The sequence below is a fragment of the Caldisericum sp. genome (assembly GCA_022759145.1).
GTDB lineage: Bacteria > Caldisericota > Caldisericia > Caldisericales > Caldisericaceae > Caldisericum.
In genome coordinates this window covers 1-52763 of record JAEMPV010000069.1, presented here as the reverse complement: position 1 = coordinate 52763, position 52763 = coordinate 1, and the positions used below count along the sequence as shown (strand labels likewise).

General features: G+C 36.0%; 59 protein-coding genes, 2 tRNA genes and 1 other annotated feature. Of the genes, 30 read left to right on the top strand and 31 right to left on the bottom strand.

The window, feature by feature from the left end; translation table 11 throughout:
- Together JHC30_05060 and JHC30_05055 are read right to left on the bottom strand one after the other, a co-directional pair.
- A partial coding sequence (locus tag JHC30_05060) for a methylmalonyl-CoA carboxyltransferase (GenBank protein ID MCI4463523.1) occupies window positions 1-567 on the bottom strand: 567 nt, incomplete at its 3' end.
- 89 nt (window positions 568-656) lie between these two features.
- Window positions 657-1310: a biotin--[acetyl-CoA-carboxylase] ligase gene (locus tag JHC30_05055; GenBank protein ID MCI4463522.1), complete on the bottom strand. Its 654-nt coding sequence runs from the start codon at window positions 1308-1310 to the stop codon at window positions 657-659.
- Between the two features lie 93 nt (window positions 1311-1403).
- Between JHC30_05055 and JHC30_05050 the strand changes: the two genes are divergently transcribed.
- The 3 genes from JHC30_05050 (at window position 1404) to JHC30_05040 (ending at window position 3447) form a co-directional block, all read left to right on the top strand.
- Window positions 1404-1913, top strand: coding sequence for a MogA/MoaB family molybdenum cofactor biosynthesis protein (locus JHC30_05050; protein ID MCI4463521.1), 510 nt, complete (start codon window positions 1404-1406; stop codon window positions 1911-1913).
- Window positions 1894-2244, top strand: coding sequence for a roadblock/LC7 domain-containing protein (locus JHC30_05045; protein MCI4463520.1), 351 nt, complete (start codon window positions 1894-1896; stop codon window positions 2242-2244). Before JHC30_05050 ends, JHC30_05045 begins: the two co-directional genes overlap by 20 nt.
- A gap of 78 nt (window positions 2245-2322) precedes the next feature.
- Complete coding sequence (locus JHC30_05040; GenBank protein MCI4463519.1) at window positions 2323-3447, top strand: trypsin-like peptidase domain-containing protein; 1125 nt, start codon at window positions 2323-2325, stop codon at window positions 3445-3447.
- Window positions 3448-3495: 48 nt separating this feature from the next.
- Here JHC30_05040 and JHC30_05035 read toward each other — a convergent pair whose 3' ends face one another.
- From JHC30_05035 to JHC30_05020, 4 genes are read right to left on the bottom strand one after another with little or no spacing between them, the layout of a single operon-like run.
- Window positions 3496-5742, bottom strand: a complete 2247-nt coding sequence (locus JHC30_05035; protein MCI4463518.1) for a hypothetical protein — start codon at window positions 5740-5742, stop codon at window positions 3496-3498.
- Complete coding sequence (locus JHC30_05030) at window positions 5743-6930, bottom strand: methionine adenosyltransferase (protein ID MCI4463517.1); 1188 nt, start codon at window positions 6928-6930, stop codon at window positions 5743-5745.
- 16 nt (window positions 6931-6946) lie between these two features.
- The gene (gene coaBC, locus JHC30_05025) at window positions 6947-8125 is read right to left on the bottom strand and encodes a bifunctional phosphopantothenoylcysteine decarboxylase/phosphopantothenate--cysteine ligase CoaBC (GenBank protein ID MCI4463516.1); all 1179 of its coding nucleotides are present in this window, start codon (window positions 8123-8125) and stop codon (window positions 6947-6949) included.
- Entirely contained in the window at window positions 8100-8297 is a 198-nt protein-coding gene (locus tag JHC30_05020; GenBank protein ID MCI4463515.1) for a hypothetical protein, read from the bottom strand. Before JHC30_05020 ends, coaBC begins: the two co-directional genes overlap by 26 nt.
- 130 nt (window positions 8298-8427) lie before the next feature.
- Between JHC30_05020 and JHC30_05015 the strand changes: the two genes are divergently transcribed.
- Window positions 8428-9144 carry a glycosyltransferase gene (locus tag JHC30_05015; GenBank protein ID MCI4463514.1) on the top strand — a complete coding sequence of 239 codons (717 nt, stop codon included), beginning with the start codon at window positions 8428-8430 and terminating at the stop codon, window positions 9142-9144.
- Here JHC30_05015 and JHC30_05010 read toward each other — a convergent pair whose 3' ends face one another.
- Genes JHC30_05010 through alr form a run of 8 tightly spaced genes read right to left on the bottom strand, consistent with a single transcriptional unit; the run spans window position 9145 to window position 17906 of the window.
- Window positions 9145-10320, bottom strand: coding sequence for a peptidoglycan DD-metalloendopeptidase family protein (locus JHC30_05010; protein ID MCI4463513.1), 1176 nt, complete (start codon window positions 10318-10320; stop codon window positions 9145-9147).
- Entirely contained in the window at window positions 10310-11188 is an 879-nt protein-coding gene (locus JHC30_05005) for a hypothetical protein (GenBank protein MCI4463512.1), read from the bottom strand. The genes JHC30_05010 and JHC30_05005 overlap by 11 nt, the downstream gene beginning before the upstream one ends.
- On the bottom strand, window positions 11181-11837 hold the full coding sequence (locus tag JHC30_05000) for an ABC transporter ATP-binding protein (GenBank protein MCI4463511.1): 657 nt from the start codon (window positions 11835-11837) through the stop codon (window positions 11181-11183). Before JHC30_05000 ends, JHC30_05005 begins: the two co-directional genes overlap by 8 nt.
- Window positions 11834-12724: a YitT family protein gene (locus JHC30_04995; GenBank protein MCI4463510.1), complete on the bottom strand. Its 891-nt coding sequence runs from the start codon at window positions 12722-12724 to the stop codon at window positions 11834-11836. The genes JHC30_05000 and JHC30_04995 overlap by 4 nt, the downstream gene beginning before the upstream one ends.
- The gene (prfB, locus tag JHC30_04990; protein MCI4463509.1) at window positions 12687-13778 is read right to left on the bottom strand and encodes a peptide chain release factor 2; all 1092 of its coding nucleotides are present in this window, start codon (window positions 13776-13778) and stop codon (window positions 12687-12689) included. The genes JHC30_04995 and prfB overlap by 38 nt, the downstream gene beginning before the upstream one ends.
- Window positions 13775-16201, bottom strand: a complete 2427-nt coding sequence (secA, locus tag JHC30_04985) for a preprotein translocase subunit SecA (GenBank protein ID MCI4463508.1) — start codon at window positions 16199-16201, stop codon at window positions 13775-13777. Before secA ends, prfB begins: the two co-directional genes overlap by 4 nt.
- A gap of 10 nt (window positions 16202-16211) precedes the next feature.
- Window positions 16212-16733 (bottom strand): ribosome-associated translation inhibitor RaiA, encoded by a 522-nt coding sequence (gene raiA / locus JHC30_04980; protein MCI4463507.1) that lies wholly within the window; start codon window positions 16731-16733, stop codon window positions 16212-16214.
- A gap of 54 nt (window positions 16734-16787) precedes the next feature.
- Window positions 16788-17906, bottom strand: a complete 1119-nt coding sequence (alr, locus tag JHC30_04975) for an alanine racemase (GenBank protein ID MCI4463506.1) — start codon at window positions 17904-17906, stop codon at window positions 16788-16790.
- A gap of 55 nt (window positions 17907-17961) precedes the next feature.
- On the opposite strand from alr, the gene surE reads away from it, so the two are divergent.
- Window positions 17962-18711, top strand: coding sequence for a 5'/3'-nucleotidase SurE (gene surE / locus JHC30_04970; protein MCI4463505.1), 750 nt, complete (start codon window positions 17962-17964; stop codon window positions 18709-18711).
- Here surE and JHC30_04965 read toward each other — a convergent pair.
- From JHC30_04965 to JHC30_04940, 6 genes are read right to left on the bottom strand one after another with little or no spacing between them, the layout of a single operon-like run.
- Entirely contained in the window at window positions 18708-19757 is a 1050-nt protein-coding gene (locus JHC30_04965) for an aminopeptidase P family protein (GenBank protein ID MCI4463504.1), read from the bottom strand. The two genes, surE and JHC30_04965, sit on opposite strands and share 4 nt — an antisense overlap.
- Before the next feature lie 10 nt (window positions 19758-19767).
- Window positions 19768-20046 carry a hypothetical protein gene (locus JHC30_04960; protein MCI4463503.1) on the bottom strand — a complete coding sequence of 93 codons (279 nt, stop codon included), beginning with the start codon at window positions 20044-20046 and terminating at the stop codon, window positions 19768-19770.
- A 5-nt stretch (window positions 20047-20051) separates the two neighbouring features.
- Window positions 20052-20627, bottom strand: coding sequence for a hypothetical protein (locus JHC30_04955; GenBank protein ID MCI4463502.1), 576 nt, complete (start codon window positions 20625-20627; stop codon window positions 20052-20054).
- Window positions 20624-21208, bottom strand: coding sequence for a hypothetical protein (locus tag JHC30_04950; protein ID MCI4463501.1), 585 nt, complete (start codon window positions 21206-21208; stop codon window positions 20624-20626). Before JHC30_04950 ends, JHC30_04955 begins: the two co-directional genes overlap by 4 nt.
- Window positions 21209-21217: 9 nt before the next feature.
- The gene (gene pilM, locus JHC30_04945) at window positions 21218-22330 is read right to left on the bottom strand and encodes a type IV pilus assembly protein PilM (GenBank protein MCI4463500.1); all 1113 of its coding nucleotides are present in this window, start codon (window positions 22328-22330) and stop codon (window positions 21218-21220) included.
- A gap of 21 nt (window positions 22331-22351) precedes the next feature.
- Entirely contained in the window at window positions 22352-23140 is a 789-nt protein-coding gene (locus JHC30_04940; protein MCI4463499.1) for a prepilin peptidase, read from the bottom strand.
- Between the two features lie 57 nt (window positions 23141-23197).
- Between JHC30_04940 and JHC30_04935 the strand changes: the two genes are divergently transcribed.
- The 13 genes from JHC30_04935 to JHC30_04875 all read left to right on the top strand — a co-directional run bounded on the left by JHC30_04935 (window position 23198) and on the right by JHC30_04875 (window position 35244).
- A complete protein-coding gene (locus JHC30_04935; GenBank protein MCI4463498.1) occupies window positions 23198-23908 on the top strand; it encodes a DUF1614 domain-containing protein in 711 nt (236 codons plus the stop codon).
- Between the two features lie 9 nt (window positions 23909-23917).
- Entirely contained in the window at window positions 23918-24832 is a 915-nt protein-coding gene (locus JHC30_04930; GenBank protein ID MCI4463497.1) for a hypothetical protein, read from the top strand.
- Entirely contained in the window at window positions 24825-25202 is a 378-nt protein-coding gene (gene rbfA, locus JHC30_04925; protein MCI4463496.1) for a 30S ribosome-binding factor RbfA, read from the top strand. The genes JHC30_04930 and rbfA overlap by 8 nt, the downstream gene beginning before the upstream one ends.
- Window positions 25189-26154: a bifunctional oligoribonuclease/PAP phosphatase NrnA gene (locus JHC30_04920; GenBank protein MCI4463495.1), complete on the top strand. Its 966-nt coding sequence runs from the start codon at window positions 25189-25191 to the stop codon at window positions 26152-26154. Before rbfA ends, JHC30_04920 begins: the two co-directional genes overlap by 14 nt.
- The gene (gene sppA / locus JHC30_04915) at window positions 26132-27016 is read left to right on the top strand and encodes a signal peptide peptidase SppA (GenBank protein MCI4463494.1); all 885 of its coding nucleotides are present in this window, start codon (window positions 26132-26134) and stop codon (window positions 27014-27016) included. Before JHC30_04920 ends, sppA begins: the two co-directional genes overlap by 23 nt.
- Window positions 27017-27026: 10 nt before the next feature.
- Window positions 27027-27599, top strand: a complete 573-nt coding sequence (locus tag JHC30_04910) for a YIP1 family protein (GenBank protein MCI4463493.1) — start codon at window positions 27027-27029, stop codon at window positions 27597-27599.
- Between the two features lie 3 nt (window positions 27600-27602).
- Entirely contained in the window at window positions 27603-29687 is a 2085-nt protein-coding gene (locus JHC30_04905) for a UvrD-helicase domain-containing protein (GenBank protein MCI4463492.1), read from the top strand.
- Complete coding sequence (locus JHC30_04900; protein MCI4463491.1) at window positions 29684-30073, top strand: hotdog fold thioesterase; 390 nt, start codon at window positions 29684-29686, stop codon at window positions 30071-30073. The genes JHC30_04905 and JHC30_04900 overlap by 4 nt, the downstream gene beginning before the upstream one ends.
- Window positions 30073-30240, top strand: coding sequence for a hypothetical protein (locus JHC30_04895; protein ID MCI4463490.1), 168 nt, complete (start codon window positions 30073-30075; stop codon window positions 30238-30240). Before JHC30_04900 ends, JHC30_04895 begins: the two co-directional genes overlap by 1 nt.
- Window positions 30241-30243: 3 nt before the next feature.
- Window positions 30244-32670, top strand: coding sequence for a penicillin-binding protein (locus tag JHC30_04890; GenBank protein ID MCI4463489.1), 2427 nt, complete (start codon window positions 30244-30246; stop codon window positions 32668-32670).
- 10 nt (window positions 32671-32680) lie between these two features.
- Window positions 32681-33952 (top strand): serine--tRNA ligase, encoded by a 1272-nt coding sequence (gene serS, locus JHC30_04885; protein MCI4463488.1) that lies wholly within the window; start codon window positions 32681-32683, stop codon window positions 33950-33952.
- A gap of 4 nt (window positions 33953-33956) precedes the next feature.
- Window positions 33957-34043 (top strand) — tRNA-Ser (locus tag JHC30_04880).
- 10 nt (window positions 34044-34053) lie between these two features.
- Complete coding sequence (locus JHC30_04875) at window positions 34054-35244, top strand: alkaline phosphatase family protein (protein ID MCI4463487.1); 1191 nt, start codon at window positions 34054-34056, stop codon at window positions 35242-35244.
- On the opposite strand, the gene JHC30_04870 is transcribed toward JHC30_04875, so the two are convergent.
- Window positions 35225-36088 (bottom strand): DMT family transporter, encoded by an 864-nt coding sequence (locus tag JHC30_04870; GenBank protein MCI4463486.1) that lies wholly within the window; start codon window positions 36086-36088, stop codon window positions 35225-35227. The two genes, JHC30_04875 and JHC30_04870, sit on opposite strands and share 20 nt — an antisense overlap.
- A 9-nt stretch (window positions 36089-36097) precedes the next feature.
- Window positions 36098-36823: a DUF72 domain-containing protein gene (locus JHC30_04865; protein ID MCI4463485.1), complete on the bottom strand. Its 726-nt coding sequence runs from the start codon at window positions 36821-36823 to the stop codon at window positions 36098-36100.
- A 229-nt stretch (window positions 36824-37052) separates the two neighbouring features.
- Here JHC30_04865 and JHC30_04860 point away from each other — a divergent pair, with 229 nt between their 5' ends.
- The gene (locus JHC30_04860; protein ID MCI4463484.1) at window positions 37053-38438 is read left to right on the top strand and encodes a GntP family permease; all 1386 of its coding nucleotides are present in this window, start codon (window positions 37053-37055) and stop codon (window positions 38436-38438) included.
- Window positions 38439-38480: 42 nt separating this feature from the next.
- Here JHC30_04860 and JHC30_04855 read toward each other — a convergent pair whose 3' ends face one another.
- On the bottom strand, window positions 38481-39827 hold the full coding sequence (locus JHC30_04855; protein MCI4463483.1) for a glycerate kinase: 1347 nt from the start codon (window positions 39825-39827) through the stop codon (window positions 38481-38483).
- 101 nt (window positions 39828-39928) lie between these two features.
- On the opposite strand from JHC30_04855, the gene pdxS reads away from it, so the two are divergent.
- From pdxS to JHC30_04800, 11 genes are read left to right on the top strand one after another with little or no spacing between them, the layout of a single operon-like run.
- Window positions 39929-40816, top strand: a complete 888-nt coding sequence (gene pdxS / locus JHC30_04850) for a pyridoxal 5'-phosphate synthase lyase subunit PdxS (GenBank protein MCI4463482.1) — start codon at window positions 39929-39931, stop codon at window positions 40814-40816.
- A 1-nt stretch (window position 40817) separates the two neighbouring features.
- Entirely contained in the window at window positions 40818-41396 is a 579-nt protein-coding gene (gene pdxT, locus JHC30_04845; GenBank protein ID MCI4463481.1) for a pyridoxal 5'-phosphate synthase glutaminase subunit PdxT, read from the top strand.
- Window positions 41397-41408: 12 nt separating this feature from the next.
- Window positions 41409-42173: a YebC/PmpR family DNA-binding transcriptional regulator gene (locus JHC30_04840; GenBank protein MCI4463480.1), complete on the top strand. Its 765-nt coding sequence runs from the start codon at window positions 41409-41411 to the stop codon at window positions 42171-42173.
- Window positions 42163-42678, top strand: a complete 516-nt coding sequence (gene ruvC, locus JHC30_04835) for a crossover junction endodeoxyribonuclease RuvC (protein ID MCI4463479.1) — start codon at window positions 42163-42165, stop codon at window positions 42676-42678. The genes JHC30_04840 and ruvC overlap by 11 nt, the downstream gene beginning before the upstream one ends.
- On the top strand, window positions 42671-43234 hold the full coding sequence (ruvA, locus tag JHC30_04830; GenBank protein ID MCI4463478.1) for a Holliday junction branch migration protein RuvA: 564 nt from the start codon (window positions 42671-42673) through the stop codon (window positions 43232-43234). Before ruvC ends, ruvA begins: the two co-directional genes overlap by 8 nt.
- On the top strand, window positions 43221-44186 hold the full coding sequence (gene ruvB / locus JHC30_04825) for a Holliday junction branch migration DNA helicase RuvB (GenBank protein ID MCI4463477.1): 966 nt from the start codon (window positions 43221-43223) through the stop codon (window positions 44184-44186). The genes ruvA and ruvB overlap by 14 nt, the downstream gene beginning before the upstream one ends.
- A 40-nt stretch (window positions 44187-44226) precedes the next feature.
- Window positions 44227-45504, top strand: a complete 1278-nt coding sequence (gene glgC / locus JHC30_04820) for a glucose-1-phosphate adenylyltransferase (GenBank protein ID MCI4463476.1) — start codon at window positions 44227-44229, stop codon at window positions 45502-45504.
- Window positions 45482-46081 carry a Rho termination factor N-terminal domain-containing protein gene (locus tag JHC30_04815; protein MCI4463475.1) on the top strand — a complete coding sequence of 200 codons (600 nt, stop codon included), beginning with the start codon at window positions 45482-45484 and terminating at the stop codon, window positions 46079-46081. Before glgC ends, JHC30_04815 begins: the two co-directional genes overlap by 23 nt.
- Window positions 46078-47664, top strand: coding sequence for a DUF1957 domain-containing protein (locus tag JHC30_04810; GenBank protein ID MCI4463474.1), 1587 nt, complete (start codon window positions 46078-46080; stop codon window positions 47662-47664). Before JHC30_04815 ends, JHC30_04810 begins: the two co-directional genes overlap by 4 nt.
- 9 nt (window positions 47665-47673) lie before the next feature.
- Window positions 47674-48231, top strand: coding sequence for an HDIG domain-containing protein (locus JHC30_04805; GenBank protein MCI4463473.1), 558 nt, complete (start codon window positions 47674-47676; stop codon window positions 48229-48231).
- Window positions 48232-48239: 8 nt separating this feature from the next.
- Window positions 48240-49322 (top strand): Nif3-like dinuclear metal center hexameric protein, encoded by a 1083-nt coding sequence (locus JHC30_04800; GenBank protein ID MCI4463472.1) that lies wholly within the window; start codon window positions 48240-48242, stop codon window positions 49320-49322.
- A gap of 49 nt (window positions 49323-49371) precedes the next feature.
- On the opposite strand, the gene rplL is transcribed toward JHC30_04800, so the two are convergent.
- The 8 genes from rplL to rpmG all read right to left on the bottom strand — a co-directional run bounded on the left by rplL (window position 49372) and on the right by rpmG (window position 52696).
- Window positions 49372-49761 (bottom strand): 50S ribosomal protein L7/L12, encoded by a 390-nt coding sequence (gene rplL, locus JHC30_04795; protein ID MCI4463471.1) that lies wholly within the window; start codon window positions 49759-49761, stop codon window positions 49372-49374.
- 23 nt (window positions 49762-49784) lie between these two features.
- On the bottom strand, window positions 49785-50324 hold the full coding sequence (locus JHC30_04790) for a 50S ribosomal protein L10 (protein MCI4463470.1): 540 nt from the start codon (window positions 50322-50324) through the stop codon (window positions 49785-49787).
- Window positions 50325-50330: 6 nt separating this feature from the next.
- Window positions 50331-50468, bottom strand: a sequence feature (ribosomal protein L10 leader region).
- Window position 50469: 1 nt separating this feature from the next.
- Entirely contained in the window at window positions 50470-51168 is a 699-nt protein-coding gene (locus JHC30_04785; protein ID MCI4463469.1) for a 50S ribosomal protein L1, read from the bottom strand.
- Window positions 51169-51214: 46 nt separating this feature from the next.
- Window positions 51215-51649, bottom strand: coding sequence for a 50S ribosomal protein L11 (rplK, locus tag JHC30_04780; protein ID MCI4463468.1), 435 nt, complete (start codon window positions 51647-51649; stop codon window positions 51215-51217).
- An 11-nt stretch (window positions 51650-51660) separates the two neighbouring features.
- Complete coding sequence (nusG, locus tag JHC30_04775; protein ID MCI4463467.1) at window positions 51661-52209, bottom strand: transcription termination/antitermination factor NusG; 549 nt, start codon at window positions 52207-52209, stop codon at window positions 51661-51663.
- Window position 52210: 1 nt separating this feature from the next.
- A complete protein-coding gene (secE, locus tag JHC30_04770; GenBank protein ID MCI4463466.1) occupies window positions 52211-52462 on the bottom strand; it encodes a preprotein translocase subunit SecE in 252 nt (83 codons plus the stop codon).
- A 7-nt stretch (window positions 52463-52469) separates the two neighbouring features.
- Window positions 52470-52545: transfer RNA gene (locus JHC30_04765), tRNA-Trp, on the bottom strand.
- Window positions 52544-52696, bottom strand: a complete 153-nt coding sequence (rpmG, locus tag JHC30_04760; GenBank protein ID MCI4463465.1) for a 50S ribosomal protein L33 — start codon at window positions 52694-52696, stop codon at window positions 52544-52546. The genes JHC30_04765 and rpmG overlap by 2 nt, the downstream gene beginning before the upstream one ends.
- Window positions 52697-52763 lie beyond the last annotated feature (67 nt).

The window sequence follows — 52763 nt, the reverse complement described above, 5'->3', positions numbered from 1 at the left end:
TGTTGCCTTTTCAGTCATAATAATAAAGTCCATAAGAGCAGGAGAGTAAACCGCTCCTCCTGCTGTAGGTCCTAACTGGACTGAAATCTGCGGAATTACGCCCGACGCCTTAACATTTCTGATAAAAATTTCGCCATACCCTCTTAATGAGTCAACTCCTTCCTGGATTCTTGCACCACCAGAGTCGTTCATTGCAACAAACGGAATTCCAAGTTTCATTGCAAGTTCCTGCATTTTCACGATCTTAAGTGCGTGCATCTCTCCAAGCGAACCGCCCTGAGCAGTAAAGTCCTGTGAGTAAACTGCAACTCTTCTCCCGTTAACCTTGCCAATTCCTGTTACAAAACCATCTGCAGGAATAAACTTCTTGTCCAAACCAAAATAAGTAGAACGAGTTTTTACGAATGGGTCAAATTCCTCAAATGTGTGAGGGTCAAGCAGGAGATTAATGCGTTCCCTTGCAGTAAGTTTATCTTTTCGATGCTGCTTTTTGACAATCTGAGGGTCTAAATTTTTAATCTTACTTTTCTTTTCCTCAAGCTCCTTTAGTCTGTCATCAATTGACATAATCTACCTCCCATAGATTTTTTAAAAAATAGATAGGAATCATAACAAATTCATGAACAAAAATCAATAAGTTTTTGTTAAAAATATAACTATATTTTTAAAGTTTCTTCATAAAAGTTTAGAACAGTTCCACTATATATTTCTGCAACTCCGTTATGGGTTTCAAGAAGCAATTCTCCATTTTTTCCTGCGCCTACAACTACCCCCTTATAAATTCGGTCAGATTCTATTTGAATTTCCTCATTGATAAAAACAAGATTTCTGTTGTATTCCTCTACGAAATTCTGGAAACCATTTCTTACAAATTCACCTAAAAGTTGCGTTTCCTCTTCCAGGATTTCATAGAAGAGAGCCGTTTGATCAATATTTGCAAAATCACAAATCCTTACCGCAATATTAGAAACAGAGGATATATCATTACAAACATTTATTCCAACTCCTGCATAAGTTAAATTACTCCTTTCAACAAGTATGCCGCCGAGTTTCTTCCTCCCAACAACAATATCATTAGGCCATTTAACCTTTACATCTTTAACATACTTTTTAATTGCTCTCATAATAGGAATTGAAAGAAATGTCGAAAAGCCAAGAATATTCTCCAATAAGAGTGCCTCTGTAAAAAATAAACCACCAAGCATTGAATCCCAACTTCTACCGTATTGACCTCTTCCCTTTGTCTGGGTATAAGAACGAATAACATAGGGAGGTTTAAAAACATCACTTAAGGATTTCGCAAGGTCCATTGTAGAACCACACTCATAAACCGATATTATCGTTTTAAAGTAATCCATACAAAATTATATTTGAATATTGGAAATTTTTGGTATCATTAATATATGAATGACTATAAACTAAAGGTTGCAGTAATCATTGCAAGCGACACAAGAAGCGCAGGCATAAACAAAGATGAAACAATACCGCTTTTGAAAAAGTTCGTCGAGGATGAAGGATGGATTTTAATCGACGCTTCCATTGTCCCCGATGAAAGAGAGCTTCTAAGAGACAAAATGATTTATTATGCAGATGTTCTGAAAGTAGATTTAATTTTAACAAGCGGAGGGACAGGACCTTCAAAGCGAGATGTGACACCTGAAGCAACAAGAGATGTAATACAAAAAGAAATGCCTGGTTTTTCGGAAGCGATGAGAATGGAAAATTTTAAAAGTGTAAAGACATCAATTCTTTCAAGGGGCATTTCTGGAATAAGGAATGATACCCTGATAATAAATTTACCAGGCAATCCAAAAGGAGCGATCGAATCACTTAATGTAATAAAAGAAGCAATACCGCATTGCATTGAAATAATGCAAGGAAGGGGAGGAACAAATGGACAACATACTAAATGAGCTTGCACAAATTGAAGGAGTTAGAGGTGTTGCAGTTGTAAGTACAGATGGCTTAATAGTTGAAGCAAAACTTCCACAGGACCTTGATCCCGATGCAGTTGCAGGAATGTGTGCAACAAGTTTCAGAAATAGTGTAACAACCGCAAAGGTACTCGGCTCAGGGAAAGTAAAACACGTTCTTATTGAAACAGAAACAGATTTTATAATTTTCTCTTCTATTGGCAACGGTTTCCTTGCAGTAGTTTCCACAAGGAAAGTAAACCTCGGATACCTTCGCATTAAGATTGATAGGGCAGTCAAAGAAATTAAAGAAAAGATGCTCGAAGAGTAGCATATTCATAATTTATTCACAATTTATCTGTAAAATCTTTGCGATTGGGTATATAATTTGATTAGCGGAGGTGAGAATATGGATGAATTTGAACACCAGGAACACAGAAGTTGGATTGTTTACCTTGTTGTAGGTATCATCATTGGAAGCATTATCGGAGGAATTTTTGGAACTTTCATAGTATTTAAGAATCCAACGCTTTTCCCATGGGTTGCAAATCAATCAATTGGTACTCAAACAGGGTCAAATCAAACAACTGTTCAAGTACCTACAAATCTTGTAGATATACAAAGCCAGGTTGAAGAAATTGCAAATAAAATTTCCCCTGCAGTCGTAAAAATTGTTTCTACTACACAGATTATCGATCCATTCTTTTTCCAGATTATTCCTCAGCAAGGTTTAGGTTCGGGTGTCATTATTAGAAGTGATGGGCTTATTCTAACTAATAACCATGTAATAGCAGACGCAACAAAGATTGAGGTAACTCTTTCAAACGGAAAGACATACAAAGGGGAGGTTTTGGGAACAGACCCAACATCAGACCTTGCACTTGTAAAAATTAATGCAACAGATTTACCTACAGCAACACTTGGAGACTCTTCAAAAGCCAAGGTTGGCGAATTCGTAATTGCAATCGGAAACCCATATGGATTAGACCATACTGTTACATTGGGCGTGATCTCTGCAGTCGAAAGGAATATAGATACAGGCGATAGCACAATGTATGGAGTCATTCAAACAGACGCTGCAATAAACCCTGGGAATAGCGGTGGGCCTCTTGTAAACCTTAAAGGCGAAGTAATAGGTATAAACACGATGATATATCAAAATGCACAGGGATTAGGATTCGCTGTTTCTTCAAATACGGCAAAAAGGGTTATAGATAGCATTTTAAAAACTGGAAGCGTTAAGTGGCCCTACTTAGGAGTTAAAGTTACAACAATGACGCAAGAACTTGCAAATGCGTATAACATAAAATATACAGAAGGCGCATTTGTTGCAGATGTAGTTGTAGGAAGTCCAGCATATATCGCTGGCATTAGAAAACACGATATTATAACTGCAGTTAATGATAAGGCAATTAAGACTTCAGATGACCTTATTTCAACAATAAGAAACTATTCGCCAAACGACAAGGTTAATATTACTGTATCAAGAAACGGTAAGATAATGAACTTTGAAGTTGTGCTTGGATCACGATAAAAGTTATTCGAGGGGGTGGATGTGCCCCCTCTTTTAGTAAATCAAATTTCAAAAGTCTTTGTAATCTACAATTGATGGTGCAGGATAGACTCTTAAAGATCTAATTCTCTTTTGATTAACCTCACTTAAACTATTGTAAAATTCTTTTGGCTTTAATTTTGTTCTTATACTAATCTCATAGAACTTTTTGCCATCCTCTATTCTCTCAGCAGGTCCGTAAACTTTTGCATCAGGATCATCAAGTTTTAATAAGCCCCTATCAATCCGCTCACTAAATCTAATTTCATATAAATAGGCAAATGGCGGGTAATATAATTCATATCTAAATGATAATTCGGTTTTGATAAATCCAAGTTCATTATCCTTTTTAAAGTTTTCAAGTATATAATTATCTTTTTCGTAAGTCTGGATAAAAATATCCCTGGGGAATATTTCAAATGCAGATTGCCTTAAATATTTAAAGGCTTCAAATGATGTATTAAATTCATCTCCATTCAAGAAAGTATCTGCGCTAACGAATGCAACAAGTGCAACATCATCGAACTTCAAATGTGAAAAAATCGCCTCTGTGCCTAAGAAAATAGTCTTTTTAAACTTAGTTGAATCATAGATGGTCTCTTCTCCACTTTCTATAATAATGAGATTCGCTTCCTTAAAAGAAGACTTTAAGGAATAAGACAGTTTTTGAATGCCGTATCCAAGATAAAGAAGAGACAGGCTTCCGCAACGCGGACAACTTTCAATAGGCTCTTCCTCATGCCCGCAGGTTGAACAGAATAAGATGTTTTTTTCTTTATCAAAAAATAAAGGACTTTCACAAACTGGACACCTGTGCACATACCCGCACTCTGTGCAAACAATAAGCGTGGAATAAGGCTTTCTATTAAGAATAAGTGCAACATTCTTCTCTTCCAAAAGTGCTTTTCTTATTTTGCTTTCGAGATACGATGTAAGAGGTGATAATGCTTCGGATTTTGCCTCCCTGCGCATATCAATAATCCTTTTATTTTGATTCTTAAGGTCTTTCAGATTCACTAATTCAAAACTCTTTTCTTTATGAAAAAAATACATAGTATCATCGAGAGAATAGGTGGATAGAATAAGAGAAATGTTTTCAAGTTCGCTTTTCTTGTAAGAGACAATTCTTGTGTCAAATGGAAGAAACTCATGAGGAATATGGTATTTTGAAGAAGCATCTTCAACTATCAGGAATTGAAGGTTGGGAATATCCACAAAAAGAGAAAAAGGTGTAGAAATTATTATGCGCTTGCCTAATCGCAACTGCCTTTTGATTTCATTTTTTTCCTTGTTAACACTTCCAAAAACAACCCCTGGGAATTCTTCCTTATACAATTCGCTTAAAATTCTTACAAGAGAATTTTCGTTAACTATAATCAGTGCAACACCATTTTCATTAAGATCATTTTTTAGAATTTTCGAAATGTAAGAAATTCTTTCTTTTAAACTTCCCCCATCAATAATAAGCCTTTTTGCTGAAGTGTTTAATTTAGGTTCGGCATTACTTTCCTCAACCTCTTTTATAACGCCCTCTTTCAAAAGTTCTTCTACTATCGCAAGCCCATCTCTAATCTTATATATTGCGTCATTGTAATGAAGGGCATTGTTCTTTTGAATTCTAAGTAATAAATCCCTCACTGACTTTTTTGTGCCCTTTTTATGAATTATATTCTCAAATAACTCAAAATTGTCAATCGTAAGCAGTTTATTTGAAGAGTATGGAATCTTATACGAAAGTCCAACGAGATTTTTCTTTTCAAGCTCTCTCAAAAAATTCTTTAGATATTCAATTTTTGTTTTTGATTTTTGCTTTAATCTTTCAAGCGTAATGTTGGAATTTTCAATAAGAATATCACAAATCAATTTTCTTTTTTCTGAATGTAACGAATTTTTAAAATTTGATAAAGCATAAGGATCCACAACTTTTATAATAGGGGTTAACTCTCCTTCGGTATATGTCCCGTAAATTTTATTTAAAAGGCTATGTATAGGGATAAGGAATGTTTGCGATACAAATCGAAAAAGTAAGGCAATACTTAAAGAAAAGAGGTTTTTTTCAACAACTTCAATTATACTTTTTATTTCTTCACTTTTTACAGAGTCCGGCAATTCATTAGATATTGTTAAGACATATGCAAGTTTTGGCTTATTATTTTTACCTAAGGGGACTAAGACTCTTGATCCAATATTTACTTCTAAAGAATCGGGGGCCTCATAGAAGAGCAAATCGTAAGGAAGATATGCATCTTCTATTGCGACCCCCAAGAACTTACTCATTTATATTTTTAGTTCGGTTTTAAGCGCATCGACTAAATCTGTTTTCTCCCAGGTAAATTCTGGCTCTTCACGGCCAAAGTGTCCGTAGGAAGCAGTTTTCTGGAAAATGGGACGCCTTAAGTCAAGGTGTTTTATGATGCCAAGTGGAGAAAGGTCAACAAGTTTAATGAGCGCTTTTTCAATTTCTGAATCAGGAACAATGCCTGTACCAAAGGTATCAACCATAAATGAGACAGGCTGGGTTTCCCCAATGACATAAGCAACCTGTATGAGGCACTCTTTTGCAATGCCTGCTTTTACTACATTCTTAGCAAGATAACGCATCATATAAGTTGCAGATCTATCAACTTTTGTCGGGTCTTTACCCGAGAAGGCGCCACCACCATGAGGAGCAAGACCGCCGTATGTGTCAACTTCAAGTTTTCTCCCTGTCATTCCTGTATCGGATTGAGGACCACCAACCACAAATTTACCTGTTGGGTTTATATGATATCGTGTATTTGGTGTAAGAAGATGTGGCGGGATAACCTGTTTTGCAATATGCTCTATAATGATATGTCTTGCCTCATCGCTCATCTCGTCAGTTTTTGGGTCTAATAGTTCTTCTGTGTGTTGTGTTGAGATTACAACATCTGTTACCTCTATTGCTTTACCTTCTTCGTATTTAAGAGTGACCTGTGCTTTACCATCGGGTCCTAAATATGGTGCAAGATTTTTAGGTTCGCCTGATTTTCTAACATTTGCTAGTCTTTGTGTGAGACCGTGCGCTAAAACAATGGGAAGAGGCATAAGTTGAGGTGTTTCATCAATTGCATAGCCATACATAATACCCTGGTCTCCTGCACCGCCTCTATCAACACCACGAGCAATGTCAGGAGATTGCCTTCCAACCGCATTAAGGACTGCGCAAGTCCTATAATCAAAGCCATACCTTGGAGAAGTATAACCCACCTCTTTCACGGTTTCACGCGTAATTTCTGATATATCAACCCATGCGTGAGTTGTGATTTCTCCGCCCACAATAATAAGACCATGGGTAACATAGGTTTCGCAGGCAACACGCCCTTGAGGATCTTGCTTTATTATTTCGTCTAAAATTTTGTCTGAAATTTGGTCTGCAAGTTTGTCTGGATGACCTTCAGCAACTGACTCAGTTGTTACGAATCTCTTTTTTTCATTTCTAACCATCTTTAACCTCCTTAAATTAAAATTTAAATATCTTAGAAAGCACAAATTCTGCTATACTTTCTTTATCTCCTTCAAATTCACCTAAAATACCATTCCTATCGATTAGTACAATTTTACCGTAATAACCCCCAATATTCGAAGTATCATTTGCAACAATATAATCAAGGTTCTTTTCTTCTAACTTCCTTTTTGCATTTTCAATAAGGTTATCAGTTTGAAGTGCAAAACCAACAAAAATCTTACTACCTTTGTATTTTGATGCCTCTTTTAAAACATCAACGGTCGAAACAAGTTCAAGATTAAGAGTATCGAGTTTGGGAAGTTTGTTTTCATTAAATTCTTTTGGTTTATAGTCTGAAGGTGCGGCAGCCATTACAAGCAAGTCAGCATTTTCTAACTCTTCTAAGACCCTATTATATAGATCTTCGGTTGTTACTGCTCTTACAATTTTTACACCACCTGGCAAATTTTCATTAACATTTGCCGCTATAAGAGTAACAGAAGCCCCAAACCTTCTTGCAACCTTAGCAAAAGCAATACCCATTTTGCCCGATGAGCCATTCGTGATAAATCTTACAGGGTCTATAAATTCCCTTGTTGCTCCACAAGTAACAAGAACTCTTAAGCCACTTAATTTTTTAGGAGATAATTCAACAAGTATTTCTTCTAAAATATATTCTGGCTCCTTTAACCTACCTTTACCCTTAGCAAGGTCGGCTAAAAATCCTTCGTCTGGTTCTATAATCCTGTAGCCATAGGACTTCAAGGTCTCGATGTTTTTTTGAGTTACAGGATGCAAAAACATATTCTCATTCATAGAAGGGGCAATAAGAATTGGTTTTTTTGAAGCAAGGAGTATTGTGAGAAGTAAACTGTCGGAAATACCGGAAGTTGCCTTTGCGATAAAATCAGCCGTTGCAGGCACTACCGCAATTACATCAGCCCACCTTGATAGATAAAGATGTATAGAAGAGCCTTCAACAACAGAAAACTGATCATCGTCAGTAAAAACTTCTTCAGCACCTAATGACAAAAAGGAAAAAGGAGCAACAAACTTTTCTCCGCCCCTTGTTATGACTACCTTTACTTTTAATCCTCTCTTTACAAGGAGCCTTAGAAGTTCTAAAGATTTATATGCTGCAACGCCACCTGTTACAGCAAGAAGAACTTTATTCTCTATTTTCGCTCTCCTTATTCAGAAGATATTCTTGTACTTTCCGAATAAAGTCTGCTGCATAAAATGGGTTATACACTGTAGGATTTAACTTGTACAACTTCTGCCCTTCATCAATAAGGACTTGTATTAACCTGTATTTGTTATCAATAACTTCTTTTAAAAGCCTTATGTACATTTCTGAATCTTGCATATCTTTCACCTCTTTTAAATTAAAAATATCTCAAATTATCTACGGCGTAAAAATATTTTATCAAAAATTTCAATATAGTCAATTTAAAAAGTTTTCTGCTTTTATTAAATATTCGTTATAATAGGGAGAAATGGAAAAGCATTTGTTCTTTTCAATAATAATACCTGCTCATAACGAAGAAAATTATATCTTACAAACCCTGAAAACTTTAGAAGGACTTGAATACCCTAAAGATAGATTTGAAGTTATTGTTGTTGAAAACGGTTCAATTGATCAAACATTCGCCTTAGTAAGTGAATTTAAGCAAAATACAACCCTTCCTTTAAAGACGATCAAACTTGATAGAAACGGCGTCTCTTATGCAAAAAATGTTGGGGCAAGCCTTGCTTCAGATGAATCAGAGTGGCTAATTTTCCTTGACGCAGATACACACCTTAAAAAAGATTTCTTGAAAGAATTAGAAGAAATAATTACAAAGAACGACAACCTTGTTATAATCGCAACATCGCTTAGACCTCTCGATAACTCTTTTAAAGCAAAAGCCTGGTTTTCTTTTTATAATTTTGGAAGATGGGTAAGTGAGAGTTCAATGTCTATTCAGATTGTAAGAAAGGATATTTTCGAAAGAATTAAATTCGACGAAACATTAACATTTAACGAAGACCTTACGCTTATAAAACAATCAAAAAAATTTGGAAAATTTTACTATATGTGGACAAACAATGTATTTACTTCAACAAGAAGATTTGACAAAGTTGGATATTTGAAACAGTTTTTAATATGGGTTTGGTGGAATATCATCCCATCAAGCAAGAGAAGGAAGATTAGTTATCCCGTCGTTAGATAGTTATGGTAAATAATCTCTTGGGTTAACAGGTGTCGATTTCCCCGTTTTAGGGTCGATCTTGTAAATAGAAAAGTGTAAGTGCGGACCTGTAGACCAACCTGTATTATCCGAATAAGCAATAATCTGACCTTGCTTCACTTCTTGTCCTTCTTTTACTGCAAAACTCTTAAGATGTGCATAAAGTGTTGAGAAATTTTGACCATGAGAAATAATAACTACATTACCATAACCTTCAAGCCATTTTGTTGCAATGACTTCTCCGGAGGCGGCAGCTTTAACAGGCGTGCCTGTTGGTATTCCAATATCAATCCCGTCATGAAATCTCCAGATATGCAGAATAGGGTGAAATCTCATTCCAAATTCAGATGTAATTGGACCTCTTGCAGGCCATATGAAATTGCCTGCATATATACCTTTCTTTCTCTGTTCCTCAATAAGTTTTTGAATTAATTCTTCTTCCTTTTCAATCTCTTCTTCAAGTTCGCTCTGTTTATACAATAGGTATGTTTTCTTCTCTTTCAAAGTTTCAAGTAACCTATTTTTCATATCGATTTCTTCAAGAAGGATATTTTCTTGTTCCTGTTTCTCTTTAAGAATAGATTCATATTCGCTTTTTGATTTCGACAACTGAGCTTTGTAACTTTCAAGCTGTGCTTTGTCAATCTCCGCCTGTTTCATCAATTTCTCAGTATAATCTGATATGTAACTTACGTAGGTTATCCTCTTGTAAACAGATTCTGGGTCATTGCCCTCGTAGAGAAGTTCAATCGGACTTATCGCAGTGAGCTTATATGAAAGATTAACCGCCTGTTCAAGTTCACTCTGTCTTTTTGCAATTTCCTTTTCTTTTTCTTTTATCTCGTTCTCCTTAAATGAAATCTGGTTGCTCAAGTCATCGATCTTTGCCTGAGTCTTCTTAATTTCTGCTTCAAGATAGTTAACCTCGCTTGTAAGGCTATCAACCAACGCATTAATCTCTTTTGTTGATTTATCAATGCTAACAATGTTTTTCTTTATTTGCTCAAGCTGTGCCTTGTATTGGGCAAGTTTCTTCTGTTCATCTTCAAGACCTGAACGGACATTTCCAGCACCAAAAAGCAATGTAATTAAAACTAAAATCGAGATGAATTTAACTTTATTCACTTTTACAAAATGAAATATACTTCTACTTAACATTTCTAAACCTCGAAATAGAAATAAGGCTTCCTATAAGAGAAGAAAAAACTGAAAAGGCAAGAATGTAGAATAGAGTTAGAGAAAAATTAATATTGTTAGAAACAGTTGCATAAGGGATGATACTTTGAACAATACCACTACTTAAAGCATTAACTTTATCAAGAAGATAATAAGAAATCCACCAGGACAAAAGGTTGAGAACGACTACAATTAAAATAAACGGTAGAAATGTAAATGTTGCGTCAGCGCCGATTAACCTTAAGACCCTTATATCATTTCTTCTGTAGTCAAGCAAAAGCGTCGTCGTGTTTTGAACGGTAAATATAAATTCGGCAAGAACAGCAAGCATAACTGAAACAAAAATAAGATAAACAACTTTTATTAAATCATTTATTTTATTTGCTGTATCTTCTGAAAATACAACAACATCAACCGTTTGTAAGTCCTTTATAATATCAGAAATTCGTCGCCCGAGAGTAATATCGCTTAATTCTACAGTTGCAGAATAAGGAAGGGGATTTTTATTAAGGCTATCAAGGATACCTTTGTACTGAGGGAATATCTTTGTAAATTCCTCTTTTGCTTGATCAGGTGTGGTCACTGTAACATGTTTAACTCCGTCAATTGCACTTATCGTTGAAATTGTCGAGTCCAAATCTGTGCTATTAAGGTTTTGTTTAAAAAATACAACAATTCGAACTTTTTCTTTAAGACTAAGCGAACTCTGAAAAAGTTTTGTGCCGATTATATAGGTTGAGCCAAGAGCAACCATACCAACAAGAAGCGAAAGCACTGTAATAATTGCAATCTTTTTTGTTTCCTTAAGCACAAGAAGAGTATGTCTTAATATATAGAGTATCCTATACATATTCTTTTCCCACTATCCTTCCTTTTTTTATTTTTATAATGCCTTTTGGTTTATTGCCAAATTCGATTAGATGATGAGTTGACATTATAACAGTTGTTCCACGCTCGTTAAGTGCCTCTACAAAATTTAAAACGGCTCTTGCGGTGTCAATATCAAGATTGCCCGTAGGCTCATCAAGAAGAAGTACTTCAGGCTCATAAATCAGGGCTCGTGCAATTGAAACCCTTTGTTTTTCCCCATAAGACAACTCTTTTACGAGTTTATACATTTTGTCTCTTAATCTTACTTCGCTCAGTGCACCTTCAACCTTGTTGTGAATTTCTTTAAATCCAACGCCTTTAAATTGCAAAGGTAAAGAGACATTGTCAAATACAGTTCTATCCTCTATTAAAGTTAAATCCTGAAAGGCAAAACCAATTTTCCTTCTCAAAAGCGTTTTGTTGTATTTGAGAACATTCTCATTCTCGAAAAGCACTTCACCTTCTGTTGGCTCTTCATCTCCTCTTATTATCTTCAAAAGTGTCGTTTTGCCCGCACCTGATTCCCCCATAAGTATAACAAAATCGCCCTTGTTAAATTTTAAGTTTACCTTATCAAGAGCAATAGTTCCATTTGGATAAATTTTTGAAACATTTCTTAACTCAATCATAGCCTCTCCTTCGGCGATTTAAAACCCTGCCCTATTATTTCAGAGGAATCACCAACAATTGTGAAAGACTCGGGATCGGTCTCTACAACAATACGTTTCACCTTCATAACCTCTGTATGTAAAACTGCTACTAAAAGAAGATCTCTTGGTTCATTTGTATAGCCACCTCTTACTTCAAATTCTGTTACTCCTCGTCCAATTTCTTCAAAAATCCTCTTTTTAATTTCCCCACCTTTTTTGGTTATTATAAACAGAACTTTATATGATAAAAATCCTTCCTGCGCAAGGTCAATTGCATAGTTAGAAACAAGTTCTGCAATAATAGAATAGAGAGGAATATTTATGTCTTTGAATACAAAGCCAGAAGCAATAATAATCAAAACATCCACAACCATCAATGCTTGACCAAAAGGGAGACCCGTAAAGTCATAGATTAACTGTGCAAGCAAATCAGTACCACCAGTCGATGCATAAAAACGAAAAACAAGTCCGATACCTGCACCCATAAGGAAGCCACCATAAAGAGCGGCAAGCATTGGGTCAGTGTTAAAGACAGGCAAAAAGGGTGCAAGGATATCAATCAAAATAGAGGAAAGAATTGTTCCAAGGATTGTCCCAAAGAAAAATTTAAGCCCGATCCTTCGCAATCCCAAAATTAAAAGAGGAATATTCATTAAAACAACAGTTGTACCTACCTTCAAGAGTGGGATATAGTGGTTTAAAATAATAGCAATACCTATAAAACCACCTGGTGCTATGTGGTTTGGCTGAATAAAAATATCGATAGCAATCGCATATATTAAAGATCCAATAAAGATACCCAAAACTTCTTTAAAAGTTTCAAAGATTCTATTTCTTTGATTTAAGGTAAGCCCAGATGAACTCATCAAGTTCTCCTTCTAAAACTTCGGTGACATTTCCAATTTCAACGCCAGTCCTGTGGTCTTTAACGAGTTTGTATGGTTGCAGGACATAGGAACGAATTTCATTTCCCCACTCAATAGAGCGAAATTCACCCTTAATACCCTTTAATGTTTCTTCCTGCTTTTTCTTTTCAAGAAGAAGCAATCTTGATTTTAAAATCTTCAAAGCCATTGCCTTGTTCTGCGATTGGGAGCGTTCGTCCTGGCAGGTTGCGGTTATACCTGTCGGAATATGGGTTATTCTTACGGCTGTTTCTACTTTTTGAACATTCTGTCCGCCATGACCGCTTGCTCTAAATATCTCAATCTTAAGGTCTTTTTCATCAATCTCAACATCTTCAACATCCCCTAAATCAGGAACAACCTCAACAAGTGCAAATGAGGTGTGTCTTCTCTTGTTTGCATCAAAGGGAGATATACGGACAAGCCTATGAACTCCTGACTCTCCCTTGAGAAGTCCGTATACGAACTCTCCTTTGACATAGACTGTCGCACTTTTAATACCTGCTTCTTCACCAACTGTTTGGTCGATTATTTTTGCTTCAAACCCTTTTTTCTCAAAAAATCTTAAGTACATTTTAAGAAGCATCTCTGTCCAGTCCTGTGCATCCACACCGCCTGCGCCTGCAGAAAAGGAAACAAAAGCATTAAGATCGTCGTAAGGGTCATTTAAGAACCTCTCTATTTCAAACTCTTTTGCAAGATTATTCGCATTTTTCAAAAACTCTCTAAGTTCATTATCAAGGTGCTCTTCGGACTCTTCATAAAGTTCAAGCATGGTTTCAAGATCGTTTTTCAAGTTTTCGAGTTCTTTGAATTTTGAAACCTCTTTTTTTGTTATTGATAGAAGTTTTAGAATCTCTTTTGACTGTGGATCCTTCCAAAAATCAGGATTAACCGTCCTTGATTCAATATCTTTAATTTTTTGTTCCCGCTCTTTTAGCCATTCGGGGTCAAGGAGAGAATTTATTTTCTCAATTGTTTCTAATGCTTCTCTCTTTGTTTCGTCTGTTATCATCTTTTCTTTTTCTTGTGTTCTTCTTTTTTATTATCCTTCGGCTCTTCTTTCGAAAGTTCCACTCTATAGAGCATAAAAACAGTATCGTATTTAATCCTATCAAGCATAGCATCAAAAAGAGCTCTGCTTTCTATCTGGTATTCAAGAAGTGGATCTTTTTGTCCATAGGCACGCAAACCGATACCCTCTTTTAATTCGTCCATGGCATAAAGGTGGTCTTTCCAATTTGAGTCAATATTCCTTAAAAGAAGGTACTTTTCCACATTTCTCATTATTTCTGGTGTGAAACGCATTTCTTTTTCTTCATATAGTTTTAGGGCAAGATCTTCTACGCTTTCAATCAACGCTTCTCTTTTTATAGTGTTAGCATTTTCAAGTTTGATATTTCTTCCCAAAAGGTTACTTAATGCTTTTTCAAGTTCTGACCGTCTATCATCATCAAGTTCATCCTCAACAAAGTGGGCGGAAATGGTAACACGTATAACTTCTTTTATCATATCTATTATCTCTTCTCTTATGGATGGCTCTTTCAATATTTTTTCTCTTTCCTTATAAATAACTTCCCTCTGTTTTTCAAGAACATTATCATAATCAAGAAGATTTTTTCTGATGCTAAAGTTATATGCTTCAACCTTCTTTTGAGCATTTTCAATTATACGAGATAATAAAGGATGTTCGATAGGCTCATCTTCGTCAACTTTAAGAGTTGTTAAGAGGCTTTTCACCTGGTCTCCGCCAAAAAGCCTCATCAATTCATCCTCAAGAGACAAATAGAACTGAGACTCTCCTGGGTCTCCCTGCCTTCCTGAACGTCCTCTCAATTGATTATCGATTCTTCTTGCCTCATGCCGCTCAGTTCCAAGTATAAAAAGGCCACCTAATTCGGCAACGCCTTCTCCAAGTTTTATATCGACACCACGTCCTGCCATATTTGTTGCAATCGTAACAGCCTTGTATTGCCCTGCGTCCTTAATAATTTCGGCTTCTCTTTCATGGTATTTTGCGTTAAGCACATTATGTGGAATGCCCACTCTCTTTAGCATTTTCGATAATCTTTCGGATTTTTCAATCGAGCGAGTCCCTACAAGGACAGGCTGTCCCTTTTTGTAAAGTTCCTCTATCTTTTTAACAATCGCCCTGAACTTCGCATCTTCTGTTTTAAAAACAACATCTGGATGGTCGATTCTTATAACAGGTTTGTTTGTTGGAATAACATAAACATCAAGGTTATATATTTCCTTGAATTCTCTTGCTTCGGTTAGAGCAGTACCTGTCATACCTGCAAGTTTTTTGTACATCCTGAAATAATTCTGGAAAGTTATTGTTGCAAGTGTCTGGTTTTCACTTTGGACTCTTAAACCTTCTTTTGCCTCAATTGCCTGGTGCAAGCCGTCGCTATAACGTCTCCCAAACATAAGCCTTCCGGTGAACTCGTCAACAATGATAACTTCACCATCTTTTACAATGTAATCAACATCTCTATGGAAAAATTCCTTAGCTTTCAGAGCCTGGTTTATGTGCTTAACTAAATCTACGAATCTTTCATCATAAAGATTATCAATACGAAGCATCTTTTCAATTTTCTTAACACCATCTTGCGTAAGAGATGCTGTTTTTAATTTTTCGTCCGTTTCGTAATCGATATCCTTTATAAGATTATCTGCTACCTTTTTTGCAACATAGTACATTTCGGTTGATTCTTCTGCAGGACCTGAAATTATCAAAGGAGTTCGTGCTTCATCTATAAGGATGCTATCAACTTCGTCTACAATTGCATAGTAGAGTTCGCGTTGCACCATATCGAGAGGAGAAACAACAAGGTGATCTCTTAGATAGTCGAAACCAAACTCGTTGTTTGTGCCGTAAGTTACATCTGCAAGATAAGCTTCTTTTCTTGAACAAGGCACAAGCTTAGTTGTAAATTTTTCTCTATCGTCCCATTCAACAAGAAAGGCTTCTTCATGCTGGATTACTCCAACTTTAAGACCTAAGAACTTGTAAATGGGTCCCATCCACAGAGCATCTCTTTTTGCAAGGTAGTCATTCACGGTAACAAGATGTCCGCCGTGACCAACAAGCGCATTAAGATACAAAGGAAGTGTTGCAACGAGAGTTTTTCCTTCACCTGTCTTCATCTCTGCAATACCACCGTGAAAGAGGACAAGCCCTCCGAGAAGTTGGACATCAAAGTGCCTCATGCCAAGAGTGCGCTTTGCAACCTCCCTAACAACCGCAAATGCCTCTACAAGAATATCAGAGGTCGTCTCTCCTTTTCCAAGCCTTTCCTTAAACTCTTCCGTCTTTTTTGCTAATTCTTCATTAGAAAGAAGAGAAATAGAAGCTTCCGCCTCATTTATCTTTTGAACTGTATCCCAGTATTTTTTGAGGTTCCTTTTAACTGGGTCTAAGAAATCTAAAAGCATATTATCAGTATTATTGCGGCTTAATTAAACCGTAATTACCGTCCTTTCTTCTATACAAAACATTTATTTCGTTTGTCTCTTCGTCTCTAAAGATAAAGAAATCGTGCCCTAAAAGTTCAATCTGAAGTACTGCTTCTTCTATACTCATCGGCTTTACAGGGAATGTTTTAACTTTCGTTATTTTAGGAAACTCACTTTCCTCTTCTTCAATGCTACCAAAGAGTTCCTCCTTGGGTATTCGCTTCTCACCTTTTAACCTGTCTCTTAGTTTCTTTACCTGTGTTTCAAGTTTCTCAACAACATTATCAAGTGCTTCATCAATTAGAGATCCCTTACCAACTCCTCTTATTATCTTTTGAGAAGCAAAAATCGTTACTTCCAATTCAAAAACACCTCTAACCTTATTAATCACTACATTTGCTTGCTGGATGTTGTCGAAGTATTTCTCTAACTTTCCAATTTTCTTCTTGATTTCTTCCTCTGTATACTCTGGTAATTTTTCAATACCCTTTGCTGTAATTGTTATCTCCATTTTATCTTACCTCCTTACTTAAGTATATTATATTATTCGATTTTTTTCAAACCTTCACTTATAGACTCGCCTTATTCGTTTGTTTAGCCTTGTTAGAATTTCGTAAGGGATTGTATTCGATAATGTTGCAAATTCCTCCATAGTGATTTTATTTTCACCCTGGGTGCCGATAATTATAACCTCGTTTCCAGGGTGAATGTATGGGAAACCAGTTACATCAATCATCATCATATCCATTGTCACCGTGCCAACAATTGGAGCCTTCAATCCTTTAACAAGAACATACCCACGGTTAGAAAGATTACGGGGAATACAATCTGCATATCCTATTGGAACAGTTGCTATAAGTGATTTCTTTTCTGTGATATATGTCCCACCATAACTTATTTTTTCACCTTTCTCGTACTCTGTAACTTTAACAATCCTTGTCTTAATAGAGATTGCCTCTTGAAAATCGTTAATGATTGTAATCTTCTGAGGGTTTGGGGAAATGCCGTAAAGCAAAATACCAGATCTTACTGTATTGTAATAAGCACTTCTAAAGTTTAAAATCGCAGCACTATTTGCCGCATGAATAATCGGGGGCAATGCCTGTTTCTGCTTAAGATAATCCAGCACATCGTTAAAACGTTTTATCTGAAGATTGGTAAATTCGATATCAGAGTCTGCTGATGCAAAATGAGTGTATATTCCTTCAACATAAATGTTTTTCATTTTACTTAATTCATCAAAAACATAAGGCGCCTCGCTTACTGAAATTCCAAGCCTATGCATACCCGTGTCAACCTTCACATGTATTCTAAGCGGCAACTCAGACTCGTACTCCTTTAAACGCTTTATAAAATCTTTGTCAAAAAGAGTAATACGAATTTCATTAAGTGAAGCTAAGTGAAGTTTCCTCGTATCAACATACCCGAGTACAAGGATCGGCTTACTGATTTGAACTTCACGCAAGAACAGTGCTTCTTCCATTGAGGCAACCGCAAAGGCGTATGCGCCTGCATCTTCAAGAGCCTTTGCAATTCTTGCTGCACCAAGCCCATATGCATCTGCTTTCACAACGCAAATAACATTAGAAGATGTTTTCTCCTTTATCTTAAGAAAATTGTTCTTAATTTTACCCAAATCGACTTCTACCCAGGTGGGTCTATTCATCTCTATTTCGTTTTCCATAAATAACTCCTTGCAAAATCACAATAAAAGTATATCATTATATTGTGAAAAAACAATGAACATATTAATTACAAATGACGATAGTATTGAATCAGAAGGAATAAAAATACTCGCAAAATATCTTGCAAGTTTGGGGAATATTTTTATTGTTGCCCCTCAAAAACCGCAAAGTGCTGGAAGTCATGCAACTACACTTCATAAACCTCTTCGCATCGAAAAGTACCCCTTGGGCATTGGCGAGGTTTCCTCGTATAGAGTATCAGGAACACCTGCAGATTGTGTCCTTCTTGCAATAGATGTAATTGTTAAGGATAACATTGATATAGTTGTTTCTGGAATTAATAGAGGACCAAACCTTGGAGATGATATTATATACTCTGGAACAGTTGCAGGCGCAAGAGAAGGTGCAATAAACAATAAGCTTTCTTTTGCAATTTCTGTAAACGATTTTGAAAATCCTAATTTTGAATTAGCAGCAAGTAAGTCAGTAGAAATAATCGAAAAACTCTCAAAGATAGTAAAAAATACAAGCACATACTTCAATATAAATTTCCCCAACAAGAACGAGATAAAAGGAATAAAATTCGCAAGGTTATCAAGAAGAAGATATAGAGATAGGGTTCTAATTGGAAAAGATCCTTTTGGTAAAGAATTCTACTGGATTGGTGGAGTGTTAGATGATCCGTATGAAGAAGGAACCGATTCTAAATTCATAAAGGAGGGCTACGCTACAATAACCCCCCTCCTTATAGATCAAACAGATTATAAAACCTTACAAGAACTTTCTAATATATCGCTTTTTTAAACAACGATTATTTCATGAGGCAAATTAATTAGATTCTCTACTGAATCTTCCCTTACTATTACTGTATCTTCGATTCGTAAACCAAATTTCCCTGCAAAATAGACACCCGGTTCAATTGTAATTACCATATTTTTTGAAAGAGTATATTTAGACCTTGCATTCACATAGGGAAGTTCGTGTATTTCAAGACCAACACCATGCCCGAGGCCATGTGTGAAGTAAGTACCATATCCATGGTCATTAAGGAAATCCCTAACCACCTTATCGACATCAGCGGCACGGACACCCTCCTTTGCATACGCTCTTCCTAATTCCTGCGATTCCTTTAAAACATCATAAACTTTTTTTACTTCATCTTCAACTTCTCCAATTGAAACAATTCTTGTTGTGTCTGAAGCAAAACCTTCAAAAAATACACCAAAGTCAAAAACAATTGGCTCATGGGCTTTCACGGTCTTTTTCGAAGCAACACCATGAGGGAGTGAGCCTCTTTCGCCTGATGCAACAATAGTATCAAAAGAAGGCTTTTCGCCGCCAAATTTCTTAAAGCGGTATTCAAGTTCTGATGCAATATCGAGTTCCGAGACTCCTTCTTTTAGAAGTTTAATTGTTTCAAGGAATGCTTTCGTAGAAATATCACATGCGGTCCTAATTTTTTCAAGTTCCCAATCATCTTTAATCATCCTTAATTCCTCAACGAAATCAGTTGTTGGAACGAGAACAAGAAAGCCCAAACCCATAAGCATCCTGTAAAGGTTAAAAGGAATTTTCTCCTCAATTGCAAGAAAGTGGACTCTCTCTCTAACAAGAAGTGGATTTAACGCATCCTTAAGATTAGACCATTCGATTACTTCAACTCCAGCGGATATCTCTTTCTGTGCTTGTTCTGTAAAACGGGAATCAACAAGCAAATAAATTTTGGGTGGAGCAACAACCGCAAAACCTTCTTCCCCTGTAAAGTGGGTAATATATCGCACATTTTGGATTTTACTCACAAAAAGTGCATCAACATTAGCGTTGCCAATTTTTTCGAAAAGTTTTTGCACATTGTCCTCCTTATTCGAATGGGTTACGTTTGCCAAGGGTATTTTCAGGTGGAATTAAAGTAGGGACCTGTAAAGTCCTATTTTGAATTTGCTTATCTACAAATTCAATATTTCCTCTTTTTACCTTCGGCAAGGTTACATTTTTCACTTCTTGTACCTTAAAAATATGCGGCAGTAATAAATTCCACGCTACAAATACTACGACAATAAACAAAATTATTACGATTGTCTCTTTCGAAATTCGAAGAGACTTTTTTGCGGTTTTTTCTTTCTCATCTGTCTTTGCCATGGTTATCACTTCCTTTGTGAAAGGTTTATAGTACCTTTTACATTTGCAATATATTTTTTTGCACCACTTTGATCAGTTACTTTTGAAATTGTTAACTGCGTTATCGTTACAATCTGTGGATAATTATCCTTAAGTAATCTATTAAAAGCAGTAATGTTATCATAATTTGGCGCTTCGTATGAGAGTGAGAAAGAAGGCATTGCATTCTGTGTCTCTGTGTTCTTATCAAAATTGAGGTTTGTTATCTTACCTCCGCTTTTATTGGCAATTGCAACAAACTCCTCGGAAAAAAGAAATTCGTCGCTTTGAGGGGGCAAAATTTGCTTAAGTGTCGCAAGTCTTTCGTTATAAGTGCTTATTTCCCTCTCAATAGAACTAAGCCTTTCCTGTGCAAGTAAAAGAAGGTTTAGATGTTCTTCAGCTTCCGCTATTTGGTCATTTAGAGCCTTAATTTCATCAATCTTTGGCACTACTACATACATGTAAAACAAGACAGCAATTACTACAAATAGAATAACTGCAATTATCATTTTTGTACTGATATTAAAACTCATTGGTTTGTTTAAGGTTCCTTCTTTCATTTCCCCATCCCCTTCCATTGAAATGAAATTGTAAATGTTACATAGTTAGGTGAATTTGGAACTTTTACATACGGGATATTGTACTGATCAACCGTGAGATTCACAATGTTAGGATTTTGAGATAAACCATTCACAGTCCATGCAAGGTGTTGAAGATCAGTAGTATGTCCTACAATTTGCACAATTTTTTTATCCTGATCAACATTCAAGTTCTCTATAACTGTCTCTTTTGGTATCGAACTTGCTATATCAAGTAGCAAATTATTGAAATCAATCTGCGTATTTACAAGTTTCTCTATTGTTGTTTCATAATAGAACACATCATCGTCAAGTTTATTCCTCAAGTTCAATGTGTCCTCAACCTTCTTAAGAGATGCGATACGTGTATTTAGATCATTAAGATATCGGTTTTTATTATAAGCTTCGTAGTAAAGACTTGCATAAATAATTGCAAAGATTAAAAGAAGAACAATACCAATGTTTATTATGGTTCTAGTTTCTCTGTCAATCGATCTTTTTATCCTCTTTTTATGAGGCAAAAGATTTATTTCAATATCATAAAAATCCAATTTTGTTTCCATAAATTCACCTCACTTTTTTCTTGCTAATTCTTTCTTTTTCTTCGCAACCTGATGTTCTTTCAGTGCAAGACCCGTTGCAATTGCAAACATAGGTGCCATCTCATAGAGATACTCCTTTGTAAAGAGATTGGGGTCGTATTTTGCAATATCAGCAAATAATCTGTTTACAACTGATGGGAAACCTGTTGTCTCTTCAATATACTGGTCAATATTCTTGGAGTTGGCAGTTCCTCCTTCAAGGATTATTGTCACTTCAGCCACCTTACCCTCATTATACTTTGCAAAATAGTAACTAATGGATCTTCTAATTTCGAGTGAAAGTTCGTTAAGGTCTTCCTCAACAGCTTTAAATATTTGTGAGTCCTTGTTTGCTAAATCAAGTTCTTCACGTTTCTTATTTTCTGCAAGTTTTGAATCAATCCCAAAGTAATAAGCAATTTTATCGGTTAGCCTCTTTCCACCCCACGGAATAACCCTCGAAAAACGCACAAGCCCTTTATCTACCATATTAATAGAGGTATAATTGTGACCGATATTAATCGCAGCGATAACCCTCTCGGAGTCTTTTGAAAATTCACCAAGATACCTTAAAAGCCTTAACATAGAGAATGCTTCAACTTCAATAGTTACAAGTTCAAGATTGAGACTCTTAAAAAGTTGAGCAGTAGTTTCTATAACTTCGATCGGAGCAGCAGCAAAAAGAATATAAAGTTTTTCTGCATTCCCTTCTTTCACCTTGCTTAATACCTGATAATCAAATGCCATTTTGTCGATTGGAGCAGGAAGAATTTTCTCAACCTCCCATTTGATTGCTTCGTGAAGTTCTTGCGGGGGAAGATCATCCATAATGAGTTCTTTAACGGTCACAAGTTTACCTGAAACATTTGTAGCAACCCTATTCCCAATAAACGAGTATATACTCATAAGTTGCTGCAGAATTTCCCTCATCTCGTCAAATTTTTCAATTTTTCCCTCAACTATAGCACCTTCAGGCGTATCAACCACGCCAAAATTAACAAGTTTGAGATCGTTTCCTTTTCTTTCAAACTGCGCCATCTTTACATAACCCGACCCTAAATCTACTCCAATAATTGGCGTTTTACTTCTTGCAAAAATACCCATAAGAACCTCCTCAAAAACATTCTAAAACAAATTTAAATAAAATGCAATAATATAATTTCCAAAAAATATTGCAAGGATAGAGGCAATAGCCATATAAGGGACAAAAGGAATTTGTGTTTTCCCACCCTTTTTACTTACAAGCATAATTAAAATCCCAACAATTGCACCTATAAAAAAAGAGAGGAGGAAGGCAACAATCCCTAATCTTAAACCGAGAAATGCCCCAATCATAATACCCGCCGTTAAATCACCTTCTCCCATACCACCCTCTTTATAAAAGATTTTAGAAATTATAATTATAAGAAAAAACAGAACAGCATAAAAAATAACACCAAAAATAGTATCCTTTAAATTGTGAAGAGCCCCAAACAAGAAACCAACCAAAGCCCCGGGGATAACAACAGAATCAAAAACCACTCCTTCAAATAGATCTATAAATGCAACAACAATTAGAAAAGAAATAAAGATAATGTATTTAAAGGTAAGAAGCGAAAAGCCAAATTTCAAGTATATTAAAGCAAAAAGGATACCAGTAAGGCCTTCAATAGTAGGATAAATAGGAGAAATTTTTGCCCCACAGTACCTGCATTTACCTTTTAAGAAAATATAACTAACTATCGGAATTAAGTCAGAACTTGATAGTTTATGGCCGCACTTTGGACAATGTGACTGCGGAAAGATAAGAGACTCGTGACGAGGCAATCTATAAATAACCACATTAAGGAAAGAGCCAACAACCGAACCGAGAATAAAAAACAAAATTCCGCCAAGAATTCGATAATAATCTAAAAAAAGTAAAAGCGTATCCATAATCAAATTATACTAAAAAATGAAATTTGTTATAATATACAAGGAGAGAGGTGAAAAATGAATAATAAAAATTATATTTATTTTCCGTTTGAATTTACCATTTTAATTATCTTGTTTGCACTTTTCCTTCTTCTTTATCCACTTTTCTTTCTTATTTTTGCAGGAGGTGTAGTCGATGCCTTTGCAAGACTTGGCTTTAGCCCTGTAACTGGAACCCTTGTATTTCTCATGTCTCTTTTTGGTAGTGCAATAAATATTCCCGTTACAAAAATTACATCGCACAATCCGATTGTTACCGAAAAAGTTATTTACTTTTATGGAATTCCTTATAGAATCCCTTTCGTTTCTGAACAAACGACGGTTGTAGCAGTTAACTTTGGTGGAGCAGTAATCCCGACTATTATTTCTATCTATGAGTTTTTAAGGCTTATTTCTTTCGGTCTTGTTAACATAGCACTTCTTACGATTTTGGGCATCGTAATTGTATCAATTGTTGTACACTCTTTTGCAAAACCAGTTAAAGGGTTGGGAATTGCTGTTCCATTCTTTATTCCACCTATTATAACTGCAATTGTTGCATTAATTCTTTCAAGGCATTATACACCGATTGTCGCATACATAAGTGGAACACTTGGGACTCTAATTGGCGCAGACCTATTGAATCTTGACAAAGTCTCTGAGTTAGGGGCACCAGTTGTAAGTATTGGAGGTGCAGGAACTTTCGATGGTGTATTCCTTACAGGCATATTCTCAACATTGCTTGTATAAGGAGGTTTTGTGGAAATAACAGTTGCAGAAATACTTCAATCTTTAATTGCAGGGTTTGTGTCGTTTGTTTCTCCGTGTGTCCTTCCGCTTATCCCTGCTTACATTTCCTACATTTCAGGCGAAACACTAACAGACCTTAAGGAAGGTAGCGTAAACACAAAAAAACTTTTAGTAAATTCAATTGCGTTTGTATTGGGATTTTCTGTTGTATTTATCTTTTTAGGTGCGACTGCAACATTTATAGGCAAGTTCTTTTCAAGAAATAAAAAAATGTTCGAAGTAATCGCAGGATTTATAATCATTATTTTTGGATTACATACAGCCCAAATAGTAAGATTTAACTTCCTTAGCTATGAGAAAAAGATGAAAGTAAGTACAACTGCTCCAACGCTAATAAAGGCATTCTTAATGGGATTTGCTTTTAGTTTTGGCTGGACACCATGTGTGGGACCCATTCTTGGAACTATTCTTATTATGGCAGGAACACATTCTCAGGTTACTCAGGGAATAATACTTCTTACATTTTACTCTCTGGGCTTAGGGGTTCCTTTTGTTTTAACTGCCCTTGCTATAAACAAGTTTTTCTCAGCCTTTAAATCCATAAAGAAATACTTTGGACAAATAGAAATGTTTGCGGGGTTGCTCATAATAGGAATAGGCTTTGCGCTTATATTTGGACTTGGACTTCACTCTGAATATATCATTGCTTCAATTCTTGTGTCAGTAGGTTTTGCATTTTTATCGGTTAAAAAAGTTAGTATTTCTGATATAATAGGGCTTGTCCTTCTTTTTAGTGCAATATACTTTGCAATTGGAATTAAGTTTATAGAAAACGGGAATATTAATTTAAGTTTAATTCCTTTTATGCTTTTATTAATAGTAGGAATAATTTCAATGTATAAGGTAGGTAAAAATTATGAGTGAGTTAAGAAAGCACAAAATTGAATCGGCTATTTTAAGGGAAGTATCAACATATATGCATTCCCTTGATGACCCATTACTTAAAAGCATTACCATTACACATGTAGAAGTGTCCGATGACCTAAGATATGCAAAAATTTTCTACACAATCATAGGACACGAAAACGAGGAAGAAGAGATTAAAGAGAGGCTCATTAAGGCAACTCGAAGAATTCAGAGGGATGTTGCCCAAAGACTAAAGAATATGAAATTTGTGCCTTTGCTGAATTTTCACTTTGACCTCTCAATTCAAAAGGGAAACAAAGTCCTCGAAATTTTAGAGGAAGTTGAAAAGGAGTTAAAGGAAAAAGGAGAGGACAGTGGAGAGCCTTAAGGAAATAGAAAACATAATAAAAACATTTAACTCTTTTTTGCTAACGACTCATATAAATGCAGACGGAGATGCAATAGGTTCCATTCTTGGACTTGGACAATCATTAGAACATCTTAGGAAGCATGTTTTTTATCTTGTTCCAGGTGAACCTTCCCAAAAATTCTCTTTTCTAAAAGGATTTGAAAATATTAACAAAAACTTAGAAGGTATAAATGAAGTTGAAGTTTTATTGATACTTGATGCACCAAATATTGATAGGGTTGAAGGCTTTAACTTTAGCCTTGGAAACTATAAGAAGATTGTTAGAATCGACCACCATATAAGTGATGAAAATATGTCCCATGTAAAATATGTAAAAGTTGGATACCCATCAACTACCTGTCTCGTTTTTGAAACAATTTCCGAATTGAACCTTCCCATAAACGAAGATATAGCAAATGCACTTTACACAGGGCTTCTTGCCGATACAGGCTCTTTTAGATTCAACAATACAAGCGATGTTGCATTCGAAGTTGCAAAGGAACTTGTTAAATTGGGAGCAAAACCATATTTTATTTCCCATATGGTCTACGAGATGGAAAACCTTGCGCATCTTAAACTTCTTGGTCTTGCGCTTCTGCGCCTTGAAGTCTATGATAAATTGGGTTTTTCATATGTAACTCAGGAGGATTTTAAGAAGTATAACGCTACTGAAGACGATACTGAGGGAATTGTTGACTACCTTAGGAAGGAGAAAGACATAGAAGTTGTACTCTTCCTAAGGGAACTAAAAGAAGGTGGATTCAAGGGAAGTTTAAGAAGTAAAAACCACATAGATGTAAGAAAAATTGCAGAATACTTTGGTGGAGGAGGACATAAAGAGGCTTCTGGATTCAAGTCTAACCTATCTATGGAAGAAATTCTAAGGATTATTCACGACAAAATAACAAATGAAGAAAAAAGTTTTATTTGATGTATTAATCTTTTTATTGATAGCCTTGTTTATTTATTTTGCAGGCTTTAGAAATAAAATTAGTCCTTACAACACAAATCCAATTGCAGTAATTTACCTTGAGGGAACAATCGGAGAAAATTACGGAAATACTTTTAATTCAAAGGATGTTGAGAAAATCCTTACAGAAATTGAAGACTTACATCCTAAAGGAGTTATTTTAAGAATTTCAAGCCCCGGTGGAACAGTTTATGAGACAGACAGAATCTACAATCTTATAAAAAACTTTAAACAGAAAAACAATATAAAAGTGTATGTCTCTATGGGTGAAGTGTGCGCTTCGGGTGGATATTATATTTCTATGGCAGGAGACCGCATTTATGCGGAACCTTTAACTGAAACAGGTAGCATTGGTGTTATAATGAATCTCGTAAATTATGAGGAACTTCTCAACAAAATTGGTATTAATATCATTACAATAAAAAGTGGAAAGTTTAAAGACATTGGGTCTCCCTATAGAGAACTTTCAAAAGAAGAGCTAGAGATGTTTGAGAATATGATTAATGAATTATATGAAAAATTCATACTTGTTGTAAAAGGCGGAAGAAAAAACCTGGATGAAAAAACCATTAGGAATTTAGCACAGGGGCAAATATATCTTGGAGAAGATGCATACAAACTTGGACTCGTTGATAAAATAGGTACACTTGACGACGCAATAAATGACCTTAAGAGTGATCTTAATTTGAAGAGCATCACTATAAAGGAATATAGAATTCAAAAGTCATTTTGGGAGAACTTTTTAAGTATTGCATCCAAAGTGCTAACGCAGTATAAGAATCCCTCAGAAACAATATTTGAATACAAATTTACCGCTTACTAAGGAGAAAAGTATGATTATCGAAATGATTATTAAAGTTATAAGATCCCCCAAAAAAGCATTTGAAGAAGAAATAGGAAATCTTACATTTTTTCTTTTCATGTTTTTAAATGGAGCGATTCTTTATCTATATTCAATTGCATTTGTAAAGTTTGGACTGAAATCAATTGAAAAAAGCCTTCCGGATATTTTTAGTGGTGTGGGAGATACTCTCACCGGTCTTGTTACTGCTCCAAAATTCCTGTACCTCTCTCTTCTTATACCATTTCTCACCTTACTAATTTCATCATCTCTTTATGATATGCTTGCACAGATCATTTTTAAAAGAAGTAATGGCACGAAACTTATGAAAAACCTTGCGTTTGCATCAACCCCACTGATGCTATTGAGACTTATCTATGTTGTCCTTTCATTCTTCAATGTGATGATTTTCAGTGAAATAAGTATACTCTTTCTTATCTGGGAAGTTGTGTTATTTATCATTGCGATAAGTAAGACTTACGACATTGAAACTACAAAAGCAAATTTTCTTTTCTTTACTCCGTACATAATAATCATTCTTATCCTAATTCCTGCTATAATATAGCCTATGAAAGAAAACTACTTGAAGGACCTTAATCCTGCCCAGCTTGAGGCAGTAACTTACGTTGATGGACCGCTTCTTGTTTACGCAGGAGCAGGGTCTGGAAAAACAAAAGTGATAACCTACAAAATTGCCTATCTTATTGATGCAATTGCAATAAGACCATCGCAGATCCTTGCCGTTACATTTACAAACAAGGCAGCCCAGGAAATGAAAGAAAGAACCGAACAAATAATTGGAGAAGAAATAAACGATCTTTTTATAGGAACATTCCACTCGATCTGTGCAAAAATATTAAGAAGAGAAATAAAATTTTTAGGATACAAGGAGAATTTCTCAATTCTTGACGAAGATGATTCAACAAATGTAATCAAGGATATAATGAAGGACTTAAATTTAGACCCAAAGTACATTAACCCAAACGAGGTAAAAAATTATATTTCAAAGGCAAAAATGAACTTAATCGATGCAAATAATTTCAGTTTCGGCGACTATTTTGAAGAGGTTGTTGCAAAAATTTATAAGAAATACGAGCGCACGCTTAAAGAGAACAATGCACTTGATTTTGACGACCTCATAATGCTTACTATAAAACTTTTTAAGGAAAACCCGCAAGTTTTATACTTCTATCAGACGAAATTCAAACATATCCTTGTTGATGAATACCAAGATGTTAATCGAATGCAATATGAATTTGTAAAGTTGCTCACAGAGAAGACAAGAAAATTTACCCTCGTGGGAGATGACGATCAGAGTATATATTCATTTAGAGGAGCAAGTTCCGAGTTTATAGATAAAATTTACGAGGATTTTGAGGACCTGAAAGTAATTAAACTGGAAAAGAATTACAGATCTCCTCAGGAAATTTTAGATATCGCAAACAGACTTATAAAACACAACAAAAGGCGCACCGAAAAAGAACTATTTTCTGACATAAGCATTAATGATGCAATAAGTTTTTACGAAGCACTCGACGAATTAGACGAAGCAAGATTTGTAGTAAATAAGATTATCGAGCTGAAGGAAGAAAAAGGCTATAAAAATAGAGATTTTGCAATTCTCTACAGAACAAATTTCCAATCGAGAGCATTCGAAGAGTATCTCTTGCAGCAAGGAATTCCTTATCAGGTAATCGGCGGGCAGAAGTTTTACGGAAGAGCAGAAATAAAAGATATAATTGCTTACCTTGCACTTATAAACAATCCAAGCGACAATATAAGTTTCAAAAGAATTGTTAATACTCCACCAAGAAAAATTGGAGAAAAAACTATTGAAGAGTTAGGGCGTATCGCAGAAGAAAAAGGTAAATCGCTTTTTTCTGCAATAGAAGACTACCTCAAAGAAAAAGAATCGAAGCCTTTAAAAGAGTTTTATGAATTAATAAATGAATTAAGAGAACTATCCAATACCCTACCACTTCCAAGATTCGTGGAAGAGGTTATTTCGAAGGTAAAATACTTAAAGTATCTTGAAGAAAAATTCAAAGCAGATGCCTATGAAAGAATCGAAAATATAAAAGAATTTGAAAATATGGTTGTAAATTTCGTAAGAGAAACTGAAGATGCAGACCTATCCTCGCTTCTTACGCAGATTTCTTTAATAACAAGTGTTGACGAAACGAAGGATGAAGATAGGGTATCTCTTATGACCTTACACTCTGCAAAAGGTCTTGAATTCCCTGTTGTGTTCCTCGTAGGATTAGAGGAGGGTTTATTGCCACATTTTAGGTCTCTTGAAACAACCAAAGACATAGAGGAAGAAAGAAGATTATGTTATGTAGGTATTACAAGAGCCAAAGAAAAACTGTTTCTTACATATGCCCTCCGCAGATCTAAATTCGGAAACCTTAATCCATCTAAAACTTCAAGGTTTCTTACGGAAATGGAGATTTTTGAGTACAATAAAGAGAGTGTTGATGTAAGAACATTTGCTATTAAGAAGGGTGATACAGTGCTACATAAGGTTTGGGGGTTAGGAAAAGTGCTTGATGTAGTTTACGATGGAGATGTTCCATACGCAACTATTGACTTTTTAAAAATTGGGGTAAAGAACCTCGATTTGAGGTACGCACCGCTTGAGAAGGTAAAATGAGTTTCAATTGCTTTGTTTGTGGAAAAGAAAACCCTTACGGATTAAAACTCGACATAAAAGCGAGAGATGGATACACTTATGCAGAATTTTCCCTGGGTGAAAATTATGTTGGATATCCTAATATCATCCATGGGGGAATTATTGCAGCGATACTTGATGATATGATGGCAAATGTCAAATTCTTAGAAGGCTACATTTTATACACCGTCGAACTTAATGTGAAATATTTGAAGCACTGTCTTGTAAACGAAAAACTCATTGCTTTTGGCTATCCCAGGGAGACCAACCACAATATCTTTATTGCGTACGGAGAAATAAAAAATGAAGCTGGAGAGTTAAAAGCAACTGCAACGGGCAAATACTTTATCAAGGGGGCGTACAAATAATGGGCACATTCCTTTTGGTGTTTATTATTGTTTGGATTATATCAGGAATAATTACAAATATTCTATTAAGAAAAGAGAAATTACCACCGCTTTACAGATTTTTACTTTTCTTAGAAGGCTTGATTGGTTTATTATTTTACCTAATGTTTAAAGGGGCAGGTGAATAAAATATGGAAGAAACAACAAAGAAGAAGGTTAAGAAGAGATCTATTTTAAAAGCAACAATAGTTACAATACTTACTTTTATTCTTATTGTGGGGCTTATTGGAGGATTGACAATTGCACTTTACATAAACAAAGCAAAACAAGACTTGCCAAATATTGACATTTACTCTTCCTCACCAGACCAGGCTTCACAAATTTTCGACTACAAAGGCAACTTAATTACAAATGTATATGCAACAGAAAATAGAATTTATGTAAAACTAAGTGATATTTCACCAATTGCAATTAAGGCTGTTCTTGCGCAAGAAGATAAACGCTTTTACGAACATGGTGCACTTGACTACAAGGGTATTTTAAGAGCAATTTTTGTTACTATAACAAGCGGCGGAAAAAGAATAGAAGGCGCAAGCACAATCACGCAACAACTTGCAAGAACTATGTTTTTAACACTTGATAGAACAATCGATAGAAAAGTAAAAGAAGCGCTCCTTGCAATAGAACTTGAAAAAAGATTCACCAAAGACCAAATTTTAGAAATGTACCTAAACCAGGTTTATTTTGGATCTGGCGCATACGGCATAGAACAAGCTTCTCTCACATATTTCGGTAAACACGCAAAAGACTTAGATCTTGCAGAAGCAGCTTTACTTGCAGGTATCATTCAAGCACCTTCTGAGTACAATCCTTATGCAAACTTCGAATATGCAAAGGCAGCACAAAAAGAAGTCCTCGATAAGATGCTTTCATATGGAATGATAACAGAAGAAGAATACAAAGAGGCTCTAAGTGAAGAATTAAAATTAACAAACAAATCTCCAGAAAAAGACAACATGGGGTATGCAATAGATTATGTTAAGGATTTTGTTGCATCAAAATTCGGCTCAACCATGCTATATGCAGGTGGCTTAAAGATATACACAACGATAATTCCAGACCTCCAAAAAGCAGCAACTAAAGCAATTGATGAAGTTTTAACAAAGGCAGAGAACGATAATATTTTCCCCAAAGGAAAAAAAGATTCAAAAGGCGTAATTCAACCACAGGCAGCTCTTACAGCAATTGATGCAAACACAGGTGCAATTCTTGCAATGGTTGGTGGAAGAGATTACGATAATACTAAATACAATAGAACCGTTGCCCTCAAACAGCCAGGGTCATCATTTAAAATTTTCGATTATACTGCAGGAATACTTTACGGCTCAATAACACCTTCTTCTATAATACTTTCAGAGAATTACTCTGTTGGAAACTGGACACCACATGAATGGGAAGGTGCATATTTTGGATACCTTTCAGTAAGAGATGCATTAAATGAATCGTCTAATGTGTGTGCTGTAAAAACAGCTTTAAGTGTTGGTCTTGATAGAGTAATACTTACAGCAAGAAAATTTGGAATCACAACTCCTCTAAATCCATATCCATCACTTGCAATAGGAAGTTTCGAAATAAAGCAGCTTGAGATGGCAAATGCCTATGCAACACTTGGCAACGGTGGAACATACCACGAACCTTTTATCGTAACAAAGATACTCTCTTCAGATGGAAGAGTTCTCTACGAGCATAAGGATAAATCCTACAGAGCAGTCCCAGAGGATGTTGCTTACATTATGAATAATCTCTTTAGTTATGTTATGGCACACAAAACAAATGCAAAGATTTCAGGACTGCCTTCTGCAGGAAAAACAGGAAGTACAGATGCCTGGAAGGATGCATGGTTTGATGGATATACTCCAAATATTTCTGTAAGTGTTTGGGTAGGTCCCGATTCAGATGAAGTAACATTCCCTGATGTTATGAATGCTGGCGCACGATTCCCCGCAATGATCTGGAGAAAATTCATGCTTGTTGCAATGAACTATTTCCCTAAAAGTGATTTTCCAAAACCTGCAAATCTTACTTTTAAAAATGCATACGATGATACAGGTTATATAACTAATAAGCCTTCCGACGGTAAAACTATTATTAAATACGCATACCATGACGGTTTTATACCTCCACAAGACATAAGAGACCTTGGTTTTGTTGTTGTAAGAGTTGTTAAGGATTCCGGGCTTCTTGCGTCACCATCATGTCCTCCGGAACTTACAGAAGAAAGAGTTTTCATAAAAGGGACAGAGCCTACTCAATACGACGAAAGGTGTCAGACGCAAACAACCCAAACTTTAACAGTTACTACAGACAAGGATATTTACAAGGTAGGCGAAGCAATTAATATTATGGTTGATATGTCGAATATTGATTTAACGAATAAGACACTCTCGATAATAATAGATGGGCTTCCTGTTACAAATGTGCCGAATCCACAAGGACCAACATATTCTTACTCTATTCTTGCTTTAAGAACAGGCGATATGAAAATTGAAGTATATTTGAAGGATTTGAACTCAAATGTTGTTGCATATGGAGAAAAAACTATTACAATAAATCCATAAGGAGGTAAATATGCTTGACCCAAATCTTATAAGAACACAACCAGAATTTGTCAAGGAAGGTATAAAGAACAAGGGAAGTGACCCAGCACTTGTTGATAAGTTCCTTGAAATTGATAAGGTAAGAAGGGAACTCATTAAAGAAATTGACGAACTAAGACACCAAAGGAGAGAACTTTCAGAAAGTATAGGAAAAAAGTTAAAAAATGGAGAACCCGTAGAAGGTATTCGAGAAGAAGTCCGTCTTTTAGGTGATAGAATTGACGAAAAAGAACGCGAACTTGAAGAAATTGAAAAGCAATATAAAGAAATCCTCTTAAGCATTCCAAATTTACCACATAAGTCAGTTCCGGTCGGAAAAGATGAGACAGAAAATGTAGTTTTGAGAAAAGAAGGAACAATAAGGCAATTCTCTTTTACACCAAAGCCACACTGGGAGATTGGAGAGGCATTAGGAATTATAGACTTCAAAAGGGCAGTAAAGATTTCTGGTTCAAGATTCTATGTGCTAACTGGACTTGGTGCAAAATTAGAAAGGGCTCTTATATCCTTTATGATCGACTTTCATGTTGAGAGGCATGGATACAAAGAAATCTTCCCGCCATTCCTTATAAATAGAGATTCGATGATAGGAACTGGTCAACTTCCAAAATTTGCAGAGGATATGTATAAGATTGAGGGAGAAGAACTTTATCTTGACCCAACAGCAGAAGTTCCCGTAACAAACCTCCACAGAGACGAAATTCTTAATGAAGAAGATCTTCCAATAAAGTATGTTGCATATACTGCTTGTTTTAGAAAAGAGGCAGGTGCAGCAGGAAAAGATACAAGAGGTATAATAAGGGTCCATCAATTTAACAAAGTTGAAATGGTGAGGTTTACGAAACCTGAAGAGTCATACGAGAACCTTTACGAACTTCTCGATAATGCAGAGGATATTCTTAGAGCACTCGAACTTCCATATCAAATTAAGATGATGTGCACAGGAGACCTGGGATTTACAGCAGCAATGAAGTTTGACCCAGAAGTATATATGCCTTCGCAGGAAAAATATGTTGAAATTTCTTCGGTTAGTAACTTCGAGGACTTCCAGGCAAGGAGAGCAAATATTAGATACAGGACGAAAGATGGGGAGTTAAAATTCGTCCACACATTAAACGGCTCAGGGCTTGCAGTAGGAAGGACAATGGCTGCAATTCTTGAAAATTATCAGAATGAAGATGGGAGTGTAACCATTCCCAGGGTATTGCAAAAATATATGGGAATTGATAAAATAACAAGGTAGGTATGGAGGGGTGGCCGAGTGGTCGATGGCACCGCACTTGAAATGCGGCAGGCGATGAGCCTCGTAGGTTCGAATCCTATCCCCTCCGCCATCTAAAGATAATGTTTATAGATACGGTTGAACACATAAAAAAACAGTCAAAAATAGAAAAGTTAATTACACCAATTTATAATGGTCTTAGTATTACCAACATAGGAAGCTTTATCCTTGACAATTTTGAAGTCACTCACAACTATACAAGAGTTTCATTTCCGATAGATGTAGAAATTCCAAAAAAGAAAAAGGTTATATTTTTACTCATTGATGCGCTCGGATACAATCTTTTAAATTATGCAAGAAATAATTCTGAATTGAAAGCCTTTAACGAGTTAATGAACAATGGGCTCTATACGGTTATAACTTCCACATTCCCCTCTACGACAGCAACTGCACTACCATCAATTTATACTGCAAGTTCCCCAGGAATGAATGGCGCATTAGGATACAGATTCTACGCAAGAGAATTTGGAAACCTTGTTAATCCACTATTCTCAAAATTGGGAGTCAATAAAAACTGCCCCGTAAAATACGAGGAAACATGGTTTATCCCAATAAAAACCATATTTGAAATATTGAATGATAACTACATACCAAATTATTCTATTGTAAGAAGCGATTATCTATCAAGCACATTTGATAAATCAGTTTATAGAGGCACTAAAGAAATTGGATATCTTACACTTTCCGATCTATATAACAAAATAATTGAACTACTAAAAATCGACACTGTCTTTATAAATGTATATTGGTGGAGTATTGATGCGCTTTCGCACCACTACAGTCCGTACACTTCTATAGTGCTTTCTGAAGTAAAATTTATCGACTACTTCTTATCGATGCTTATAGATAGTATTGACAACGATACACTTCTTATCATTTCTGCAGACCACGGACAAATTGATACAACAAACAAAAAGACTATTCATCTTAGAGAGTTCGAAGAATCAAAAAACATTGTTCTTCCTGTTTCAGATGTAAGAGCCCCTTACATTTACACAAACGGAAAACTTCAAAAGGAATTTTTTGAAAGGTTTGAGAATATTGTTGCACTTGAAAAAACTGAAGCAATAAACCTTGGACTTTTTGGAGACTCGGTACATTTTGAAGAGCGCATAGGTGACTATGTAATAATTATTAAAGATGATTCAAGCCTTGATTTCATATCCGAAGAAAGCGAACTAAACCTTTTGGGTAAGCATGGGAATCTAACAGAGGATGAGATGCTTGTCCCACTTATTCTCTATTATAAATAGCTATTATTATCATTGAAATTATTATAAGTAAAGCACCAAAAAATCCACTCAGACTGAGTCTTTCGCCTAAAATAAAGAAAGAAAATAGATACGCAAAAACTGGTTCAAGGATAAAAATAAGGGACGCCTCAGTAGAATCAATGAACTTCAAGGCAAAAGATTCTGTTTGAATAGCAAAAAAACTTGCAACAACACCTAAGAAAAGTGTTGATAAAATTACAAATGTATTTAACGGAAACACGCCTCTCAAAAAGGCAAGTGGTGCTGAAAATACAAAGGATACGATCATCTGAAATGATGTTACAAGAAGGCTTGGAAGATCCTTAACAAGTTTTTCCGTGAGTACTATCTGAAAGGCGAAGGAAATAGCACAGAACAGAGTGAGTATATCACCGATATTAACAGTACTAAGACTTCTTAGGTCAATTTGAGAGAGGAATAAAAGACCAATAAAAGAAAGAACAAGTGCAACTATCTCAAAATTTCTCGGGGATTCTCTTAAATAGATTGTGGAAAGAATTGGTGTAAAAACTATATAAAGCCCAGTAATAAAAGCGCTCTTTGATGGTGTTGTAAACTTCAATCCTGCTGTTTGAAAAGCATACGCAATAAAAAGCGAGATTCCCAACAGAGATAAAAGAAAAAGTGTTTTCCTATTCTTAAGAACTGCCTTATTCTTTACCAATACTACAATGCCTATTATACTTGCAAAGCCAAAACGCAAGAAAAGTAATTGAAATTCAGAAATATATCTCAGGGTATATTTAACAAGCGTGAATGTCGAACCCCAAATTAGAGTTGCTAATATAAGTAGAGCAATCGCTAATAACTTTTTCTTTTTCATAATGGAAAATTATACATCAAGGAGGATATTTTTCAATGTCAGTGCGTTCTTAACAGCGTAACAGTAAAAGTCATTATTAAAATAAACGAAAGTACTTAATCCTTTTCCATTAAGCGATTTAATGTATATTGCCCACTCTTTTAGTTCTTCCTCGGAATACGATGAAGCGTAAAGTTCCTTGGGTCCGTGAAGCCTTATATATGCAAACTCAGCCGTATCAATTTTAAGAAACGGATAGTTATCTCCGTGCGTTACAACAAAAGCAATATTATATTTTCTAAGGATGTTAAATACACTTTCCTCAAGCCAGGTTTTATGCCTGAATTCAATTGCAAATTTAACATTTTTCGGAAGCATTTCGATAAAAGAAAAGAGAAGTTCTTCATCTTTCTTCAAAGACGGCGGAAGTTGAACAAGGATAACGCCTAAATTGTTTCCAAGAACAAGAACACTTTCAAAGAAACTATCCAATAAATCTTTTACATCTTTTAGCCTCTTTTGGTGCGTTATAGTCCTGTTAAGTTTTACGCTCACAACAAAATCCTCTTTTAATTTCTTTTTTAGATTTTTAATGGTGGTTGCTCTGGGCATATGGTAAAATGTTGAATTAATTTCGACAGTGTTAAAAAATCGCTCATAATATTCAAGAAAATCATTAGAACTCATCCCCTCGGGATAAAACTCGGAAATCCAGCCTGGATAATAGTAACCAGAGGTTCCAATGAAATTTTCCACACCTACCACCTAATACATTTTAGCAAAAGTTTGGCATTGTTTAATAATATAATAAATCTAATCCATTGAATTTGTCTTTTTAAAATGAACCCTTTGCTTGACACAAATTTTTTCTTTTGTAGAATATAAAAACAATTATGCTTTAATATTTACAAATTCCTCTTTAAGGGAGGTGAAAACGGAGAAAAAATATCGAAAAGAAAAAAATTAAGACAAAAGGAGGTGCGCAATGAGCGCAGGAATTATCCAAACAATCCTATTAGTTTTAACAATTGTTTTCATTGTTTACATGACAGCTAAGTTAAGAGTAAATGCATTTTTGGTATTGCTTCTCGCTGCACTTCTTTACGGACTTCTTTCTTTTGCATTCACAGGAACTCCCCCATTACTTGATGTCAAAAAAGGTGACCAAACAATTTCGGGACTTATTAATCTCATTACCGGTGGATTCGGAAGCACATTAACAAGCATAGGAATTGTAATTGTTCTCGGAACAATTCTTGGGTATTTTCTTGAGAAGACAGGTGCTGCAATTGTAATGGCTGAAACAATACTAAAGATTGTAGGAAGTTATAATGCTCCTCTTGCAATGGCAATAGCAGGTTATATAGTTTCGATACCTGTATTTTGTGACTCCGGTTTCGTAATTCTACAGGCATTGAACAGAAGTCTTGCACAGGCATCAGGAATTTCTCTTGCGGTAATGGGAACGGCACTTTCGATGGGATTGTATTCGACTCACTGCCTTGTTCCCCCAACTCCAGGTCCTATTGCTGCCGCAGGAAATATCGGAGCAGATTTAGGACTTGTAATCCTCCTGGGACTTGTAGCAGCAATTCCTGCAATGTTATTTGGATGGCTATATGCTATAAAGGTAGGTAAGAAAATCTGGATTGATCCAGGGCACGGAAAAACATTCGAAGATCTTAAAAAGAGCTTTGGCAAACTTCCAAGCCCATTTATGTCTTTCTTACCGATTGTCCTTCCTCTTATCCTCATTGCTCTAAATTCAATTGCATTATTTCCGACAAATCCATTTGGAACGGGTTTCTTAAAACAACTATTTGTATTTCTTGGAAATCCAAACATCGCTCTTCTTATAGGCGTCTTTATTGCATCAACTTTAACTAAGTGGGAAAAACAGGTATTTGATGGCTGGGTGGGAGAAGCAATCAAAACATCAGCGATCATCCTTGTAATAACTGCGGCAGGTGGTTCACTTGGGAGCGTTTTAAGAGCAAGTGGTGTAGGAAACTTTCTTGGTACACAACTTGCAAAACTGAACATGGGACTCTTGCTTCCATTCATAATTGCTGCAGCAATTAAGACCGCACAAGGCTCTTCTACTGTTTCGCTTATAACAACATCTTCGATTCTTGCACCAATGCTTCCTGCTCTTGGTTATACAACTACACCTCAAAAAGCCCTTGTTGTACTTGCAATAGGTGCTGGTGCAATGGTTGTATCACATGCAAACGACTCCTATTTCTGGGTTGTAGCAAACTTCTCCGATATGGATGTGGAACAGGCTTATAAATTACAAACGGTTGGCTCTCTTGTCTCGGGTATTGGTGCTTTAATAGGAGTGCTTCTCCTTTCGCTTATTTTCGGATAGACATCAATTTAAATTGGCCCCGCTAAGTCGGGGCCAAAAATTCTAATAGATCAAAAGTACTGCAACATCAGCGACATTTGTTCCTGTTGGACCTGTAATTATTGCATCGCCAATATTTTCAAAGAATGTATAAGAGTCGTTATTCTCCAGAAACTTATTTATGTCCAAGCCTAATCTATGTGCCTTTTTCAAGGTGGATGAATCTGCAATTGCGCCTGCAGCAGGACTTACTCCATCAATTCCATCTGTTCCAATTGAAGCAAAAACAAAATTTGTTCCGTCAAGATATTTTGCCATATACAAAGTAAATTCAGTGTTTCTGCCACCAATACCATTTCCCTTAACTTCTACTGTTGTTTCTCCTCCAAAAACAACCGTAACAGGCTTCTTTAAATCAATGTAACCAAGATCAATAGATTTTCCAATAGAAGCAATAGTTTTGGAGACAGAAGAAGCAACGCCTTGAATTGCAGGACCCAGATAAAAAGTTTGTAATCCAATGCTTTCAAGGTAACTAAGCATAGATTTAGTTGCTATATAGTTGGATGCGATAATTCGATTTACAAATTCACAATCAAGTTTTTCACCAACTTTAAGCGTTTCTTCGATTTCACCTCTTACACCATTCTCAAAAATATTCAAAACATCCTCAAATTCTTTTTCAAGCTTGTATTTTTTAATGATAGCGATCGCATCTTCAAAAGTTGTTGAATCAAAATAAGTAGGACCAGACGCAATAACATCAAGAGGATCGAAAATAACATCCGAAATAATAAGAGAAATAACTTTCCCTTTGAGGTTTTTTAGAAGTTTTCCTCCTTTTATCCTTGATAGATGTTTTCTTACAGCGTTGAGTTCATTAATGTCGGCACCACTTTTCATAAGTTTTTTAGTAAGTTCTTGAAGTCTTTCTAATGGAATCAATGGGCTCTCAACGAGGGCAGACCCACCACCAGAAATAAGAACAATTGTTAAATCAGAACTCGTCGTTTTGCTTGCTAAATCTAAAATCTCAAAGCCTGCTTTTATACTGTTTTGATCTGGTATTGGATGACCACCTTTTACGAATTTTACATTGGGGAAATTGAGCGCTTCTTCAAAGTTACTCACCACGATACCTTCTGTAATTGGAAGAATTTCCGAAATAGCCTTAAACATTTTAATGCTTGCCTTACCAAAGGCAATTACATAAATATGAGAAAAGTCATCCAATTTAAAACTAACACCTTCAATAGTAATTGTGTTATTTTCCTTCTTTATAGAATTTTTGACGCTTTTGTAAGGGTCGACACTCTCAAGTGCACTTTCAAGAGCACTAAGAACAATTTTTCTGAATTTCTTGAGAGTATCTTCTTCTACATTAAGCGATAATTTTTCAATGTCGATCATAAAAGCACCTCCTGTAAGTATTATAATACAAAGAAAAACAAAATTTAATGTTGATTTTTTAGGAAAAAAGTGTAAAATATAAAGGTTAGGAGGTAAAGGATATGGAAGAAATTTTTGGAAGCGTAAAAGTAAAAAGAGGGCTTGCTCAAATGTTAAAAGGTGGAGTAATTATGGATGTTACCTCCGTAGAGCAAGCAAAAATTGCAGAAGCTGCAGGTGCAGTTGCAGTAATGGCTTTGGAAAAAATACCTGCTGATATAAGGGCACAGGGTGGAGTTGCAAGAATGGCTGACCCTGCTCTTGTAAAAGCAATAATGAATGCTGTTTCCATTCCTGTAATGGCAAAGGTAAGAATTGGCCACTTCGTTGAAGCGCAGGTATTGGAAGCTATTGGCATTGACTTCATAGATGAGAGTGAAGTTCTCACACCAGCAGATGAAACTCACCATATAGATAAGTGGAAATTTAAAGTCCCATTTGTATGTGGCGCAAGGAACCTTGGCGAAGCATTAAGAAGAATTGCTGAAGGCGCTTCAATGATTAGGACTAAAGGTGAACCTGGAACAGGCAATATTGTTGAAGCAGTAAGACATATGCGTATGGTAATGGATGAAATAAGGAAAATTCAAAATATGAGTGAAGAGGAATTGTATGTCGAGGCAAAGGAAATTGGAGCACCAATTGAACTCGTAAAGGAAGTGAAAGAATTAGGAAGACTTCCTGTGGTAAACTTTGCTGCAGGTGGTATTGCAACTCCTGCCGATGCAGCGCTTATGATGCAGTTAGGTGCAGACGGCGTATTTGTGGGCTCTGGCATTTTTAAGTCCTCCAATCCAAGAAAGAGAGCAGAAGCAATAGTTGCTGCAACAACATATTTTGACGATCCAAAGATTATTGCAAAGGTTTCAGAAGACCTCGGTGAAGAAATGAAGGGTATTGATATAAGAGATCTTACCGAAGATAAATTAATGCAAGTAAGGAGCGAATAAGATGAGAATAGGAGTATTAGCATTACAAGGTGCTGTTTCAGAACACATAAATATGGTTAAAAGCCTTGGAGTTGAGGCAATTCCAGTAAAGACCGCAGAGCAAATTAAGTCCGTTGATGGACTTATTATGCCAGGTGGCGAAAGCACCACAATGGGAAGGCTAATTACAAAATTCGAACTTGAGAATGTAATTAAAGAAAGAATTTCGGAAGGTATGCCTGTCTATGGGACATGCGCCGGGATGATTCTTCTTGCAAAGAGAATAAAAAACTACGAACAATTTACATTAGGGATTCTCGATATTACAGTAATAAGAAACGCATTCGGAAGGCAGATAGACAGTATGGAAATAGACTTAAATGTAAAAGGTCTTGAAAGTCCCTTCCATGCAATATTCATTAGGGCACCAGTTGCAGTTGAATTAGGAAGTGATGTAGAAGCGCTTGCGGCGCTTGATGAGGGGGTTGTTTTCTTAAGACAGGGGAATGTTTTTGCATCAGCCTTCCATCCTGAACTTGGAAATGATCCACGAATTCATAAAATGTTTATAGAAAGTGTAGAAAAATTTTTAAATAAATAGGGAGGTTGAAACATGTCAGGACACTCTAAATGGCATAATATACAAGGAAGAAAGTCCGTTCAAGACGCAAAAAGAGGACAGTTATTTACAAAATTAACAAAGGAACTGATTATTGCTGCAAAAACCGGTGGCGGCAACCCTGAAACAAATGCGAGATTGAGAAACGCTGTTGATAAGGCAAAAAGACTTGGAATGCCGATGGATAAAATTAAACAGGCAATAATGAGAGGAACAGGTGAGTTGCCAGGTGTTACATACGAAGAATACACATATGAAGCCTATGGTCCTGCGGGAACTGCTTTCATTATAAAAATCTCAACTGATAACAAAAATAGAACAATCGCAGAGTTAAGAAAAATTTTCTCTAACTATGGCGGCAACCTTGCTGAATCCGGTGCTGTATCCTGGAACTTCGAAGCAAAGGGACAGATCGAATTAGAAGACTCTAATGGCTTGTCATTTGATGAATTATTTATGGAAATTGCTGATGCGGGTGCAGAAGACCTTAAAGAAGAAGAGGGCGTATTTACAGTATATACGGCACCACAAGACCTTGATAAGGTAAAGACAGCACTTGAAGAAAAGGGATTCAAAATCAAAGAAGCAGAATTGGTTATGATTCCGAAAACGCTTGTAAAGGTTACAGGTGAGGATGCTGTAAGAGTTGTTAAACTCTCGGACGAACTTGAAAACCACGACGACGTCCAGGATTACTATACAAACTACGATATCGACGAAGAAGAGTTAAAAGCAATTGCAGAAAGAATTGGCTCGTAATATTGATAGGTTTTCAGTTCTTGGAATTGACCCAGGAATTGCAACTACAGGTTTTGCAATTGTTGAAAAAGAAGAAGATAGAATTAATTTAGTAAGTTACGGAGTTATAAGAACAAATAAAGGTGCCGAGTTAGGTAAAAGACTCGGCATTCTTTATGAAAATCTGGACGATATCTTCAAAAATCACCAAATTGATTTCGTTTCTATTGAAAAGATATTCTTTAATACAAATCTTAAAACGGTAGTTAGTGTAAGTGAAGCAAGAGGTGTTATTTTACTTGCCTCGCACATTCACAAAAAACAAGTTTTTGAATACACACCGCTTGAAGCAAAAAAGACGGTTGTGGGTTTTGGAAGAGCATCTAAAGTTGAGGTGCAGAATACACTAAAAGCAATCCTAAACTTAGACACTGTTCCAAAACCAGATGATGCAGCAGATGCAATAGCAATCGCTTTATGTCACATTTATTCTTACAATTTCTACTCAAGGACGATAGATGATTAAAAAATTAAAAGGCGTAATTGAAGAATTAGAAGAAAACGCAGTAATAATTGATATAGGCGGGGTTGGTTTCGAAGTGTTTATTGCACATCCTGAGACTTTCGAAATTGGAAAGACGCATGAATTATACATCTACGAAGATATTAAAGAAAACGAAATAAACCTATTTGGTTTTAGAACAAAGGAAGAACTGCAATTCTTTAAACTCATTATCGACAAAATCTCAGGCGTTGGTCCAAAGAAAGCGCTGGATATTTTTGCTACTTTAAAACTTGATGAGATTAAAGAGTCAATAAAGAAGGGAGACTATTCACCTTTCCTGAAGGTAAAAGGTCTCGGCGAAAAGACTGCGAAAAGAATCGTTCTCGAAATTGGAGGCGAGTTAAAGAAACTTGAAGAGCCAGGAGATGAAACACTCGATATAGTGATAGATTCTCTTGTTTCACTTGGCTTTGAAAAGAGCAAAGTTAAAGAAATAATTAAGTCTATAGACCGTAGTGAAAATATAGAAGAAATGATAAAAGAAGGTATTAAAAAGTTGAGCAATGAAAAACATTAGACCACAAAGTTTAGATGAATTTATAGGGCAGGAAAAAGTTGTTGAAAGTATAAAGATTGCAATTCAGTCATCAAAATCAAGAAATGACCATCTCGAGCATATCCTTTTCTACGGACCACCAGGATTAGGCAAAACAACACTTGCAAAAATAATTGCGGAGGAACTTCAAGTAAATCTCAAATATGCAACAGGACCTTCAATAGAAAAGGTTTCAGACCTTGCGGGTATTCTCATAAATCTATCCAACAACGATATTCTTTTTATTGATGAAATCCATAGACTTCCTAAGCCTGTTGAAGAAGTACTTTACTCTGCTATGGAAGACTTTAAACTGCCAATTGTTGCAGGTGCAAAAAGAAGTGCACATACAATCACTTTGAATTTACATCCCTTTACCCTAATTGGTGCAACAACAAGATTTGGACTTATATCCCCACCACTCAGGGATAGATTTGGAATGGTCTTTCACCTTGAACTCTATAGCCCTGAGGAAATAATGAAAATAGTTTTAAGAGATGCTAAAATCTTAGGAGTTGAAATTACGGAAGAAGGCGCTTACGAAATAGGGAAACGTGCAAGAGGCACTCCAAGAATAGGCATACAACTTTTAAAAAGGGTTAGAGACTTTTCAAATGTAAATGGATTAAAAGAAATAACAAAAGAAGTAGCAATTAACGCATTTAAGAGTCTCAATATAGATGATTACGGCCTTAACGAAATTGATAGAAAATATCTCAAAATACTACTCCAAAACTTTAATGGAGGCCCTGCAGGCATCGAGGCGATTTCAACAGCAATGGGTGAAGATAGAGGTACAATTGAAGAAATCGTAGAGCCATACCTTATAAAAATAAACTTCATTGTAAGGACACAAAAAGGAAGACTTATAACACCACAAGCAAAAGAATATCTTGGAATTAAACCTAACGATTCGAAAACTTCTTTATTCTAAATTTAAGAAATAGTATTATAATAAATAAAAAGGGGTCACTATGATAAACATCGAGAAAGATGTTTTTGCGTATTTGCTTGCAGGTGGCAAAGGCGAGAGATTATACCCTCTAACAAAAGAGAGGGCAAAGCCAGCGGTACCGTTTGGAGGAAAGTTCAGGATTATCGACTTCACCCTCAGTAATTGTGTAAACTCAGGTATAAGAAGAATTGCCGTTGCAACTCAGTACAAGTCAGCATCATTAAGAAGACACCTTGCTCTTGCGTGGAATTTTCTTAATGTGAGATTTAACGAATATGTAGTTGATGTTCCACCACAACAGATATTTGGCGAAAGGTGGTATCTTGGGACGGCAGATGCAGTATTCCAGAATCTTTACTTCATTGAACAGGAAAAACCAAAACTTGTTCTGATACTTTCGGGAGACCACATCTATAAGATGGACTATAAGGATATGATAGAGACACACCTTAAAAATAACGCTGACCTTACAATAGCAACGATAGTTATAGAAAAGGAAAGGGCAAGTGCCTTTGGAATAATGGAGGTAGATGAAACTGGAAGAATAATAAACTTCAAGGAAAAACCAAAAGACCCTCCCACCTTAAAGGACGACCCTTCTAAGTGCCTTGCATCAATGGGCGTGTATATTTTTAATCCAAATACGCTCGTTGAACTTCTTACTCACGATGCCGAAGTCTCAACATCTTCGCACGATTTTGGAAAAGATGTGATACCATATGCAATTCATCATGGCTATAAAGTTTATTCGCATCAATTCAGAAACAAGGATGGCAGTCTCGGTTATTTTCAGGATGTAGGAACTATTGACGCTTATTACTGCGCAAATATGGACATTCTCTCGCCACGACCAAAAATCGATATCTTCGATAGAAGCTGGCCGATATACACACATTCAAGGCAATATCCACCTTGTAAAATTACAGAAGGTGAACTTGACGGTTCTCTTGTTGAAAGTAAGGTAGAAAATTCAATCATAGGAGAGGGCTCAATAATAAGTGGCGCACAAATTAGAAATTCGATTATTTTCTATGATGTAAAAGTTAAAGCAGGAAGTATAATTGAAGATTCAATTATTTTTGGAGAAGTTAAAATCGGACGGAATGTAAAAATAAGACGTGCAATAATTGATAAACATGTAGAGATACCAGATGGTATGGAGATAGGTTACAATCCCGAGTTTGATAAAAAATATTTCTATGTAACGCCTACAAATATCGTAGTGCTTGAAAGAGGATATAAATTCACAAAGAAGCAACTGGAGGGTATAAACTATGGAAAACCTGAACAAACTTAAAAGAAAAGAATTACTAAGAATTGCAAAACTTCATGGAATAAAAAATAGAAACAAAATGAAAAAAGAGGATTTGATAAAGGCAATTAAAAAGGCAAGAAAGTCTCTTGAAGAAATAAAAACAATTGAAGAAAAACTCAGGAAGGAATTAAGCGAAAAAACAGGAGAACCACACCTTATTGCAATTCCAAAAGAACCTGGTTACGCATTTATTAATTGGGAGTCCGAAAAAAGTGGTGCTGGTATTTTAAAAGTCTATGAGGATAAACACGAAAAATTTGCAATTCCTGTAAACCTTGAGCAGGGAAAAAGTTATGTAAAGGTCGAGGAAGACAGAGTAGTAAAAGCAGTTCTTGGTGTTGATGAAAAGGGAAAATTCAAAAAGATAATGGAATCAAATGAAATTATCATCCCAACAACGAAAAAAACAGAAGGAAAAGTTGAATTTAGAGATGTAAGAACGCTCAAAAAGGAAATGCCTGGAAAAACTAAGAAAAAGGAGATGGAAAAAGTAGTGGAAGAAGAGATGAAAACCGCAAAAGAGTTGAAGTATCTAAGATATAAAAAGGAGGGCGAATGAAAAAGGGTTACCTTGCAATCGTGCTTCATTCACACCTCCCTTTTGTGAAACATCCCGAAGAGGAATTTTTTATTGAAGAAAATTGGTTATATGAGGCAATAACTGAAAGCTATCTTCCATTGCTTTATAATTTCTACAAACTGAGAGACGAAGGAGTTCAATTTAGATTAACGATGTCCCTTACTCCACCACTCTCAAATATGCTACTCGACGACCTCCTTATGAATAGATTCAAACGCTATATTAATTTAAGGATAGCGCTTCTTGAGGATTTACTCAAAAAAGAAACAAACGCAAAGAAGATAGAAAACTACATTTTTTATAAAGAAAGACTAAATACCTTGTACAACTTCTTTAAGAACACTCTCAAAGGAAATATTATTAACGGTTTTAAGCAACTCCAAAATGATGGCTTTTTAGATGTAATAACATGCACTGCAACACATGAAATTCTACCATTGGAAACGCATAGAAAAATTCAGGAAGTCCAGGTTGAAGTTGGGGTTGAAAACTACAAGCGCATTTTTGGAAAGTCCCCACGTGGTATATGGCTTGGTGAGTGCGCTTACGCACCGCCAGTATCAGAAATTCTTGCAAAATATGGAGTTGAGTACACTATACTTGATGCACACGGCTTGATAAACGCAAAACCATCGCCATTCTATGGGATTTCTGCTCCGATTGCAAGTAAGGATGGCGTTGTATTTTTTGGAAGGGACCCTGAAGCTTCCAAACAGGTATGGTCGGCAAAGGAAGGATATCCGGGAGACTTTAACTATAGAGAGTTCTACAAGGATATTGTTTATGAAATTGACGATAAAAGTATAAAGAAATACATCCATCCTGCTGGATTTAAAGTAGATTCTGGTATCAAGATTCATAAAATTACAGGAAATGTAGGGCTTGATAAAAAAGAATTCTACGATAGGAATAAAGCACTTGAAATGGTTGAAACTCATGCAGGAAACTATATGTTTAATAGAGAAAAACAGATAGAATACCTTTCAAGCATTATGGATAGACCGCCACTTGTAGTTGCTCCATTTGACACAGAATTATTCGGGCACTGGTGGTTTGAAGGACCAGAATTTCTTGCAAGCCTTTTCAGGAAAATCTACAACTATTCAGAAGTAATTGAAACTATAACTCTTTCCGAATATATTGATAAACACCCTGTTATGCAGATTTCTGAACCGGCAATTTCATCCTGGGGTGACGGGGGATATTTCAAGGTGTGGCTTAATGACAATACTGATTGGGTTTACCCACACTTAAGTGTCATTGGCAAACGAATGCTAAACCTTGCAAAATCCTTCAAAACACCAAAAAATAAATTGCAGGAAAGGGCGCTTAATATGTGTGCAAGAGAATTGCTTCTTGCCGAAAGTTCAGATTGGGCATTTTTAATAACAGTTGGAAGTGCAGTGAACTATGCAACAGAGATGCAAAAATTCCATATAAACGCCTTCAATAAGCTCTATAATGAAATATTGGAAGATAATATAGATGAAGTGTTTCTTACTTACTTAGAAGAAAAGGATAGTATATTCCCCTTCTTAGATTACAAAATTTTTAACGAATGAGGTGAAAATATGTTAACAAGAGACGAAGCATTTAAACTTTTGCAAGAAAAAGTGCATGACGAAAACCTTATTAAACACATGCTTGCAACAGAAGCAATTATGAGAAGTCTTGCAAGAAGGTTTAATGAGGATGAAGAAAAGTGGGGATTAACAGGACTTCTCCATGACATCGATTACGAAGAAACAAAGGAAAATCCGGAAATCCATAGTAAAATCGGTGCACAATGGTTAAAAGATCTTGGTTTCGAAGACGATGTAGTTCATGCAGTGCTCGCACATAACGAAAGGCACGGAGTTGAAAGAACATCACTTCTTGATAAGGCACTATGGGCAGTCGATCCTACAACAGGTTTTATAATTGCGGTTGCCCTTGTAAGGCCTGATAAAAAACTTGCTTCGGTTGAACTTAAATCGATGAAGAAAAAATTCAAGGAAAAAAGTTTTGCAGCAGGTGCAGACAGAGAACAGATTAAGTCATGCGAAACAGAACTTGGTATTCCGCTTGATGAGTTTCTTGAGTTATCCCTTCAGGCGCTCATAGGCATTGCCGATGTTTTAGGACTTTAGTTAAGAGTATGAAGTTAAAAGAACTGCTTGCCACACTTAATGAGATTGCTCCATTTCTCCTGCAGGAAGAATACGATAACTCTGGACTGCAATTTGGTGACCTTGAAAGCGACACAGGAAATATTCTGCTTGCACTTGACCTTACAAAAGATGTTATAAAAGAGGCAAAAGAACTAAATGTAAAAACGATCATAACACATCATCCTGTCATCTTTAAACCAGTAAAAAGTATTGAAAAAAGCAAGAATGAAGCCCTATTCTATGCCATTACAAGCAATATAAACATAGTGAGTTTTCATACAAATTTTGACATTGCAGAATCAGGGTTAAACGATTACTTTATAAATCTTCTTAATCTAAAGAAAATTAAACCCGTCGTAGAGAGCAAGGAAAAAGTTTATAAAGTCGTAACATATGTGCCTGAAGAGTATGCAGAAAAAGTTAGAAACGCAATGTTTGAGGGTGGTGCAGGACATATCGGCAATTATGATGAGTGCTCGTTCAATTCTTTAGGGACTGGCACTTTTAGACCTCTTCCTAATGCAAATCCTTTCATAGGAACAAAAAACATAAGAGAGTTAGTCAATGAAGTTAAAATTGAGGTCGTTGCAAGAGAAAGAAATTTACAGAGTGTCCTTTCAAATTTACGTAAAGCCCATCCTTATGAAGAGCCTGCGATTGATGTTTTTGAAATTCTCTTTGAAAAAAATTACGGAATAGGCGCTATAGGTATACTTGACCAGGAACAAAGTGTGTCAGATTTTGTAAGTAATTTCAAGAAAAAGACCAATACAAATTACGTAAGATATATTGGAGATATGAACGCAAAAATTTCAAAAATTGCAGTTTGTACAGGCTCATGTGGAAGTTTATTTGAATACCTTTCAGATATTCATTTATTCATTACAGGCGATATAGGATACCACACAGCACTTGCAATGAAAGAAAGAGGGCTAAATGTTCTGGATGTAGAGCATTTCGAGACCGAAAAGTTCTTCAAAGAAGCATTGTTTGAAAGGCTTAAAAACTATATAGATTTAAGACTTATAAAACTATCTACAGTTGAAAAATCGCCGTTCTACTTAATATAAAATGGCAGGGCAAACAACCCTGCCATTTTTCAAAGTCAATTGAAATAAATTACTTTAATTCTACTTTTGCTCCAGCTTCTTCTAATTTCTTCTTGAGTTCTTCTGCGTCTTTCTTTGGAAGAGCTTCCTTAATCTTCTGTGGCTCTTTTTCTGCTGCTTCAACTACATCTTTGGATTCCTTCAAACCAAGATTAAGAGTTTCTCTTACAACCTTAATAACATTGATTTTCTTTGCAGGATCAAAACCAACAAGAACTACATCAAATTCTGTCTTTTCTTCTTGTGGTGCTGCTGCCTGTTGTGCTGCTCCACCCATAGGCATTGCTGCCATAGGAACTGCTGCAGTTACTCCGAATTTCTCCTCAAGAGCCTTTACGAGTTCTGAGAGTTCTAAAACGCTCATTTTTTCAATTGCTTCGATGATTTCTTCTTTTGTCATGTTAGCCTCCTTAAAATTTTAATTTATGCTGCTATACTTTCTTTTTTATCTTTAATTTGGTTTAAAACTGTAACCAAATCTCTCTCTGGTTTTGAAAGCACTGTAACCAGTCTTTGAATTGGTGAATTCAAGAGGTACAATAGCTTTCCAACAATAACTGGTTTTGGCGGAAGTTTCGAAAGTTCCACAAGTTCAGCACCATTGAGATACTTTCCATCAACAAAACCACCTTTCATTTCAAAGAAAGGTTTTTCATCTGCATCTTTTGCCTCAACAAATTTCTTTGCTAATTCAGTTGGATCCATTGAAGAGACAACGAGAGCAACATTACCAAAGAAAATGTTCTGTGGGACCGTTACTCCAAGCTCACTACAAGCAATTCTTAAAAGGTCGTTTTTAACAACCCTGTAGTAAATGTTAGAAAGTTTAAAGTCTTTTCTTAAGTTGGTAATGTCGTTTGCTTTAATGCTCTTAAAATCTACAAAAAAGACGCTCTGCTCGTTTATCTTCTTCAGTTTTTCCTCAATCTCATCAATAATTTTTCTTTTTTCTTCTCTCTTCATAGAGCCTCCTTAAATTAAAAACCCCGGTTGTTCACCAACCGGGCGAAAGAGGTAAACATGCAACTCTATTCTTTCAACCTCGGTTGGCAAACATTAAGGGGATAAATCCCCACCAACTGTCTTCGGTTTAAAAGCTACTTCAATTTTATGCTCTTAAAAGTTCGTTAACGTTTACCTTCACTGCAGGAGACATCGTAAGTGAAAGGTAAACCTTCTTTATGTACTGCCCTCTTACTGAAGCAGGTCTTGATTTAACAATAGCAGAGTTCAGAGCAAGCAAGTTTTCTTTAAGTTGCTCAGGTGTAAAAGATGATTTACCAATAACTGTGTGAACTACTCCCGTTTTATCAACCCTGAACTCAATTTTACCTGCCTTAAATTCTTTTACTGTATCGTAAATATCCATAGTAACAGTACCTGATTTTGGTGAGGGCATAAGTTTTCTCGGACCGAGTATCTTTGCGATACGTCCGAGAGATTTCATCATGTCTGGTGTTGCGATCGCTACATCAAAATCAAGGAAGTTCTCTTTTTCGATCTTTTGAATAAGATCTTCCCCACCTACATAATCGGCACCTGCATCTTTTGCTTCCTGTGCCTTATCTGCTGTAGCAAATACAAGCACTTTTACGCTTTTTCCAGTTCCATGCGGCAGAGTAATTACACCACGGATGTTCTGGTCTGCCTGTTTTGGGTCAACATTTAATACATAGGCTACTTCAACTGATTCATCAAATTTTGCGCTTTTGAGATTTCTTACTGTCTCAATCGCTTCGTCAATAGAGTAGGCTTTTTGCCTATCAATCTTCTTAAGAAGTTCTAAATACCTTTTTCCTCTTTTCACTTTAACCTCCTTGTGGTCACAGACTCTTAGTCTCCCACAAAATTACTTAACCTTCAATAACCGTAACACCCATATTCTTTGCGGTGCCTTCGATAATACGCGTTGCCGCCTCAAGGTCTGTGGTGTTAAGGTCTTTCATTTTAACTTTTGCAATTTCCATAAGTTGAGATCTTTTAATTGTCCCAACTTTTTTCTTGTTAGGCTCTGGAGAACCTTTCTCAATTTTTAAAGCCTTCTTTATTAAAGAAGACGCAGGAGGAGTTTTAAGAATGAAGTCAAAACTCCTATCCTCATAAACCCTAATTAAAACAGGTATTATATAGCCTTCCTGTCCCTGTGTCGCTGCATTGAACCTCTTGCAAAAGTCCATTATATTTATTCCCTTTGGTCCAAGTGCAGTTCCAACTGGAGGCGCAGGAGTGGCTTTACCTGCCTCTAACTGCAGTTTTACAAGTCCTACTAATTTCTTTTTCTTGGCCATATAAAATCACCTCAAACTTTCTGAATATGTTCGCTTTGTATCTCAACTGGCATTTCTCTACCAAACATCTTAAGCACAACCCTTGCAGTCCCTTTCTCTTCATCAATTGCTTCCACGACACCTTCCATATTTTTGAAAGGTCCGACAAGGATTCTAACTCTATCATTGATATCGAAATGCAGTTTTTCTTTTGCCTTTTCTTCTGTTACCCTTTGCTCAATTATTTTCTTTATTTCGTCCTCTGAGATAGGTGTAGGCTTGCCAGTAGGGCCAACAAAACCCAACACACCCGGAGTATTCCTAACAACATACCAGGACTCATCATCCATAATCATTTTAACGAGTATATACCCAGGAAATACCTTAACAGGCTTTATTTTCCTTTTACCTTTCTTGTCAACTACACTATAGTAGTCAACTGGTAAAAGGACTTCAAGGACACGGTCTTCTAAACCGTATCCTTTTATTCTCTCCTTGAGTTCCTCAAGGACTTTTTGCTCTTTTCCTGAGTATGTGTGTACAAGATACCAACGCGGTATCTTTGTCTCGTCTTCTCTCATGTTATTTGCTCAATACCAGTTTTAGAAGTTGTGCGAACAAGAAGTCCCACACACCAATGTAAACCGCCCAGAAAACAAGGAACCCAAGAACAACACTAACATCCTGTATAAGTTCTTTCCTTGTTGGCCACTTAACCTTGTATCTCAATTCAACCCAAACACCTCGTACGAAATCCCTAAATGAGGTTTTGGGTAAAGTTACTGTTTGTGTGGAAGTTGTTTTATTTTTTACTGCTTGTTCTTTCTCTTTCATAATTTACTGGCAGGCCCGGAGGGAATCGAACCCCCAACCTACGGTTTTGGAGACCGTTGCTCTACCAATTGAGCTACGAGCCTATGCCTTTACCTCCTTGTGCACAGTATGTTTCTTACAAAACTTGCAATACTTCTTAATCTGTAACTTATCCTTATTATTCTTCCTGTTGATGGTGGTAGCGTAGTTTCTTCTTTTACATTCAGTGCATTCGAGTAGAATTATATCTCTCATTATCCTTACTCCTACTCAATAACCTTTGTAATAACTCCAGCACCTACAGTTTTACCACCTTCACGGA

What these genes read in the sequence shown, in the direction of transcription:
- rbfA (MCI4463496.1), top strand. Translation starts at nt 24,825, where the DNA reads ATGAGTGAGTTAAGAAAGCACAAAATTGAATCGGCTATTTTAAGGGAA.
- JHC30_04860 (MCI4463484.1), top strand. Translation starts at nt 37,053, where the DNA reads ATGAGCGCAGGAATTATCCAAACAATCCTATTAGTTTTAACAATTGTT.
- JHC30_04960 (MCI4463503.1), bottom strand. Translation starts at nt 20,046, where the DNA reads ATGGCAAAGACAGATGAGAAAGAAAAAACCGCAAAAAAGTCTCTTCGA.
- JHC30_05030 (MCI4463517.1), bottom strand. Translation starts at nt 6,930, where the DNA reads ATGGTTAGAAATGAAAAAAAGAGATTCGTAACAACTGAGTCAGTTGCT.
- JHC30_04955 (MCI4463502.1), bottom strand. Translation starts at nt 20,627, where the DNA reads ATGAAAGAAGGAACCTTAAACAAACCAATGAGTTTTAATATCAGTACA.
- secA (MCI4463508.1), bottom strand. Translation starts at nt 16,201, where the DNA reads ATGCTTTTAGATTTCTTAGACCCAGTTAAAAGGAACCTCAAAAAATAC.
- JHC30_04855 (MCI4463483.1), bottom strand. Translation starts at nt 39,827, where the DNA reads ATGATCGACATTGAAAAATTATCGCTTAATGTAGAAGAAGATACTCTC.
- sppA (MCI4463494.1), top strand. Translation starts at nt 26,132, where the DNA reads ATGAAGAAAAAAGTTTTATTTGATGTATTAATCTTTTTATTGATAGCC.
- glgC (MCI4463476.1), top strand. Translation starts at nt 44,227, where the DNA reads ATGATAAACATCGAGAAAGATGTTTTTGCGTATTTGCTTGCAGGTGGC.
- rplK (MCI4463468.1), bottom strand. Translation starts at nt 51,649, where the DNA reads ATGGCCAAGAAAAAGAAATTAGTAGGACTTGTAAAACTGCAGTTAGAG.
- serS (MCI4463488.1), top strand. Translation starts at nt 32,681, where the DNA reads ATGCTTGACCCAAATCTTATAAGAACACAACCAGAATTTGTCAAGGAA.
- surE (MCI4463505.1), top strand. Translation starts at nt 17,962, where the DNA reads ATGAACATATTAATTACAAATGACGATAGTATTGAATCAGAAGGAATA.
- JHC30_05040 (MCI4463519.1), top strand. Translation starts at nt 2,323, where the DNA reads ATGGATGAATTTGAACACCAGGAACACAGAAGTTGGATTGTTTACCTT.
- JHC30_04875 (MCI4463487.1), top strand. Translation starts at nt 34,054, where the DNA reads ATGTTTATAGATACGGTTGAACACATAAAAAAACAGTCAAAAATAGAA.
- rplL (MCI4463471.1), bottom strand. Translation starts at nt 49,761, where the DNA reads ATGACAAAAGAAGAAATCATCGAAGCAATTGAAAAAATGAGCGTTTTA.
- JHC30_05050 (MCI4463521.1), top strand. Translation starts at nt 1,404, where the DNA reads ATGAATGACTATAAACTAAAGGTTGCAGTAATCATTGCAAGCGACACA.
- JHC30_05035 (MCI4463518.1), bottom strand. Translation starts at nt 5,742, where the DNA reads ATGAGTAAGTTCTTGGGGGTCGCAATAGAAGATGCATATCTTCCTTAC.
- JHC30_04995 (MCI4463510.1), bottom strand. Translation starts at nt 12,724, where the DNA reads ATGAGTTCATCTGGGCTTACCTTAAATCAAAGAAATAGAATCTTTGAA.
- JHC30_04840 (MCI4463480.1), top strand. Translation starts at nt 41,409, where the DNA reads ATGTCAGGACACTCTAAATGGCATAATATACAAGGAAGAAAGTCCGTT.
- JHC30_04800 (MCI4463472.1), top strand. Translation starts at nt 48,240, where the DNA reads ATGAAGTTAAAAGAACTGCTTGCCACACTTAATGAGATTGCTCCATTT.
- JHC30_05010 (MCI4463513.1), bottom strand. Translation starts at nt 10,320, where the DNA reads ATGTTAAGTAGAAGTATATTTCATTTTGTAAAAGTGAATAAAGTTAAA.
- JHC30_05055 (MCI4463522.1), bottom strand. Translation starts at nt 1,310, where the DNA reads ATGGACCTTGCGAAATCCTTAAGTGATGTTTTTAAACCTCCCTATGTT.
- JHC30_04870 (MCI4463486.1), bottom strand. Translation starts at nt 36,088, where the DNA reads ATGAAAAAGAAAAAGTTATTAGCGATTGCTCTACTTATATTAGCAACT.
- pilM (MCI4463500.1), bottom strand. Translation starts at nt 22,330, where the DNA reads ATGGGTATTTTTGCAAGAAGTAAAACGCCAATTATTGGAGTAGATTTA.
- JHC30_05000 (MCI4463511.1), bottom strand. Translation starts at nt 11,837, where the DNA reads ATGATTGAGTTAAGAAATGTTTCAAAAATTTATCCAAATGGAACTATT.
- JHC30_04815 (MCI4463475.1), top strand. Translation starts at nt 45,482, where the DNA reads ATGGAAAACCTGAACAAACTTAAAAGAAAAGAATTACTAAGAATTGCA.
- alr (MCI4463506.1), bottom strand. Translation starts at nt 17,906, where the DNA reads ATGGAAAACGAAATAGAGATGAATAGACCCACCTGGGTAGAAGTCGAT.
- pdxS (MCI4463482.1), top strand. Translation starts at nt 39,929, where the DNA reads ATGGAAGAAATTTTTGGAAGCGTAAAAGTAAAAAGAGGGCTTGCTCAA.
- nusG (MCI4463467.1), bottom strand. Translation starts at nt 52,209, where the DNA reads ATGAGAGAAGACGAGACAAAGATACCGCGTTGGTATCTTGTACACACA.
- JHC30_04810 (MCI4463474.1), top strand. Translation starts at nt 46,078, where the DNA reads ATGAAAAAGGGTTACCTTGCAATCGTGCTTCATTCACACCTCCCTTTT.
- JHC30_05005 (MCI4463512.1), bottom strand. Translation starts at nt 11,188, where the DNA reads ATGTATAGGATACTCTATATATTAAGACATACTCTTCTTGTGCTTAAG.
- raiA (MCI4463507.1), bottom strand. Translation starts at nt 16,733, where the DNA reads ATGGAGATAACAATTACAGCAAAGGGTATTGAAAAATTACCAGAGTAT.
- JHC30_04805 (MCI4463473.1), top strand. Translation starts at nt 47,674, where the DNA reads ATGTTAACAAGAGACGAAGCATTTAAACTTTTGCAAGAAAAAGTGCAT.
- JHC30_05020 (MCI4463515.1), bottom strand. Translation starts at nt 8,297, where the DNA reads ATGCAAGATTCAGAAATGTACATAAGGCTTTTAAAAGAAGTTATTGAT.
- JHC30_04890 (MCI4463489.1), top strand. Translation starts at nt 30,244, where the DNA reads ATGGAAGAAACAACAAAGAAGAAGGTTAAGAAGAGATCTATTTTAAAA.
- secE (MCI4463466.1), bottom strand. Translation starts at nt 52,462, where the DNA reads ATGAAAGAGAAAGAACAAGCAGTAAAAAATAAAACAACTTCCACACAA.
- prfB (MCI4463509.1), bottom strand. Translation starts at nt 13,778, where the DNA reads ATGATAACAGACGAAACAAAGAGAGAAGCATTAGAAACAATTGAGAAA.
- JHC30_04790 (MCI4463470.1), bottom strand. Translation starts at nt 50,324, where the DNA reads ATGAAGAGAGAAGAAAAAAGAAAAATTATTGATGAGATTGAGGAAAAA.
- JHC30_04895 (MCI4463490.1), top strand. Translation starts at nt 30,073, where the DNA reads ATGGGCACATTCCTTTTGGTGTTTATTATTGTTTGGATTATATCAGGA.
- JHC30_04900 (MCI4463491.1), top strand. Translation starts at nt 29,684, where the DNA reads ATGAGTTTCAATTGCTTTGTTTGTGGAAAAGAAAACCCTTACGGATTA.
- JHC30_04935 (MCI4463498.1), top strand. Translation starts at nt 23,198, where the DNA reads ATGAATAATAAAAATTATATTTATTTTCCGTTTGAATTTACCATTTTA.
- JHC30_04940 (MCI4463499.1), bottom strand. Translation starts at nt 23,140, where the DNA reads ATGGATACGCTTTTACTTTTTTTAGATTATTATCGAATTCTTGGCGGA.
- JHC30_04910 (MCI4463493.1), top strand. Translation starts at nt 27,027, where the DNA reads ATGATTATCGAAATGATTATTAAAGTTATAAGATCCCCCAAAAAAGCA.
- JHC30_04950 (MCI4463501.1), bottom strand. Translation starts at nt 21,208, where the DNA reads ATGGAAACAAAATTGGATTTTTATGATATTGAAATAAATCTTTTGCCT.
- ruvB (MCI4463477.1), top strand. Translation starts at nt 43,221, where the DNA reads ATGAAAAACATTAGACCACAAAGTTTAGATGAATTTATAGGGCAGGAA.
- rpmG (MCI4463465.1), bottom strand. Translation starts at nt 52,696, where the DNA reads ATGAGAGATATAATTCTACTCGAATGCACTGAATGTAAAAGAAGAAAC.
- JHC30_05015 (MCI4463514.1), top strand. Translation starts at nt 8,428, where the DNA reads ATGGAAAAGCATTTGTTCTTTTCAATAATAATACCTGCTCATAACGAA.
- JHC30_05045 (MCI4463520.1), top strand. Translation starts at nt 1,894, where the DNA reads ATGGACAACATACTAAATGAGCTTGCACAAATTGAAGGAGTTAGAGGT.
- pdxT (MCI4463481.1), top strand. Translation starts at nt 40,818, where the DNA reads ATGAGAATAGGAGTATTAGCATTACAAGGTGCTGTTTCAGAACACATA.
- ruvA (MCI4463478.1), top strand. Translation starts at nt 42,671, where the DNA reads ATGATTAAAAAATTAAAAGGCGTAATTGAAGAATTAGAAGAAAACGCA.
- JHC30_04905 (MCI4463492.1), top strand. Translation starts at nt 27,603, where the DNA reads ATGAAAGAAAACTACTTGAAGGACCTTAATCCTGCCCAGCTTGAGGCA.